Here is a 57,671-nt window from a genome sequence, read left to right on the forward strand (position 1 = left end):
AATAACATCCCTATCTCAGCCTATTAATATAGACCCCCCTCTAACTTGATATTAAGTTTTTTCTTTATACAAATAGAAATATATCATAGAATAATAAATTTTACAAGTTAATATTATATATTCCTAGTTTTCAAGCATAACAGTTCCAAAGGTATAAAAAATTAGAATTTATCTATTTAATTTCTATTCCATCTTCTATAGATACTGTATTGGAAATAATGGCTAACCCATCTACTATTGATTTTTCTTCTAACTTAGGTGATATTGAAGGATTAGATGGATATTTTTCTCCATCAAATTCCATTTTAGCATAGAAATATTCTGATCCTCCACCAAATACTTGCATTATAATATCATTCCATCCATTTGTTTTTTCCTTACTAATTATAATAGGATTTCTAGCTAATGAAAATTTAGATATTATCTCATAATTTTCTTGATCAATTATTAAAGCTGTTGACCCACCTGTGCCTGATGCAAGTTGTCCTATTAAGTAAACAAATATTTCTTCTTTTTCATCCCCATTAAGATCAACATTGTTATAATAATAGACCAACTTTCCATCTTCATCTTTATTATAGTTTAAATAATCTACAATAGCCTCTTCTAGCTTTTCATCCCTTTCAGTTTCAGATGATTTATATTCTACTTTTGAAAAATCTATTATATCAGATTCAAATTTTATAAGTTCATCCTCTTGACTAGTTTGAATTTCTTGCTTATCTGCCTTTTCTGCAGTTTCTATTACTGGTTTTTTCTCATTTTTAACATTTGTCATATCTTCATTCTGGCAACCTGCATTCATAGCTAAAGCTAATACAAGAGTACCACATAGTATCACTTTTTTCTTCATATGTATCTCTCCTCTTAAGTTATATTTATTATTTCTATAAAAGTATAAAATAGATAGAATCCTCTTTTAATTCCATATTTATAGAATTTAAAAGTAATTCTTTTAAATCTTTTTCCCTTTAAAATACAGAAGATTTTTAATTGATGCAACACCTCATAATTTTTGACTTATTTACCATTCTCCTTCTTCTTATTCAATTAACTTTATTATACAACTATAGAGTTTAAGAGTATTTACAAAACAATTACATATAAATTACATATAAATTACAGAATTAAACCAATATCATTAGATCCTATATTTATTTTAATTATATTTTTGTTCCTTTGTATACTTAAATCTTTTAGACATAAAAAATACTCCCTTGTAGTATTCAGATTTTTTATTTAATCTGTCTACCATAAAGAGAGTATATAGATAATGTCACTATATTGTTACGCCTACTTATAAACTTTAGAATTTAATACAATTGTAAAATTCTACTACTCCATGCTATTAGTTTTTCAGAATACAAGGATAAATTGAATTCATCAGTTGAAATTAGTTTATCTCTATTAATACAAATATCTAAGATTTCTAAATCTGCTTTATTTAAATTTTTTCTTAAATCTATTTTATTGCTTATATATTGATTTGTCTCATAAAAATGTTTAGCTTGTAAAATAAAAAACACTGATTTATAAAGGAGTGATAAAATATCCACACTCTTTTCATAAAGAAAGTTGTGACAACATCCATGATACAAATTACACCCACCAATTTTTATAGCACGTTTAATATCTTCTTTATCTATCATGGGCAGCAAATAATCTATACTACCGTAAATAGGCTTAGTATCATAATAGAATTGAAACAAATCAGATTTTTCCCAACATAAAATTTCACTTTTCCCTGAAATAAATCCGCAGGCTTTTTCTTTGTAAGGCATTTTAGAAATTATCCCACGGTATTTTTTTAAGTCCTGGATATTTAGCGTATCTAGAATAATTACAATATCTATATCACTACTATCACTTGCTTCATTACGCCTATAGCTTCCTTGTAGCCCTATAAAAGAAACTCTCTGTCCAAATTCTTTTTTTATTTTTAACACAAGTTCATCTATCCAATCATCTATTAAAAAAGTCATATTATTCACCTCCTTCAATTGCCTCTAGTATTTCATCTATATAAGCAATTACTTCATAATTTGATAGTTCTATAGGTTGATTTAAAGAGATTCAAATAAGAAAAGAAAATAAATTATAATAAAATTAATTAATGGCAATAGGCTAAACAAGAATGCTTTTTTATATGATTTAAACTTGAATAAAAATAAGAATGATGTTATTACAGATACTAAGATAACTATTGGAATTGAGAAAGTAGATAAGAACAATGCTTTTATATAAAAAATTTCCGTAGAACCTGTGGCATCAAATACCATTGGGGAAACCATTGCCCCCACTATACTGAATGGAAATATTAAACAAAATATAGCATTAATACCTATTGTTGTATACTTAATAATTTTATTCTCTTTCAGATTCATTATTTTTCTACTCCTTTAATGGGAATATTTTTGTTACATTTCACTAATATGATTTATCTAATAAGAAAATTATATTATATTTTTCCATATTATTCTACTTTTACAACATCGTATTATTCAGTTTTAAAGAATATTATTAATAATTTAAATATTAATAATTATGTCGCATTATATAAAAGATCCGTCCTATTAAGTCTAACCTATCCCAAAAATACAGTATTAAAAGTATTTTTTTACATAATTAAGTTTACAACAAGGGAGACCACTATCCCAATTAATGTATCAATCATCCTATTTAATGTAAAATACATTGGCCCCATATTTCTACCACTGGAAGCAGTTATACTAAAAAAAACTACACAACTAATGTAGGTAGAACTATTAACTTTAAAAAATACATTCGTATATATAATTGGAATTAAAAATAAACTTAAAATTAAGTAATGAACATAAGAAACTAGTTCAACATTTACATAATCAATAAATATTATTGCTAAAAATCCATATATCCCTCCAATCAAAGTTCCTACCATCCTACTCTTTCCAACTTTAAGACTATTAGCATAGTCGCTTTGCATGCAAAGTATTGCTGCTATTGCTGAATAAAATGGAATTCCATTTCTAACAAAGCTTATTAGAAAACATATATATACAGAGATAACTGTTTTTATAACCCTCATGCCAATAAATCTTCTTTTTTTATCCTCTTTTTCTGCAATTTTTTTCATAAATATACCTCTCAAATATTATATAAATTTATATATTTCTATCAATAACTCAAATACTAATCCAATTGAACTAACTATTATACACGGTAAAAGTTCCCTCAAATTTAAGCTTGAGGGAGCATAACATTCTTCACAATCAGTGTTACAACTTCAACATGCCTTGAGATGACAATAAAGATGTCTCAGGAAGATATTACCTCCTTGGTGCCAGCATAATAATTTCAATATTTTAGAACGCTTCTGATGTTTTTAAATATACATTTTGAAGCAATTCTATCATATAATCGAACCCTCCCCCTTTAATTCCTAAGTTTTTTAAATCAGGTCTATCATGATCAATCATTTCAATAAACAGCCTAATATCCGCTTCTATTTTTTCATCTATTTCTACTTTACTGAAAGGTAATACATTAGCAAGAAGCCTAAATACATCATTCTTATGTTTTTTGATATTTCTTGAATCTACATGTTCACCGTTTTCTAATTTTTCTTTCATATCAAGCCAAGCCTTAATTTTAAATAAAATCACTGTTTCTATTTCAAAAACTGGATATCCAGTTTTTATAGGTTTACTAAATCTATAGAATTGTTCTTTTCCTGTACTTTTTTCTCGATATTGATATCCTCCATCCTCTATAAACTTCCAAAATTTATTTCCAAAAGAATCGTCTAATGCTTCTATAATTAGCACAATATCTAAGTCTTTAGTCGCCCTAAAGGAAGCGCCTAATTCATTCATCAATATATCACAAGCAGTTCCCCCAATAAAAACATATTGATTTGTATAATCCTCCAAATATTCCTTGAATTTTTCTAATCCATATACCATTTCTTTTCTCGCAAGACTTCTTCAAGTGCCTGCTCTATCCTTTCATCATTTTCTTTTTTCAAAGATGCATACAATGAAGCCGTATCTACAATATCTTTCATCGTAAAAAGCTTGGGATCATATTCCCATATTTGAAGTTCTACCAATCTTTCATCTTTAATAATATCTTTATTGTTTATAATTTCTAAATTATTCTTATTTAAATCATCACTATAAATTGCTTTTACTTTATGTTGAGGCGGATTTATCATAGATAATTCTGATAATGCTTCTAATCCAGCAATCAATGCACTTTTAGGTTCTCTTTTTACATAGACTGTTCTTTTTATAGGAGAATTGAGAAAAACCTTACCTTTTTGAAAATAATCTGGATCAGAAATTCTACTATAATACTTACTTCTACCCGTCTTACCTCCGATTTCATAAATAAGAAGCTTAGCTTTATATAATTCATTTAACGCCCTAGAAGATGTCATTAGATTCCATTCAAAAACTTTTGAAAACTCTGTCGTATTTACTACGGTCTCCTTGTTGTAAAGAAAGTAAAGATAGGCCATTTGTGCAGAGGGAGTAAATGTATTTATTTGTTTTTCCAAAGAATCCTCTATATTTTTTAAATGAAGTCCTAAAAAGGGCAAAAAAATTTGACCATCTTCTATAACAAATGGAATCTTATTTTGAATTAAGCTTTTTCTTCGATATCTTGTTATTTCCCTATAATAAAGTACGATTTGCTCATTTGTTATTTTCTCAATTGTCTTTATATGTTTCTTAATAGCATCAATCCTTGGTGCTTCATCAATAATCTCAAGCAAAATACACTGAATTCCTAATATCTTCATTGTATAAGATTTATAAATGTCTCTTAAGAATATAGGAATTTTATTCGTATAATTCCAGGTTTTTATTGTTGTTTGTTCATCTATATTATCTTTTAAATATCGTTTTAATCTCAATACCATTTTAAACACCTTCCAATATAACATCTTTATTCTAAATATAACATAGCCATTGTTGCATTACAAGTTTTTATTGTTACATTAAGTAATAAGATTTTCACCTAATAACCTTTCATACTTAATTTCACTAGATCGACTAGTTTTATCTATCAGCATATTATGAATCTTTATTTCTTTTGCTTTATTAAGCCTCCTTATTTTCTATTTTAGATATAAAAATGGCGAAGTTTATTCGATCTTTGATTGACCTTAACCTCGCCTTTCCTTATATAGTTATTGTTCTATATTTTTCATAGCTATCATTCTCTCCATTACCAATCTCCGTAGCTTATTATGCAACTTTAATAATTCTATTATCTTCTTTAATATTAAATAGTGTTTTTCTTATCTCTTCAAATTTTATCTCTAGAGTATCATCATAATAACCACATACATGTGAGAATGTTATATCTGCTTTATTGAGCCTTTTATCTACCCATTGTGAATCATCTTCATGTAAAATTCTTTCATAATCATCTATAGCTGCTAAAAATATATCTTCATTTTTTAGTATGTTTCTATTATCCTTAGCACAGTATTCTAAGGCAATATCAATAATAGCAGTTTTATCATTTCTTTGTCTATTATCTATTTCTGAATAACTGTAATAATCCTCATTATATTTTGCTATTTTGTCTATACAATTATAATAATCTTTCTCTAATTTTAATGCTATCAAATCAGGATTTTTATTACTTTCTTTAACTACATCTCGTATTATTTTTGAATTTCTCATTGTTTCGCTAAGAAACAGATTGTGATTTGGTGGATTATCACATTGATACGCAAACTCTTCTACTTCACTTAAAATTTTTCTTGTTTCTTCAGACAATCTAAAGTCGAACAAATCTAAATATTTTTCTAAATCAGCTAAAACTATTCTTGGTATAATCTTCATAGTTTATTTACCCCTTTCTTTTGTTCTATAGTCATAGCTTGTCCATATATTTATTATTTATTCATATTTTATAATAAAAACATAAGATTACTATTAAAATTAAATTTTAATACTTCTTTAGCTAACCCACCCTCTTTTTCCATTTCTAATTTTTCTTTTAGCCTAATAACACCCTTGAGGTCATATTCATCAAATTAATTATCAATTATCAGCTTGGCTTTCATTGAGGATATGGATGCCTTCCCACACGCTGAATGTCCTTTAGGACAGTACCTAAAGTTTTATTCAATCGAAAAATTATTGTCTCTCCTTCAAGCTCATATTCTTGCATAGTGACAGATGTCTATTTAAAAAAGTGCCATTTTAAAATGCTTTTTGTCTCCATACATACAATTATTTCTTGTTTATCTTGCTTACTTTTTTCCTAAGTAGACATGTTTCGAAATACAAAAAGCCATCAAATACCATCTAAATATCCAATGGCTAAATTATTCCTCTTACTATATTCTATTGTCTTTCTAACTTCACAACTACCTCACAATGCCTTGAGAGGTCAATAAAGATGTCGTAAGGAGATAGTGGCCCCTTGGTGGTAGGTAACTTCTTATTAATTATACTTTTTCTTAAAAATCAAATTACTAAAAAGTTCATCTCCTCTAATAGTTAAATTATAATAAATATGAAAAAAGCCCTAAAGCTAATCGCTATAGAGCTGAAGGTTATTTCACCCTGACTATATTAAATTTTGATATTCCTTTCTTCTATCAACTATAGCATATATAGTAACTGCTTTATTTTCCTCATTTACTTTATAAAATATAAAATGTTTCTCTATAATGACTACTCTATAACCCTAATTTTTCAAAATAGAATATCTAGGTATACTTCCTGGGTTAGGAAACTCTTTTAAACGATTAATGGATTCTTCTATATTTTTATTGTTTCTGCCCACTAGGGATTTACGAAGATCATCTATAGACTTCTGCATGTATGCCACTCTTTCATTCTGAACATCCTCTGCTGCTTCTGCAAGAGTTCTTAGTGATTCTAGTTCAGCTTTCATTTACCTATAATCCTGCAGTCCAAGAATGGCTGTTGATATTAGTATATAGGGTATGGGCACAAAATATTATATATATAACACAAATGCCCCTACAAAATCTGGAAAATAGATTTTTAGGGGCATTACAACACAATTATAATACTTTAATATTAATCATTCAGTGCATCGTTTATTATTTCTAATTTATTTTTTTCCAAATCATTTTTATCTACACTACCATTTTTTAAAGCAATTCCAGAGAATATTAATGGAATAATAACTACAGCTGCTGCTACAACCGCATCCTGTGCTGTCAAATCTTTAAATAAAGTGAAAGCAATAATAAGCGCACAAATGCCTCCTAGAATACTTAAAAATTTATAAGTTCCTACAGAAATCTTAATTGACCTTCTTGCAAAGCTTTCTGGGTACCTATCAGGTATAGTAGCACATGCTATATTTAAGTAAGCATTTATTAACATCGTTGGTATCATAAGCATAGATATAGCATTACTAACACTCATACCTGTTAAAATAGGAATTAAAGCTACAACATACACAATTAAGAACATATAATATGGATAACCATCTTCGCTTTTCTTTTTGAAAGAATTTGGCAACCAACCATCTTCAACCATGTTAGAAAGTGGGTCTCTAATCATTGCTAAAACCGATAAGAATGACGAAATTATTGCACAAATACTTCCACCTAAAACAAAGTAATTAAATAATCCTCCAGGTAAAAATTCTCTTGCAGTTACACTTATATTTTGTCCTGCTACTTGCTCATAAGGTAAAATACCTGTCGCTACATAAGACATTAAACCATAAACTATTGAAACTATAACACAAGTTACAATTATTCCCATAGGAACTGTTTTCTTAGGATCTTTAGTTATAGAAATTACCCCTACAGGTCCCATAGTAGTCCCTTGACATGCCCATCCCATAATGGCAATTGCACTCATTATGCCTCCAAAGCCATTTTGTACAAAACCACCATCGTAAGACATATCAAAAAAATTGCTAGCATTTACTTGTGGAATTCCTAAAACAATAAATACTACTAAGGCTCCTATTAAAAGAAATGTTGCTATATTTTGAAATATTGTTATAATCCTGTTCCCTTTTATAGAAAGTAAGAAGAACATTGTTAATATTATAGCACTTGTTATAGTCCTATTAGATGCTAACACAGGCCATAATTCACTTAAGTAATCAGTTAAGGCTAATGAATATCCTGTAAATCCAAATGCCCAAATTACATTAGTCCATCCACCATAACCAGTTAAAATTGGTGGTAACAGCATACCTTTCATGCTGTAATCTCCACCTTTTACTTCAAAGATACCTGACATAGCTACGTTATACCAATAAGCCAAAAGCATATAAAATACACAAATAACAGTTATAGGTAAAATAGATCTACCTGTTTTTTCAATGGCACCACCTAAGGTAACAAATATTCCTGAGCCTACCGCCCCACCCACTCCAAGTCCAACTATGTTCCATAAACCTAGTTGTTTATTTTTTTTCCCCATAATTACTACCTCCTAATATCAAATTTATTTCAAAAAAATTAAATAATATTGTATCGATATTATTTAATAGACCTCACAATTAAGCATTGATCTTATTATTTACTGCTTCTGAGATTCTTTCTAATCCTTTCAATAACATAGCTTTAGGCATAGCTAAATTCAATCTAATAAAACAGTCTGAATTTTGTACAAACATTCTTCCGCCTTCTAATAAAACCCCTGCTTTATATGCGAAAAACTCAGATAAATCTTCTTCAGGCTCGAAATATTCACTTAAATCAGCCCAAGCCAAATATGTAGCTTCTGAAATTCTAAATTTAGCTTTTGATAAGTTTTCTTTTAAATATTCTTCAGTTATTTTAAAGTTGTTATCTAGATATTCTCTTAATTCTTCTAACCAATCGTCTCCGGATTCATAAGCCCCCATAGCACCAGCAATTGATAATGGATTTTCAAAATTAATATGAGTTTCATTCCATTGTTTTCTTAATTCTTCGTCTCTAATTATTAAATTTGAAAACATTAGTCCAGCTGTATTAAAAGTTTTACTTACTGCCATACATGTAATTAATCTTTTATAGTTTGGCATTACCTTGCCAAGAGGTATGTGTTTTTGACCTTTTCTTAATAAATCACAGTGAATCTCATCAGAAATTACCCACAAATTATTTTCTTCAATAATTTCCGCTAATCTTTCTAATTCTTCTTTTTTCCACACTCTACCTGTTGGATTATGCGGATTGCAAAATATTAGTAATTTAGTTTTTTCATCTGACGCTTTTTTGGCAAAGTCTTCATAATCTATTTCAAAATAGCCATTATTATTAATTAAATCTGAATGCACTGCCTCATTCCCATTAACATCCGCAGAATATTGGAAATATGCATATGAAGGTGTTAAAAATAATAATTTTTCATCATCTTCTAGTAGATGACCGGTCAAATCATATAACGCAGGTATAACCCCATTAGATGTCAATAACTCTTCTTCTTCAAATGACCACTCATATCTTCTTTCACACCAAGATCTAAATGCATTATAATATTCATCAGAAAATATTCTAGTATATCCTAGAATCCTTTTATCTAATCTCTCTCTAATCTTATCTAACACACAATCAGGAGTGGCAAATTCCATATCTGCAACCCACATCCTTATAAATTCGTTGTCTTCATAAGGAAATTTCATTGAGTCATCATCATCAGATGCTGCAAAAATGTAACTTCTAAAACCATCTGTGTTTAAAGCATTAGTATTTCTTCTTTCAATAACTTCATCAAAATTGTATTTTTTCATAATTGACCTCCTTTTTCTTTTAATCTATCATTAATAAATATTATTTACAAAAACATTTTCTTTCTTGAAAATAAACGACTTTTAAAAGAACTTGATTTATACGACATTTTTATATAAAATATGCTATAATATATTTTAATAATCATTTGTGGGCTTATTTCAATAACTAACTTGATTTATAAGAAAGGATTGTATATGAGATCTAAACATATCGGTAAAAGAATAAAAGGTTTTAGAAAAATGAGAAACTTAACTTTATCCCAACTGGGATATATGATAAATAAAAGTGAGTCTACTATTTCAAAATACGAAAGTGGAAATATTATTATTGATTTAGAGACTTTATATGATATTTCTGACGCGCTAAAAGTTCCTATAGACCAATTAATATATGTACCTAGTACAGAAAAAGAGAAAACAGAAGAGTATATTCCTACATTTTTTGATAATATTGATATCATATATTCTTATTATTATGACGGAAGAAGTGATGAATTAATTAGGTGTATAATGGAAATTTCAAACTATTCTAAGGGTAATAAAAAGAAAGTATATTTCTATATGAATTTTAAAGATTATAACATCTATCAAGATTGTGAAAACAAGTATCAAGGATATATTGAACATTTTCATGCACTTACTAATATAGAATTAGTAAATTTAGACACAGGTATGGAAAAATCAAATATAAAAATACTTGCTACTTTTTTAGATACAGATTTAAGATGGGGATTATACAATGGTTTCTCATTTAGGCCAATGATGCCAGTTTCTTTAAAAATGCTATTTTCAAGAAATAGATTAGAAGAAAATGGAGAATTTATTAATAGTTTAAAGATTTCAAGAGATGATACAAAAAATTTAAGGCATTATAATATGTTTTCGACAACTTAAATAGTCTGAATATTTTATAAGTTACAATAATTGCTTTGCATATTATTGCTTTTAAAATCATTATTGCTAAGAAAGTTGCTTGCATGGTTAAAAAAATATATGAATTAGCTTTAGAGAGGATTTCAACTAGAAAGATAGCTTAATACTTGAATGCTTAAGAAATTGATATTCCTGCCATAAGAAATCTCCAATTAATGCAGGAGAAGGAGATTCCAAAAACCTTAAGGAAATCAATAGAATGAGAAAAGAAAAACTAATAATAAGTAAACATCTGTTAATAAAAAGCTTTAATGAGATATTTTAAAAGTCTATAATGATAGTAATAAAATCTATAATGCCCCAAAATTCGTAAAGGACTAAAAGTATTGGATATGAGAACATCAGCGTAAAATTAGTCCAAAGGCATATGAAAAAACTAGGTATCAGATTAATAGTAATTAAAAAATATAGACCTCAGAAAACTATTAAAGTTTATGAAAAAAGTGAAAACTTGGTAAATAGGAACTTTCCCACAACTAAACTAAATGAAAAAGAGGTTCACAATATGCATCAAAAGAATATGACAAATTTGTAGGCCAGCATAGCTTGCTTAAGATTTTGAGCCTAAGATTGGCGGTGAAACAGAAGAAAGCCTAAATTTTTGTCCATAGTATTGACTCATATCTACAATTTTAAATGGATATGTTCTTAAACCATTGATATTACTTAATCTAGTTGTCTCTGCAACTTCACAATTATCTCAACATGCCTTGAGGTGACAATAAAGATGTCATAGCTTGATATTACTCCCTTGGTGATAAAATTCATATCTCTCATTTATCATATTTTCTTTTTTTAGAATCCCATTTTTGAAAGAATTCATCTTCCTCAAGAATCGACTCATAAGGTGGTGATATAAAATTAATAATTATATTAACAACATCTATAAAATCTAATTCATAATTTAATATCTTTTTACAAAAATTATCCCATCTTTTCTGAACTTCTGTATCTTTCGTTAGCCTAAGAATATCAGAAATAGAGCCTTTCTCATATGCTCTTCCTCTATTTGTTAAAGTTTCATATAGTGCTTCTTGCAATTTCCTTCCTTCAAAATCAAATGTTGTTGCTATATAGTATATGTCATAAAAATCCTTCATTCTACCTGTTAGTTCCATAAGTGAAATAATCGCATCTATCTTTTCTGCTATTGTTGATTCCAAAGAATATGTGAAAATCTTAGGCTGGTCAAAATCTGAAAGTAACACTGGCAAGATCCTTTCTACTGGTGAAGGAATTATAATATCTCCAACACCAAAATCTATACTAAAAGGAGTTCTGGTTCTTCCAATAATTCCAATGAGATTTATCCTAACACCACTATATTCTTTGAGTTCACTAATTACTTCTAAATTTCTAATTTGAAGCTCAATAAAATCATTTTTTGTTTCTACAGAGATAACCTCAATAATAAGCTTTTCTATGGTATTTAGATCATTAGAATAATTTTCCAGCAAATAATCCGCATCAATTGTCGGTCTTGATGTAAATTCACTAATTGAATATAAGAAATAACCACCTTTTAGAATTAAATTAGCTTTAAAATTTGACATAGCAAGCCTTCTAATGAATTCCTCCTGACAAAATAAGTTTAATAATTGCTGTAATGAAATACCTTTTTTCCTTGATTCATTTTTGAGTCTTACTAATATTGATTCTGATTTATTTTTCATTATAACCACACTCCAATATATGTTTGGACCTTATTCTTTAGATTTAATAACTTGGAATATTCTAGGAGATTTTTGATATCCTTTTTGGGGTCCTTTACATATCTTTGAATAGCATTACTAAATACTTCTCTTTCTATTTTATTTTCATACCGCAAAACATCACATATGGTCCGATCCCTATTAAATACTTTAACATCAACATTTTCTATTTGATTTATATCTACTCCTATATCTAAAAGCTTTGGCTCCATATAGAATACATCTATTAATGGATAATCTATTTTATACTGTCCTTTTTCACTATTTCTATCTACAGCTATTTGCCATGATAAAGGTATTCTATCAGTATATCCATAAATCATCAAAGCAGATTCTAGAAAGATTACTGCATTAGGAAATAATCTTGCTATCATAACTTCTTCTGGGTATATATTACTTGTAAGTTCATAAAATCCCCTTTTTATCCTTGCAATATCACCATTCTCTATTAATTTATTTATTTGTCTACTATAAAATCCTAGTTCATTAAGTTGGTAAGTTCTTAATATACCACCATTGTTTTCAAAAACTTTGAAAAGATCCTTTTTATCCATTTCCTGCACCTCCACATCCACACTCCAATTAGATATGTGGGTTGTTTAGTGCAATTATACCATGAAATATTATTTTAAGTAAAGCTTTTAATTCTTATAAAACGATAAACTATGATATCATTCTTTAGAAAAATTTATATCTATCAGTTGTTCTATTCCTTCCAAGGATGTACCATACATAAATAATTTTGTCATTTTTCTCATTCCTTTCTTTCTGTTTTTGGACACAAAAAATAGCGAAGTCTATTTGGTCTATTGACCAATCTAAAACTTCGCCATTTGTAGTAATCTATTTAGTTTTATATAAAAAGAATCACCAAGATTTTTTTATATCTTAGTGCTTTTATTGATGAATTATTATTTTTGGGTTTTACTTAATTATATTTTATAGCATGTTAAGACAATCCCATAAAACAAAATGAAAGAGTTTTAAATTTTAAAACCTACTCTGTCTTCCTGATACCAATGATTTCGCTAGTTTTAAGCAATTTGTCATAGTTAGCATTAAGACAAGCTTAATATATTTATTACATCATAATCATTTTTAAAGTTTAAAATAAATAAGTATATTTATTTTATACCAGAATCTTTAAGTTTTCCATATTTCTGTGTTAACTCCATTTTCATCCATGGATAAATAATACTACCCGTTGGACCAATTAGTGGATTATGACGTGTTTTAGCTTCTGTATAATGAGTACAAGTCTTTCTATCAGATGAATACTTATCATGTGAAGCATTAATTCCTAAATCTTCCCAGTACCCATAAACATTCATATAATCATCAGAAGTCACAGAAGTTATTACACCATCACTATCATATTTCCATTCTAAATAAGAGTTTAAATCCATTATATTAAGCCCAAGTGCATTTTCAAACAATAGACTAAACGTAAAATCCTTGAATCCTTCTGATCTTATTACATTATTATCTTTATCAGAAAAAAATGTATAGTCAAAATTTAGCAATTCATTTTCTTTAATTTCTTTATATATATTTGGAAATTGATATTTAATTTTATTTTCCACAACATCCTTATCCCAAATGATAAAAGAACCATTTTTTTGATCTTCAATTGCCTGATATAGATTATCTTGCATCATTCTATACAACTCTTCATTGCTATAAATATTTTTTAAATTTTCCATTGTTTTCATATTATGTTTAATTGAAATATTATCTGTTGTTTTTTTATTCCTCTTATCTCCTTCATATACCTCCACTTCAGCAAATACGACTGTTTCTTCCCACTCTTCCAAATCAAATGATATGATTTTTTTGGAATTTGTAGGATCTGCATATGCTAAAGTTGATGATAAAATAAGACACAACAACATTATAACACTTAATACTTTTTTTGTACTTTTACTGCTTATGCTTTTCATCTTATCTCTCCTCTCCCTTATCATTTATTAAAAATTACCCTTCATAAAATCTTTTACCCTCCATAAGAACATTTAAACATGAATTATGGTAAATTATCCATTAAACACCACCATATACAAAGTAGTTACTGCATCTTAGATCTTGATGCTTATACTTATTAAGTAAAAATATCAAAAATTTAAAACCTTTATTCATTATTCTTGACAATAATCTCATAGATTTCTTTTAATCGTTCATCGATTCTTTCAAATCCTTGTTTTATATTCCATACTAGGATTGCTAATAAGAATATTAATATAATACCTTCCATCTCAATACCTCCCTTTCAGTTGATATCTATAAATTCAAAAACTTTTACTATCCTTACTTACATATGGTTTCAAAATTCTAAAGGATCAAATATAAAATCTAAAAATTATATTTACTTTGATTTATTTTAATTCTACTAATTTCTTATTGTGTCAAACTCATATTAGCTAAAATTAGACCTTCTAAATATATCTTAAATATTGGTGAGTTTGTCATAATTTATGATAATTTTAGTTACATCTAATATAGATGATGTTCACTAAATCAATTTTTATCATTCTCAATATTTTTTTTATGAGTCTTATAAGCAGCTAAAAAAGCTAAGATTCCTACAATTCCACTAAAAAAAGTAATTGCGCTTAATCCTTGAATTCCCTCCATTGAAAATCTTTATAAACACCGCCATGTTAAAATAAGTCCTAAAAATATTTTGATATTTCTATCATTTCTTAGTTTATTTTTCATAGAACACCTCGCTTTTATTTACTTCGCTATATAATACTTATCTACATTATATAAACTCTCTTTAACCTATAAATCTACTAACATATTATTACATATTTACAACTCTCATTTTATCATTTATACCCAACTTTACTCGTTTTACCTAATGTCATCTATAAAACACCCCTAAAAACAAGGTGAAAAAGGGTCTTTTTTCACCGATTTTCGACCCAAATTTCGTCCTCAAACCACAATACATCATCAGAATTGCTGCTTCATCCGTAGAATGTACCCAATCAGCCTTCGCTATCGCTCGCCTTCTTGGACATTCCTGACATGAGACGTACATCTACTTACAACTCGCTTCGTTCCTTGTAAGCAGTGTTACTACTTCAACATGAGGTGTTCTACTAAACATATCCATAGCCTTAGCCTTTTCTATCCTATATCCTCTTTCTTCAAACACCTTTAAATCCCTTACTAAAGTTATAGGGTTACAGGATATATATACAAATTTTTCTGGGTCAAAGTCTATTATTTTATCAATAGCCTTAGGATTTATACCTTCTCTTGGTGGATCTATTATTATTAAATCTGGTTTTTCTTCTACATTTTCTATAGCTTTTAATACATCTCCTGCTATAAATTCTATGTTTTCTATACTATTTAACTGGGCATTTTCCTTTGCCTTTTCTACTGCTTCTTCTACTATTTCTATGGCTACCACTCTTTTAGCTACTGGTGCCATTATTTGTGCTATGGTTCCTGTACCTGAGTATAAGTCAAATACAATCTTATCATCTATATCTCCTGCAAATTCCCTAGCTATAGAATACAATTTCTCAGCACCAAAGGTATTAGTTTGAAAAAAAGAAAAGGTCGATATTTTAAATTTAAGGCCTAGTATCTCTTCTACGATATAATCTCTTCCATATAATAGATCTAATTTGTCTGCCTTTACCACATCTCCCATACTGTCATTTAAAGTATGGAATATACTTGTTATTTCTCCTTTGTAATCATTTCTAAGTAAAACTTTTAAAAACTCCTCTACATCTAAATTATCTTGAGTAGTAGTAACTAGATTAATCATAATTTCTTTAGTAGATAAGGCCTTTCTTATAACTAAATGTCTTAAAAATCCTATATGAGATCTTCTATTAAATTCCTTAGCCCCTATACTTTGAAAATAATTTAAAACTCTCTTTCTAATCTTTGTAAAATCACTATCTACTATATTGCAATCATCCACATTTACAACTTCATAAAATCTTCCTTTTTTATGCATACCAAGTGCTAAGGGCCCATCCTTATACTCATCTCCAAAGGTATACTCCATTTTGTTTCTATATCCTTCTGGATTAGGGTTTTCTTCTATTCCTAAAAAGTTTACATCTAACCCTTCACTTTCAAATAGATATTTTAGCTGTAATTCTTTTAGCTTTAGTTCATTTTTATAATCAATGGATTGGTAGGCACATCCTCCACAATTTCCAAAGTGTTCACATCCCACATTAGTCTCTAGAGAGGATTTCTTTACTACTTCTAATAATTTAACTTCCATATGTCCTTTCTTCTTTTTCTTAACTCTAGCCTTTACTATTTGACCCTTTATACCACCCTTGAACTTTAAATTTTTATCTTCAAACTTTCCTCTTCCTTTATTAGGAAAACCTACTTCTTCTATTTCAAATTCTATTATTTCATTTTTTTTAACCATGTATTTCACTCCTAATCTATATTCTTCCAAAATTTGTTTAATATGTTTTTTAAATACACTTCATTTTTTACATTCTTGTTTTTTCTCCATTCTCTAGGAAATAGGCTTCTATACTTAATTGTTCTATACCTTGTATCTATAAGTAGTATAGCTCCCTTATCTTCTGGACTTCTTATTACTCTACCAGCTGCCTGTAATACTTTATTCATTCCAGGATAAGTATAAGCATACTCAAAGCCTTTATCACTTTGATTATTGAAGTAATCCTTTATTATATCCCTTTCAAAGCAAATCATAGGTAACCCTACTCCAACTACCACTACTCCTATTAATTTATCTCCTGTTAAATCAATTCCTTCAGAAAAAATTCCACCCATAACTCCAAAGGCAATTATATCATTTTTTTCATGAAAATTATTTAAAAAAGATTCCCTATCTTCTTCAGTCATATTACTTTCTTGTATAATTATATTTAAATCTTGATTTTTCTCTAAAATTAATTCATAGACAGTTTCCATGTACTTATAGGAAGGGAAAAATATAAAGTAATTACCACTCTTTGTCCTAATAAATTCTTCAATATATTTTACAATGTCTACATATGAATTCTGCCTATCCTTATATTTAGTAGAAATTCTATCGCCTATCATAAGACATAAGTTTTCCCTTGGAAATGGAGAACTAAGAAGTATATGATAGTCATCTTTATCTCCACCTAATAAATCCATATAATAATCTATGGGAGATAATGTAGCTGAAAATAGTATACTGCTTCTTCCTCTATTCATAGCTTGCTTTAAAACATATGAAGGATCTACACAATAAAGTTTAAATATTATATCTCCATTTTCTATTTTTATATATACAATATAGTGTTCATCATAGAATTCAGATATCTTTATAAAGCTTACTAGATTAAAGTAAAAATCTAACACCTTACTATAGTCATCGTGGGATTTTTCTTCTATTAAAAAAGGTTCCAAAGATCTTATTACTTTTTCTACAGGTCTATATAAATCTGAAATTTCTTCCCTTTGATAATATTCTTCTTTATAATCTAGATATAATTCTAATTTTCCTAATTTCTTTTTCACCTTATTTATTTGTCTATAAATCTTGGGGAATTTGTCTTTAAATATCTCTTCTATTTCTATAAAACTATTTTTATTTATTTGGGCTGAAAACATCTCCCTTGATCTATCTACTAAATTATGAGCTTCATCTACTAAAAACACATAATCCTTATCAATTGTCTCAAAAAATCTTTTAAGATGTACTTGAGGATTAAATACATAATTATAATCTGCGATAAGTCTGAATTTTAGATTTCCCAACTAATTAATATTATAAAGGAAATTAAAAAAGTAATTAGTTCCATATTTCATATAATGTTATTCTATTCTTTTCTTTACTCTAAACAATTTTTTCAAGTAGTATTCGTTCATTTCATCAATAAGAGATAAAATGTACTCATGAAGCTCATAATACTTCTTGCAATTATCCTCTAAAAAAACAGCTACTTCCGCATTTCTCATTAGTTCGGATACTTTATCTTCTTTGAATTTCTCAGAAAGCTTTATTAGTGTTTGTTTCTCTTCTGCCCAGGCACCTTCAATTCTCAACCTCATTTTATTAATATTAGTTAGTTTTCTATGAAAAGGATTTAATACATACTTGTTTATATCAATTTCAGTAATAAGGCTCACTAATACACTTTGTGATTTTCGAGGAGACTTATAATCATTAACATTATCTAATTCCATAATGTAAATTCCTTGGTTTGTAAGTTCAAACGAATATTCTCTAAGTAATGGAATAATAATACTCAAAGATTTAATTTCAAGTTCTAACTTCATCCGTTTTCTTTCGCTAATTATATTAACTAAAATTGTTAATAACCCTCCTGCAAATACACCTATTAAAGTTGTTATAATATCAGTGGAAAATTGACTACTCCATAGCTCTGCCATACTTTTTACACCCCATTTAATTAATTCAAAGTAATTCAATTGAATCAAGGATCAATTTCTACTTCTCTCCGTATATTATCTTGACTACCTTCTTCTTTTACATTTGATTTTAAATTTGTCATTTGCTCCAAAATTAAAGGAATTAAAATTACAGTACAAACTAATTCGAATATATCCATAACTGGTTCCTTAATTCTTAAGTTAGTTAACTTCAGTTGAACATAAGTTATAATTACAGAAATTATCAACATTAGTCTAAACCATTTAAATACAAATAGAGAAATAGTGCTACTTGTTATATTTTTTATAAATATAATAAAATGTCTTATTATGAATATCATTACTAATAAGATGTGTCTAATAAAAACCCATATAATAAAAATAATATTACTTACTATAGCAATTAATAAATCTATTAATAACATTAATATTCGTTTAAATTTAAATTCCTTATGCTTTTGAAATAGAGAAAATTGGTAAAGAGACCAATTACCATTAATAATTAAATCTATTATTTTATTAGGATACTTATAATTTATTTTATCATTTATTAAACGTATTAATTTTTTTAAATATTTTATAGTTATAAAAATATTACAAATTCCCAAAAAACTTAAAAATGTTATCTTAATCAAATATAAAAAAACAGCAATTGTTTGGAAAGCTAAAATGCTTTTATTAGAGATACTCACAAGTATAGTGTGTAAAACGTCATTAATTTCTTTAGAACCAAAAAAAATGAATAATAGTAGTGGTAGATTTATAAATGCTTGAATTTCATCTTTATTCAATTCATTCTTTTTTAATGCTTTTATATAACTCCATAATATTATAATAGTTGCTCCTATAGGTGCTATATAATAAATATAAACCAATTTAAGAAGCTTTATTTTATAGTAAACTCTTTCTATAATAAAAATAAAAATACTAAAAAAAATTATAATATGAATTACATTAATCCATCTTTCTCGCCGCTTAAAAATTGTAATTTGGTCTTTATCTTCATCTACACTTAAAGTAACCTCGATAACTAGAATTAGACCGTTAATCATAATAAGTGATAAAATATATTTGTTAAGTCCAGTATCTAATAATAAATCAAGAATACCCATACTTAAACATCCTCCCATAAATAACGCATCATATTGGATCCACGACAGCGAATATTCACACATGCTTTATCCTAAATTAACCACTATTTTACATCTTATAAAATATTCGATACGGTTTTTACATTATTCTTTTAGTTAATGATTTCAATTTCTGACTGATCAATTCTTTCTTTCTATCATCTTTCTGAAGTATGAACCTTAACCAATAGTTTGATCTACAATTACCTTCAAAACTTATACAATTCTATTGGATATACAATTGAAGATGCTAATTGAATAAATTTTCTATTGGGGATGGGTATAAGTTCCCAGACTTATTATAAATATATGTCCACATACTTCTAAAGCTTGTTAAATTTATTGGAGACATTATAGTATTGAGTTTATCAATTAAGCTCCGATTTCCCAAAAATCTTATTATTGTAGATTCATCCATATAAATAAGTCTATATGTGATTATATTTAGAACATCACTATCCAGTTCTAATGTAATAAAATCAAAATAATAATTTATTTCTACATCATCTAAGAAACTTTCACTTTGAATTAGAAGGGTTATAGTTTGTATAAAATAAATATAAATAGAATCTAATCCTAGACCAAGGTAATTTTCTTCTGTATTAAGACAACCTAGATATATTGCTTCGTACAACATTTTATTGATGTCATAAGAAGATTTGTTAATATCATTATCTAAATTCTCACATTGCTTTGTAATCTGATTATTAATTAATTGAATAACATCTTTAAAATGCTCTGGTTTAGATTGTATAATATTATTGTAAGATTCATTCATCTTTTCTAGTAATAAAAAAAATGTATTATCAAATCTTTGCAAACTTATAGTTTTATTTTGCCGACTCACTTCTTCTTGCATTTTAATGATTTCTTGTTTTTGTACTTTCAGCTGCTCTTGTTGTACTTTTAAAGTAGCTAAAACTAGATATACCGATGCAAAGGTTATTAATGGTACTAAGATTCCTGCTAACCAATAAGCAATCTCTATCCAATTCCATTTTTGGATAGCATATGATATTGTTACAATCGCTATAATTAAAATCATTGAATAGAATATTAATTTTTTTGAAAAATTTTCTAAATTTTTGTCATTCAATTTTCATCTTCCCCTTAATTATAATTAATATATTTGAAGGCCTAAGTAAGTATTGCTATTATAAATACCATAACTTAATCTACACTTCACTGCCATGTACATTGATTTATCATCAGATCTGAGTCGTCAAATATCTTCATCATCAAAAAAATGTTAATCCAATCACAATAATCTATAGTTTCCTAATGAGCACTCTTACTCCATATACTCCAAAAATACATTATATAACCCCGCTAGTCCTATAGGATTTAACTTGTCCACTCTCTCAATTACAAGCTTCTTGCCTTCCTCTGTTAACTCATCAATATCTTTAGAAACATCTGCTAGTCTTTTAGCTTTGAATAATAACCTCGTATTTTCTAACATCTTCATTTCAACAAATCTATACCCTGCTTTAACAAAACTAACTGCATAAAAGTGGATATACATTGTATCAAGATAACTAATCAAGTCTTTGACTTATTAAGATGTTACCCATTTCCTACTATATCTTTTTACTTATTAGTATTGGTGTCGCGATAGTCCTTATATATTATATATAAAAAGTGCTGATTGAAGAAAGTCAAGTAATTGAATAATTAAACCCTCCTTAGTTTAGGTTCTTTCTAATATGATTTTGTACATAACTAGATTTAAATTACTTAATACTAAGAATATCATCATTTTAAATATTAATATTATATATATTCTCCCGAACTCCTTCTTTTAAATAAAATAATACCAGTACTATTAGTCCTGACCCTCTGTCCGATTTTTTCAAAAACAACTTTAAATCTTGTCAATAGTTGTCAAACAACAAAAATCCTTGTGATTATTGAAATCACAGGGATTCTTTATAAGAATAGATGATATGACTCAAACTCACGACCTTCAGAGCCACAATCTAAATAAATGATAACCCTATTTTCTACCAACTCTGTGTACCCTTTGATATCATTGGGTTTCTTGTGTTCGATTTTTGTTCTCTTCTTCTATCTTTTGGGCTTTTTTAGTACCCTTAGTTCCCATTTGTACCTACTAATTGTCCACCAAAATCGATAAACGACTTATAAAATATAACATGATTACTTCTTTATGTTAATACCTTTTTCTACATTTTTTACATAAGTATTAAAGTAATCAATCTAAGTGGAGTAGTGTATCATTTATAATCATGTCCCAATATACTTTTAAAACTATTTATAATCTATAACTAAACAGTGTGGTGACAATTTTAGCTGTTTATTTAATTCCACTAAAATTTGTCTCAAACAACTCATTGAAGTAATGAAAACCTATAATATTATCACTGTTAGCATTCATTATCATTTTTCCAAAAAACCGTAAAAATTATTATGTTACTAATTATTGATGATATAAACTTTGCTAATCCCATTGGGAAGATAAAAATCTTTTTCACTTTTATTGTATATAACAGTTCAACTATTTGTGTAACTGCTGGAATAGAAAGCATAAGGGTAAATATCTGAGTTAATTTATTAAATTTATTTTCTCTATTTTTTCTTGCATTTGCCTTCTTTTTTCCTGAATTTCAGAGCTTAATTTTGTAGCTCTAAAATATTTCTCAAATATTTTTTTGCATTTCAGTATATAAAAAATTAATTCTTAAAGTCTCTTTTATATGTTCAGCAATTTGAGCCTTGTTAGGATTATAAAATTCATATCCAATATCCATCTTAATAGCATACAAATACTTGTCTCTAAATTCTATAAGTCTATCTAAAGTTATATCACTTGACAAATCAATATTTTTTAGTTCATCTTGTGCTTCGTATAGTTTACATCTTTCATTTAAAAAATGTTCTATTATTGCATATATGGGAGTAAAATTTCTATTATTTAATTTATATTCTGGTTCTTTAATAAATAAAAGATAATCATTTGATAGTAATATCATTTCGTTTTGATCTACACTTAAATCAAGCATTCTAGGGTATACATTACTATTAAAATTACACAAATCATCTAATCCTTCAAATATTATTTTTATTTTGTTTATTATCTTCTCATCTACTTTTCTATTAGCTGACAAATTATATACACGGAAATATTCTGAGTTACTTTTGAACTCAACTTTATCCTCATTTGTCGTACTATCTGAGTCATAATTTATTGACAATATTTTAAATATTAATTCTTTATGAATATTAAAAGGATTTTCATAAATTATATTTAAAAAATCTTCTTTTGTAATATAAACAAATGGATTATTTGAATCATCCAAATAGCCGATATCTAAAATTTCTATTAACAATTTGTCAAGTTTAATAAATTTAATATCCTTGAAAAGCCCGAAAAAGTCATCTGTCTCTAGCAATATAGGGATATTTATTTCTGTATATTTGTGCATGATTCCACAATAACCATTATCATATATCGATAAAAATGCTTCTACTTTTATCTCTTTATCCTCTTCTTTAATTATTGCAAAACTTGGTAAACAAATACGCATTAGTTCAAAAAATGCAACCCTACCTCGCAATGAATATCTATCGTAAATTAGCAATTCATCACAAGTAATGCATTCATAGTCATAATCATATTTTTTTCTAATTTGATATAGATATCCTGTAAACTCGTTCTTGCAGATGGAACTTTACTGTCATAGTACGGATTAAGCAAAAACTTGTATAGCATGTCAATTAATGCAGCAGGCTCATCATTAATATAATACTTCACAAAATAAGTAGTCAAATAATTTTCTATTCGAATTGTGGGGTCTATTGTTCTCACTTCCTCTATATAAGATTTACTTATCTAATTTTTATATGTAATTTCCCTATATAATATGTAGCATGCTTAAATCATACTCTAAGCCTATTGATCAGTATTCTACAGTTAAATTAGCTATTCTTAGTATTATCAGAAATAAAGCTTAGAGAGCATTAATTTGCTCCCTATCTATATAAATAAACTAGACAATTTATCTATCATTTCTTGTTTACTTTTTACTGTCATAATGCCTAATAATTCACTATCAATTATTGACACAAATGGGATTTTTTCTTTACCAAGAACTGTCTTTATTACTACATGGTTTCTCTGATGGACAATAGGTGCACAAAATATTCCTTTTACTTGTATGCTATTAGCCATCTTATTTTTATAAAGCTTTATATGATCTGGAACAGGAATTACTTCGGCTGTTTGTTGGCCCGACTTTGATTTAATAGTTGTTAGTTCAAGTACATAATGCGTGCTATCTATTATAAAAATTATGTCTGGTTGACCAGTCTTCCCACCAGGAGCTTGCACAGGAAGATTATATTTTCCAATCTTTCCATTCCATATAACATCATCTATATAGTTTTTATCCTTTAAAGCATTTAAAAACAAAAAGAATAAATATTCATATTGTGCTCCTCTTAGTGAAGAATCTGATGTTTTATCTATCCCTAATCTAGTTTTTAAGACCCGCAATTTTTGCAACATTTTATCTGTAAATTTTTTTGACTCACTATGATCTAATATTTCTTTGATTAATTCATCTTGATCCATTTTATCATACGATTTATAATCTTTTTGTCCAAACAATGGATCTATTAACGAAACTTTTTGATGTTTCTGTGCTATAAATTTACTTTCATAAATTTGAATATTCTCATCAATGCTATATACTGATAATTCATATTCTTCATTTATAAAGACTGGAATGTTAATTAGAGAGTTTTGATTTACCATTTCAGTTTCTATGATACCGTCATTACTATGTTGTAATTCGATATATACCTCAACGCTACTATCATTATTAATTGACAATATTGTAGGTGTATATAGTCTTTCAGGCTCGCCAATATATGCAATCCATAATTCCAAATTATCTTTGAAGTCATAGGTCTCTGTCTCATTATATAAATCTAAAATATTATTAACTATACTCTCAAAACCATTTCTAATACGTATTGATTGCTTTTTTCTTCCATCCTCTAATTTATGATAATATTTTTCAACACACCCTGTAGCACTACAAAAAGTCATAAAATAACTTGAACTTGGAGCTTGTTTTAAAGTTAAGTTTCCTTCAGAAGTATTGGAGTATTTTTCTATTAAAGATTCTTGTTCAAAGTTTTCTAGTTTCCTAAAATTTTTTATTTCTTGTATCTTATATTCTAATTGTGTCATATCATATGTATGAAATACATACATAGCAATTTCTTCTTTTGTTAAAAACTTTAAATCTTTAAGCATGTAAAGTACTGATCTAAAAGGGAAAACAAAAATTTCTTCACAATTATCGATAATTGTAGGATTTGTAATTTGTAGTTTGAGCATTTGTTCCCAAATAGACTCTGACTCATCTATGGTCTCACCTTTAGTTAAGGATTCTATATGTTTTAACTCACCCTTATGTCTATTATAAAATTTATAACCAGCTTCTGTTATCCTAAGAGTAGTTGGACTAGTAGTATTATCTAAATAGGTAAAACCTAAATAATTTACTGATGCTAATAGAGTCCTCATACCTTGCGGTGCTATTTTTGAGCCACTCCTTGTAGCACCTAGATTCTTCAATTCTAGATTTAGATTATCTTGTTTTTGGGGATTCCATGTAGTACCATCATAATTTCTCTTAATAATTCCATGTATCAATGCAAGCATTTGATGAACATTAGATCTCTTTGGTATAAACCAAAGACGCTTGCTCCTATCCTTTTTAGCCAATTTTATCGCCTCCTTTGCTATCTTTTTTAAGGACTAAGACATTATCTAAATTCATTTTACCACCTTTCCCACCTCTAGGAATTCTAATGTACGAATTTTTAATTTCATAAGAAAAATGTTCTGTATATGAATATCCTACTTTTTCAGCAATGTCTTTGATTATTTTCCAGCTTTCAATATCTACTTTTCTAATTGTGCTGTTCCCTATAACTATTATATAGATTCCTTCATTATGCAAATGTTCTCTTACATTTATTAAGTTAGTTTTCATATCCTCAAAGAATTTTTTTACTATATAAGCTCTTTTTTCGTCTACTTTTATTATTTGGTCGAAGCAAACTTCTAACATTTTCGAATATGAAAATATATCATGACCCTTATTTTTTTCATTTTTTAAATTAAATCTTTCTGTACCAACATAATTACTCTTAGATTCTAAAATATCTTTCTCTGATAAACGTCCTGTCCATAAGTTTTCAAGCCTTAAAGTTCTAGCATAGTCGAAAGCATTAATATATGGTGGTGATGTTATTGCTATATTTGCCTTAAATTCCGTTTTTGTATCTAATGCATCTCCGTCAGCTATCTTTACTGTATTTTCTAAATTAAGTTCACAAATGTCTTTTATCATTTCTAGATATCTATAATATACTTGTTGGAATTTCTCCCATGCATTTGGTGGATTCTTTTTTATACGTTTTGAAACATATGGCTTAGGAGAAATATCGTCAGCATTTGAAACTGGTTTTATTATAGATAGGAAAACTACTTCCAAAAAAATCCTAGCAACTTTATTATTAATTCTATCAATCAATGTTTTTAATCTGCCTAGTATATTAATACATTCGCTTGTAAACCAATGCTCCAAATTGTTGATATCTGGTACAAAAACTTTAATACTTTCGTCATCAATTTGGTCTAATATACCTAAAAATTCTTTCTCTATAATATTTATAGATTTCTTCGTATATTTTTGTGTTTTTGCAATAGTAATCTTTTTTGCTATTAAATCAATTTCAGTACCTATGGCATCATAACCTCTATTAATTGCTTCTAATGCTGTGGTTCCAGAACCTAGAAATGGGTCAAAAATTAAATCTCCTTTTTCAGCATATTTTTTAAGAGCCCACCTTGGAATTTCAGGTATAAACTTGCATGGGTATTTAAATATCCCATGTGTATAATTATTTGGATTATCTTGGGAAATAGAATATATTTGATGTTCAAGAATTTTCTCTGGAAGTTTATCAACTATAATTATTCTTTTTTCAGACATATGATACTCTCCCTTAGATATTTTCTGTTAGTCAATGTTATTTCATACTGTTGTGAACTTGTTATAATAAATCTATCCACAATTATTTTATCTACTGTAAAACCTACTTTCTTAGCGTAATTAGCTAATAGTAAATCTGTCGGCAAAATAATCCCACCATATGATGAGTTTCCTACAATAATAGTACAAAATCCATCATCGACTAAAACTTCATATAAACCTTCTATTAATTCGAACATCTCACTAAAATATTTTTTCAACATTACTGGGATTTTGTCGCTCCATAGCTTCCTTCCTTGCAGTTCATTTAGTAATATATCAAGTTCTGATATACTTTTGAGTCGTTCTAATTCTTTAAAACTATTCTTGGTTAAGCCATTAAGGTGTGACCTTAGAGATTTATTTCTCAATATTTTCAAATCTGAATACTCTTTTACAAAATCTCCAAACCATAATTCAAGTTTATAGATTTCTGTGTAGTCAAAACTATTAGCATATGGTGGTGAAAAAATTACTCCTTGTATGGTATTTGGAGAAATAAACTCATTTAGTCTTAATGATGATTGGTTAAAAATCGAACAATTAAAGCTTCCCAAGTTATACTCTAAATCTTTTTCGATTTTCTTAAAAAAATCCAATAAAATTTTATCTACATCTTCAATAGAAACTACATTCATTTTACTTAATGCTTTCTTTTTTAGTCCATTTCCAGCTTTTCTATAGTTTGAAACAGGTTCTATTGAAGATAACCAAGCTAAATACAAAAGATTTTTTACATTTTGAGAACCTTTATAGCATTTAATTAGGTGCTTGATTGTTAAAAAATAATTTTGTATTTTTGGGTTGAATATATTTTCTGCTATAGATAGTTTGGGTAATGGTTGAACCACCTCAATATTCATTTGTTTGGATTGCCTTAAAATTGAGGGATAGGCATTAGTAAATTCTTCCTTTTCACCTAATGTATAATTTGTTAATTTACATTTTGATAAAAAATTTGAAAATGGATTTACTTCGAATCCTATGCCATCAAATCCTAATTTATTAGCCCCTAATAGAGTTGTTCCCGAGCCTAAAAATGGGTCTAAAATAATACCTTCTTTATGATTGGTAAATTCATTAATTATTTGCTGTACTAAATTTATAGAGTACCCTTCTTTATAACGATACCATCTTTGTCGTTCTGTTTCTGATTCCTCTGAATAGTTAAGCATACTTTTATAAGTCGCATTCTCATTAGTTGGATATATTACTTTCATATTGCTTTCTAAATTTTCATATATGTTTTTAGTCAATGTCTATTCGATCCTTTCTATACTCAAGAATTTCTGATATATCACATTGGAAATATTCACAAATTCTTCCTAATACCTCCATACTTACATTCTCGTCTTTTCCTAACTTAGCAATTGTAGTTGTACTTAAACCAATTGCTTTTTGTAGATCAGTTTTATTCATCTTTTTATCTATAAGTAATTTCCATAGGTTATCATAACTAAATCCCATATTGCTCTCCTCCTCCTATATCTTTATGTTTTTAGAGAAAAACTCCATGTTTAAATTATAACATGAATACTGATAAATAACGACAACAAAATGGAATAGCTTAATGGAATGCTTACATCAAATAGTAGAATACGGGGTTGAAGAGGAACCCATTTCCGATGAAGAAGAATACATTAAATTAGTGGAGTCTTGTGATAAAAATCTACAATTTAACAACATTGAAGACTTATTTGATTATAATATTAGAAACTATAATTATAACAGGTATATTAATTATAGTGTATATATTCCCGACAATCTTTCAAAACAAATCAAGGACTACATTGATATACTCTCTAGAGTAACAAGTAAAAGTAATAATCTATTCATCGATTACAAAGGAAGTTCCATTAAGGCCAATTATGGAATAAATAATTGTATACAAACTATTACTTCAAATGGTACTACTACTAAAATTGTTATGAAAATGCTTCAAGAAGGAATACCAGGGATTATAATTGAAGAGTTTACGGGTAATAAAAATGACATACTAGATTATTGCCAAAACAGAGTATATGAACTTAGTAATTTTAAAAAAGATATCTTCTTAAAATCAATGGTGTCCAATATTGATGTAAATAAATATTTATAATAATTAACATGCATCTTAAATACATGTCCTTTTCAAGTGTACCCCATTGAGTACATTTAATTTTATAAAAAATCTATGGTTTTATATGATTTAATGGGTTATAACTTTTATAAAAGTGTACTCTTGTCTTGTCTACTCTAAAAGTACACACGGAGACTGGATATTTTTATACCATATACTCATACTTCGTGTATTTTTATATTGATTTATCTATTCATATTTAACTTATACTCTTTAGTGGATTCCTCCATCATTATCCAATAAACCACTATATCGATTAATCTTTTTAAATCTTCTAAGTCTTTGTCCTCCCATTTTCTTTCATAGTGTGTTTCATCATTTCCTAACCATACTGCCCTTTTAGCCATCTCTTTTATATTCGAAGCAATGTCATAATCTCTAATGCAATTTCCAAGAAACTTACCCTTTATTTTTTTTTCATTTTCAGGGTTTAAAAGTATTAAATAATTTTTAATTAAAAACTCTAATACTTTTCTATATCCTGGCCCACATATTTGTTTTAGGTTTGTTTCTTCAGCTATTTTGGCTTCCCTATAAATCGATACAAAATTCTCAGAAATCTCGGATATTTTATCATCAAATTTAATTGAACTCGAGTTTATTGAAGCACAACCAATTTTATACCCAGTATAATCATGCCTGTCCATTTCATAATAGTTAATAAACACTTCATTACAATCATTATTTGGGCATTTATAAACAATAGATATTATCACTTTCGTCATTTCTTTATTCAATCTAGAATTTATCATTAATACTATTGGCTGAATTGATAGACTACAAACTGGACAATAATCTTGATTGTATTCAATAACAATCTCACTTATATCAATATCATCCAATTCATTGAAATTTAAATTACCATTAAAATTTATGTCTTCAAGAGCATTCCCAATAATATCATAACATTTTCTCTTCATAAATTTACCCCCTAATTTAATAACCAACTTCTAATAATACTCATTATGATAATAATAAGACTCCATCTCTGATCTATATTCTGATTCCATTTCAGCTTTCCATTCATTATGTTCAGACATCATAGAGTTAACAGCGCTTAAAAATGATAACAATTGCCCAAAGAAATTATTAATATTATCCACATCAAACTTTTTTCCATCCCTAAAATAAAAATTTAAATGTTTATCAGTGGGGTAGCGAAATTTGTCTGATGTTCCATCAACGTTATTAAGTTGAGTAATATAACTTTCTACATCTAAAATAGTTGTATCATCCTCTGGTGCGTTTGCATGTTCTTCCACCTCAGTTTTTATTAAATTCCATAAACCTACAACTTTGTGTTTTTTCTTATGGATGTGTCTTAAGGCTTCATCTAATGTTAAAGAACTTTCTTCATATAATATCCGCTTTAAAGATAACTCTACAGCATTCCTGTATAAGTAACACATTGGGATAAATAAGGTATCCTTTAACTTGTTATTTTTACAAATCATATTATATAGATATTCTGCCGATTCTGTATATGCCCTTACATAGGGATAAAACCTTTCTAAACTATAGCTATATCCAACCACACTTTGTCCATAATAGCTTCCACCCTCTTCAAGAAATGTTGGAGCATAACTATCGTAATAATCCGATTCTCCATATTCTTCTTGATAAATCTCGTCAAGAATTTCAAAAGCTACTTCCATTTTATTTGCAAAAGCTTCTAGATTAATATGTGTTTGTTTCTCAAATAAAAGTTTGATTGAATATCTCCTTTTAGTCTCAAATCCAAAATCCACTTTTTCAACGAATATTCCAAATGGGTATCTAAACCCATCTGATTCTTTATCAATTACATCAATATCATTAAAATAAAATCTAATCCATTCATGTCCCTCTAGGTCCTTGTCAAAATAACCCTGAATGAAAGGTGTAATATAAGACAAAATTTCTGATAGATTATGAAAAGTCTCTTTAAGAAACACCTTCCTATCTTCTAAAGGGACAATATATTTAAATCCTATAGCTTTTAAAATTAATTCCAAACTTTGACGATATAAATAGGCCAATGCAAAGAAATATATATCTAGTTTACTTATATCGTTTCTTTCAAAAAGGTATTCTGTAAGGCAATGTGCAGCTTTTTTAAACTTTATCCCGTATTCATAAAATTCTTCATCTAAATTTTTGTCATTTTTTAAATTTACAATATTTTCTCCATTAACTTTGAAAAAACTTGTATCAGATATTGGCCATTTAAAATCCAATCTAGTCCCCCCAATTTTAAGTTAATACATCCTCATATACCAAAATTCACGCTACATAGAATTTCAATAATAAATCTCTTACTTCTCCTAAGTCAATAACTATATACTCATGCCATTCTAACCCTCAATATCCATACATTTAATATGCACTAAAATAATCTTATCAAGCTACTTACCTTGACTAATCTATTACTTTATCCAATTCTTCTCTTAACTCTCCTATCAACTATGCATGCACCTTAATTATATAGGAGATCGTGAATAAATGGTCTATTATAAGGCAACTATTGGTCTTAAAGTAGACTTTGCTGGTCTAATGCGAAGGCAATACTCATGTACCCTCTCTTAAGGGATTTATCTTTATGTAAATATAAAATAAAGGGTAAATTTGAATGAGCAAAAAGACCTGTTAAATAGGTCTTTTTGTAAGTATTAATATTACTTTCTTATCAAAGTCACTACATTTCTTAATAATCAACTGTAGGTCAATCTTTATATTTTTAAAGTCTATAGCAAATATACTACTTACAATAAAAACATTTGAAGTATAAACATGTGCAGAGTATTTATTCTTTACAAAAAAATCAAGATTGTTGGGGTTATTAATAATTAAATTAAAAAGTACTAACCCCATTCCAAGTCCTATAAAAAACTTCAACAAACTCTTTAATATTCTGTTAATCATAAAACCTCTCCCTTATTCTAGATAATACCAAAAATACCCAAATAGGTCTATAAGGTTCTGAAAAATATTAGAAGAGCAAGTGTCATAGAAAAACATAACACCCTGCGTAAATAGGGTGTCAATTCATAAAACATTATAGTTTGAGTAGCAATAACTTCTTCTCCTCACTTTGTTTTTTAATTATTTCACATCTTAAATCCCAATACATCTAAATCATTTCTGAAAATCATAAACTTAAATATTTATTTTTTGCCAAGTAGTAGGGCGGCTTTCTTTAAAATGTCATTCTCCACTTCAAGTTGTTTAACTCTTTCTCTAAGATTGATTAATTCTTTATCTTCAGCGGTTAAGTTATCTTCAATTTCAAATGAACTAGATGTATTATATCTAAGAACCCATGTCCTGATAGTTGGAACAGATACACCGTACTCACTAGATAGACTTCTGTAGCTATGCTTGCCTTGATTATAGATACTCACTAGCTTCTTCTTAAAATCTTCATTATATCGCTTTATCTTCATAAAAGTCTCCCCCAAAATTTATTATCTTGTGAAAAACAGCTTGAGGTATTTCCATATTTAGCATATTTCTCACTTATGTGCTTCAAACATTTCTTCATTATTATCATTTTTTTCTATAATATTTGATCAAAGCCCTATATAAATGGTTAGGAGTCCGGTATCTATTGGTAATCTCATCATATTGACATCTTGTTAAGTCAGTTAAAATTTCAACAGCTTCATCTATATTAAACAATTGTCTTTCCCTAATTTCAATTAATCCATTTATATTTCCCAAAAATCTTTTGTTCTTATTTTTCTTACTTTTTGGATTAATAATTGTATAATACTTATATCCTTTAAATTCTAGCTCATATAAGTATTGTATTATTACTCTATTATCCTTAGACGATATAAATCTTTGTATGTAAAATCCATTAATTTTTATTAATCCAATACTATATAAGTATCTATAGGTATGATGTAAAAGCGTATAATATTTGGTTTTAAGCTCGTTTATATGATTTGCTGAGTCTAAGTTCCCTTGATTAGTCATTAGTTTTGATATGTCTCTCATTTTAAGACATTCATTATCTAGTGACGCTATTGCATTTGCAACTTTTTTACCAAATTTCATTTTTTGATTGGTATCTGAATTAACAGCATCTACATCGTTCAATTCACTTACCTCCATTACTTAAGATAGTAATTTGCATATCACTACTTATCAATAATTTAAACCAAAATTACCTCAATAAATAAATCTAGCACAATTGAAATATACATACTCTAATATTAGCTTAGTTCTTACATCCATAACCAATTAAAAAGTTCATATCAACTTCGAGTAACTCTGAAATAAAAATCAACCTATCCAGCCGGGGCAAAGTATCTCCGTTTTCCCATCTACTTATTGTGCTTCTATCTACCCCAATTATTTTAGCAAGGTCGTCTTGAGTATATCCTTTTTTTAGTCTACTTTCCCTAAACTTATTCATTATTACTTCACCCTCAATAATCAATAGTATATATAATTATTGTAGTTCTTTTTATTCACATTGTCAACTTTTGGTGATGTTTCGGAACATAAATTGATTGTGAGTTAAACTCACGTTATAATTAAAACATAAAATATTAGATTATAGATTAGGATTATATAAGTGCTAAACTACTGACTCTGGGGGTATTTAAATTGAACCTACGCGAAGCAAGATTAAAAAAAGGTTACACTCACAATGAAATAGCTAATTTATTGGGTTTATCTCGTTCTACTTATACAAAATATGAGAATGAAACAAGTAGCCCTGATGTTAAAACTATTATTAAACTTTCAGAAATTTTAGAAGTTAGTACTGATTATTTATTAGATGTTAATATTTATGATCATCCAGGAAAAGATCCGCTAATAATGGAAATAGTAAAGACTTCCATTAGCCTATCAAATCCTGGTAGAGAAAAAATCTTAGATTATGCAAAAATGTTGAAAATTATAGAGAATATCAATAAAGATAATGATTAATACGATACAGTGTGGAACTTTTTCGTTAGCTCATCAAGATAAATGGTATCTCCAGAATTCTTTTAGAACATTGTTTATATTAACTTCGTTTACAAGAGTAAAAGGATGCCATTCCCTTGGAAACAGCTCTTGATAACTACTATATGAATATCTCTCATCAATCAATAAAATTACTCCTATATCCTCCTCTGTTCGAATTAATCTTCCAGCTGCTTGTAAAACTTTGTTCATACCTGGATACATATATGCATATTCATATCCCATATTGCTTTTAACATTAAAATGATTCTTAATTATATCTCTTTCAAAGCAAATCTTAGGCAACCCTACCCCTATTACTATTACACCTATTACTTTATCTCTTTTTAAGTCTATTCCTTCAGAAAATATTCCTCCAATTACGCAAAATCCTATATTTGTCTTAACTGGATTCTCAATAAATATTGATAAAAAATCATTAGCATCTTCCTCAACCATTCCTGGTTCTTGGAGATGTATATTTATGTTATTCTTTAAATATACGCTACTAAAAATCTCATATATTTTATTCATATATTCATATGACGGGAAATAAATTAAGTAGTTACCTTTTTTCCCATCTATAAATGCCCTTATCTGCTCAACGATTGATAAAGAGCTAGATTCTCTAGATTTATATTTTGTAGATATATTATTGTTTATCAATATACGCCTATTTTTCTTATCAAAGGACGATGCCAGTAATATTGTATAGTCCTCTGAATTGCCACCTAAGATTTCTTTGTAATAGTCCATAGGTATCAATGTTGCTGAAAATAGAGTAGTAGATTTAAAATCTTTAAGTATAGATTTAATTTGTGTTGATGGATCTAAGCAAAATAACTTAATTTCAATATCCTTCTTAATTTTATCAACGACAGTCAAATAGTTTTTATCATAAATATCAGCAATTTTTAAGAAAAATGAGATCGAAAAATAACATTCCAACATATCTTCATAGATTTCATCTTCTTTATACTCTATCAAAAAATCCTCAATGTATTTATTTAACACACTTAACGAAGTATAAAGATTATTTAAATTTGTATCATATTCGACAGTTCTATGTTCATTATTCACCTTCCACATTTCCAAGAATTCCTTATTTACATTATTAAACTTCTTTGACAATTTAGGATAATTAGTCTTTGTTTTTCTTTTTAAATCTAGAAAAACTTGCTTATTTATTGACGCTGTGTACATATCTCTAGCCCTATCAACTAAATTGTGGGCTTCATCTATCAGAATAACATAGTCACCGCTATTATCTAATAAAGTCTTAAGCTGAACTGTAGGATGAAAAATATAGTTATAATCACAAATTACAATATCTGCCCAATTTGCTAAATCAAGTGAAAATTCAAATGGACATACTGAATATTTTTTAGCATAAAACTCAACCTTATCACTTGTAAATTCATCTTCATTCTCTCTGATATCCTTGATTGCATCATTAATCCTATCATAATGTCCACTAGCAAATTTACAATTTTCTGGATTGCAATCAATTTTCTCATTAAGACATGCCTTTTCCTTGGCAGTTATAGTAGCAGATTTGATTTTTAATCCCTTATTCCTTAATATATCTAATGCGCTATATGCAACAGTTCGTGTTATTGTTTTAGAAGTTAAATAAAATATTTTAGAACAATTTTCTTCACCCATAGCCTTTATTGATGGGAATAAAGTAGACATAGTCTTACCAATACCTGTAGGTGCATGTACATATAACTTTTTCTCTTCTATAATACTTTTATATACTGCAACAGCTAACTCACGCTGTCCCTTTCTATATGATTTAAACGGAAACATTAATTCTTTAATAGACTGGATTTTAGTTTTATTCCAATAGTAAGCTATTTTAATCCATGTATAATATTCATTCAATAAATTATAAAAAAAGTTCCTAAGTTCATCAGTCTTAAATGTTCTGGCTATTATAGATGTCTCTTTAGTATCTATATTATAATAGGTTAATTGTGCATCAATTTCATTGAGATCATTCTGATCTGCATAAATAAAAGCATAACTTTTGACTTGTGCCAAATGTAGTGTATTGTAATCTTCTGTCACTTTCTCAATTGGTCTAGAAGTAGTTTTTATTTCATCAACTATTACCTTATCAGAATAAGTAATTATTCCATCAGCTCGTCCTTCAACAAAAATACTAAATTCATCATGGTCCAAAGTATACCTGAGGGTAACTTCTGGTTTATATTCCTCTGGACTTTCTTTTTGTATCATCCTGTGAATCTCCGCACCTTCATTCGCTCTATCATTTTTAACAAATCCCGACCTAATATCTCCCGAACGAAGAATAAATTCTATTAGATTCCTTACTGATATTTTAAATACCATTTTATTTTCCATCTATACCACCCAGCATACATAATTTATCATTCCATAGTAGTATATCAGAAATAATTAGTTATTGAAAAGCTCAGGAAATCTATTTAAAAATAGCTCAATATCACTCCCATTATTTTCACCCCTAGCTTTTAAATCTACAAAATCTTTTTGTAAATCATCAGGCTCTTCATCAAGCAAAGGAAATAATTTTGTACTTTTCAGCGACATAACTAAATCATTTTCTCCTATTTCTGAAACTTTCTTTCTAAGAATCTTATTATCATCTATAAGTAATTTAATATCTTGTTTTAGCTTTTTGTTTTTATTTGACATTTCTATATTGTTTGATTCTAATTTCACCAAGTCGTTAGATAATTTAATGTTTATTTCCTTTTCTTGTAATAATTCTTTAATAGTTAAATCATAACTTCTTTTATAATTTTCCAAATACATTATTAACCTCTGCCTATTATTATAATTAGAATTTATCAACTCAACTACATCAACATTATAAATACTGCCTTCCAAAATGTCCTTGTTTGTATTAAAAAATATATGCTTAGCATTATTAAACTGGTTAATTAACTCAGAGACTATTTTATCATTTGATATATGATAGTACTTTAAGTCACTATAACCTAGCTCCTCACTACCAAACTTAGCTATCTCTGAATATGTTATTTTACCTTTCATTAAACCTTTATCTTTATAGATACTTATAATTTCTAATAACGTCTCCGTAGTAAATTTGGGCTTTCTACCAGCTCCCTTAGGATTCTTATCTTTCATAATCATATAACCTCCAATAATTTGTTTTATTCTTTACTATTTGCAATTGTTAGTGCCGCTCTATTAATTAAGGCTCTAATTCTATTTACACGCGTGGCATGATCTTTTTCAAATTCTTTCATGTACTTTTTGTTTTCTATCATGTCTCTTAATATCTCAACTTGTATTAAAATAGTATTTTCTAGTTGTTCATATGAAATAGAAGTTGATTTATCATTTGGAATATAATATCTACACCCATCATCACAAATACCGTTAACATATATACAGTCCTCGGAACAGTTATTTGATGCACAAGTTCCATTACCATTATTACATACCTCATACTTATCAGATTCTTGAAATATTCTATTATATTTTAAGTCAATATTATTAAACGCTATAATGCTATTATTGACAGTATCTATTTTCTCATTATTATCCCTGTATAACATAATCTTATTTGATAGATTTATAGTATAGCATTTAACATAGCTCGGTAAATGATCATAGTATCCCATACTACTTTCAATATTATCATGACCACAAAATTCCTTTATCACAACTGGGGAAACACCCTGCATAATCATGTTTATAACCGAAAGGTGCCTAGTATCCATTGTATTGATTTTTTCAATTTGATTTTCACTAAGTCTAATATTATAATCTTTAATTTTGGGTACAACTTCATATTTGAAAAGTGGTACTATTTTAGTAAAAAATCTATCCAATAATGATTCAAACATTCCCTTACTAAATATTTCATATCCTGAAAAAAATGCATTATTAGCATGGGGTCTAAATCTGTAGTAGCTCCTAAATGAAAATAAAAACTTCCTATTTATTTTTCCAATATCCTTATCTGGATAAAAATCTACTTTATGATCATAATGTTCTACTCTACCTTTATACTCTTTTATTAATTCAAACAACTCTTTATTTACTTCGATCTTATCTAAATAATAATCACCTAGTGAATGACTAACTTTATCATTTTTACTACCCTTTAATTTTGATCTTCGTACTATTAGATAATACTTATCGCCTTTGGTTTCTAAACAATCCTTAGGTATAATTGTAAATTCTGTTGATCTCAAGGGTATAATCGTTGTTATCTTCCACCATAAAAATATAGGAAAATATTCCTCGCGTAAAGGATAAGTCATGGATAAAATTAGAGTATTTATGATATCCGAAAACTTGAAAACACTCTCCAGATTAGGTAATCGTCGACTTTCTTTACTAATATTTTTTTTGAAAGTGCAATAATACTTAATTAAGCCCAGTAAATCATCATTGACATTTAAGTAGGAAAAGAACTCAAGATATTCCCGTAGAATTATAGCTTTACTTCTGCCATCAAAAGCATTATCGAAATAGTCTGCTACAACTCCTGTTTTGGAATCATTAAAAAAATTAGTATCGTGGGTCATTTTAACTAAAAAATTTATAGATATGTACACAGTAGATAATGAATATTTATTAAGTTTTACCAATGTAAAAATCTTCAAGGAGTTTATTATATCTATGATACTACAGCTTAATTTTCTATTCAGTTTTTCATTTAAAAATAATATTTCATTTATTTTAAATTTAATATTCCTATAACCTACCTCATTAAATATCTTCCAACGATTATCATCAAAAAAGCTATCCTCTATAATTCCTTCATTTCTTATCTGCTCAAATAATTTTTTATATTCACAAATTGAAATTTCATTAAATGTTTTTTCATCCTCTAAAATAATATCCTTATATATTTCCTGGTAGATTGAAAAACCCATATTATCACCCCAAATAGATTATATTATTGTTCAATAGATTGTTTATTTCATTTTTTATTTTTTCTAACTTAATAAAAGTATTTACTCTTTCATAGCCCAAATATTTTATCGCTTCATTGAGTAGAGGTAGGTAGGAATTTATCAGAATATTTCCCAATCTTAATTTATCAAACTTCAAATTTGCTAAATGTATATTATTTATTAAATTGTTTAGTAAATTATTAAATTTAAATAGAAAAAATAATTCAGGCATCAAAAAGTCACATCCAACACAATCTTCTCTTAGGGGGAACTTACACTTGTTTTTACCTGTAATCTTTAATAAACATTGTGAATAAGACATTTTAGAAGGAAATTCGCCTTGCGAAAGTTTTTTCAATATTACCGCATAATCTTCCTTATTAACAAGTGATTCTAACAAAAACTTATCAATTATTACTTCTTGGTCATTCAAACGTTTATTTATAATTTCAATATCAAATGGCGATACTGCGCCTAAATCTTTAATCAATTTAGTTTGAGAATCTAGATTCAAGTCGTCAAAACTATTACCATATACAATGCTTAATAATTTGTAGTATATAAAACCAAAACTTCCTCTATCATGAAGATTAAAAGATATAATACCTAAATCATTATCCTTATTTAACTCGCTTAAATACGTCTGCGTTGTTGATGCAATTTCTCTCTCGTTCAACGTATGACCTCTTGATATACTTGCTAAGTAATATCCAATATTCCAATTTTGTTTACTGCTTTCATTAACAACATTGTGTAAATAAGTAGTTGTTGCACTTAGGTTACTAAAACTCCTATTTTTAAATATCTTATTATACTTTTCTTCACCAAAAAAAATAATATGATTATCTTTATGACTACAGGCATTGGTTAATATTGTATTAGTAGTATAATTATAGTATTCAGGATCCATTTCATTTCTTTTTCTATGAGATTCAGCTATTGCTATCAGTAATCCTATTGGTCTTATAAGGCTATTAGCTATATCCAACCTAAGTGATTGTTTGTTTTTCATATGCCTCTTATTAAACATCTTCAACTCTAATATAATATAATTGCATATGGCTTGTCCCATATCTAAAGTAAAATAATTCCCTGCTTTTAGCCAGTCAATGAAGTGTTCAGAAGAAATACCAATTATATCTTTTAACTCTAAATTAGGTAACTTATTGATGTAATCAGATTTCCTCCAAGCTGAGCAATAATGTAATGAACAATACAACCACACCATTGAATTCATTCTTGTATTTAATGCTTTCTCTATATATTCTTGATTATCTATATTAAGGAACACTAAAGCACCAAAATTTATCCATTGTTCATACGTATAAGCTTTTGTTATTCTTCTACTATCAAAGTCAGTTTTATTCGTATTTTTATTTAAACGCCCTGTATAAGTATATTTGTTCTTATAATTGACTTCATAGTTTTTAGATATATACTCTAGTAACAAAACAAATTCTTCTCTTGTTTTTTTACTTTTACTTTCTAATTTTGAAATAAGTTTAATAATTTCCTTATCTTCCATTAGAACAATTTCCTTATTTATAGTTAGCAATACCTCTTTATAAATTTCTACCAAGGGCTTAATTAAATTCTTTTTATTTTTATTTATGTTATACCTCTCCACTGAGAAATCCATAAATATTTTTTTGCTTTTTTTAGCATCTATATTATCTTCTAATTTTGAAATATTATATAAAAATTTATCATAGATATCTTCTATGTTATTGTAGACCTGTTCTTCATTATACATTTCAATAAATTTATTATAATCTTCTACGGCTATTACACTATATTTATAGACCTTAGTTCCACCTCTATGATACTTAATACCATATTGTTTTAGTTTTTTTCTTAAAGTCTCTAATACAATATCCAACTCTTCGCATATTTCATTAAGTGTGATGCTATTTTGATCTATATAAAAAAGCCTATCAACCTCTGCTTTATTGTAATAACCTACCCCCTTAAAATATTTCTTATCAATGATATTTCTACCATAATTACCAGAATAAGCATTTATCTTGAATTTCTGCTCAATTTGCTTAATTGTGTAGTATAAGTTAGAATCAAAATCCAGGATTGGAAACTCCTCAAAGATTATTAAATCATCTTTTAAAATTCTATTTTCTACCAAATCTATTGGATTATCGTAAAAAATTATTTTCCTTTTTTTTAGAAAACTCTTTACCATACTATAAGTTAAATCAAGTGCATATTCTTTTTTTACAATATCCACAATTTCCGAGACAGATACAGTTTTGTCTAAAAAGGATTTTATATTGTCTACATCACTCATTAGAAAATATGAAGTATAATGTGGACTATTCAATACATAGGCATAAACTTCAAATGCCCCTTTTTTTATTAACTTTCTAATACTGTGCGGACCTAATGAAAATATATTAGATAAATCAGTGATAGTATAGTAATTGCTAGTATTACTCATTACATTATTATATTTATTTATAATTTCTTTAAATGCTTCAATGTTCTCTTTCGACTCGTTATCCAAAAATATGTTACCATCATCCTCAAATACATTTAATTCAAATCTCTTTAATACATATTTTAAATACCTTTTAATTTGATCTTGTGTCATATTACTAATAGAATGTTCCTTAAATATGTTTATTAAAGATGTTTTCTTAATATTAGTCATTATTACTCGCCCCCAAAATTGATTTCATAGTTTCTTCCTGAATTTTTTTTAATTTTTCAGACATAATTGATGCTGATGACAAATATGAAATTGCTGTACTTAAATCACTATCACCTCTCCAATATGCAATTTCAACGGATGATTTTGTGGTAGTTAAATCTGCTATAAATTGCGAGAAAAAATATCGTAAACTGTGTGGAGATAAACTTCCAGACATAAGTAAATTTGCTTGTGATCGCATCAGTATATCTGGACTTGAGGACAATCTTTCAATTAGTATATTTTTTATCTTCGAAAATTTATAATAATAGCTCCTTTCAATCAAAGCATTACCCTCTCTATTGGTAAATAGCGGATTATATGGATTCTTATTATTAACTGACAAGTTCTGGTGTTTCTTAAATAGATAGCTAACTACCTTCATAAACGCAGGATGAATTGGTTGTATACGAGCCTTCTTAATTTGAGCAGTTTCCTTCTTATTATCTCTTAATTGCCAATCATACCTTAAATCTAACTCTAGCCAAGTCACCTCATTTATAGTAACCCCATAATTAACACAATATGTGGTCAGACTACAAACCTCACCAGCTCTTAATCCTCCAAATGCTTGAAACGCTAGACCTAGTGCTATTTCCGGATAAAATTCTTCGGCGATTTTTATTAATTCAGCAACCACATCTAATGTAATATTTTTTATCTTCAACTTTCCAATATATGCTGGATACAATACTATAAACAGGGGTTTGATAGATATTGTTGTTATATTTTTTATTTTATGTTCCTTAAACTTAAAGATATTTTGATCAATATATTTTAAACTAAACTCTTCAAAGAGGAACTTATAAAAATAACTTAGCTTAACATTTGCATCACTAATTACATCTACACTTTTACTATTCTTCCCTCCAATTTTTCCATTAGCATAATCTCCTAAAAATCTCTCTCCCATCTCTAATGTTAACTCTCTAATATCACTAATATTATATTCATTATATTTGTCAATAAATATGTAGTTTAGAAAGTTAACAATTATGTTTGCATGATTTCTTTTGGTGTTAATTTCCTTGTTTATTAATCCATTTGTATAATTGTTAAAATATTTACTATAAATAGTCGGTTTATATATTCCTGTATTTTTGTTCTCTAAAACAATAAACATATATCTTTTTATAATTCCAGAATCATATAATAAAGCATATTCTTTTTTCTTAAATCGCACTTGCTTAATAACCTCATTGTAATAATTTGTTTTTTTATTGTTTTTAACTACCTTTAATTTTGAAATATTATCACCTCTCCAGTAATTTTGTAAAAACAAAAAATACGATTAAGAAGATTGTCTTGTCAACCTACTTAATCGCATTTTTATATAAATTTAAATACAAGATAATCAAAAACTTGAATAAAAGTTCTTTCCTATCCATAAATATTCAAACTATTAAAACACAATATCTATGCCAAATTAATTGTATCTAATGGTTTCTAGTCCTTATCAGTCTCCCTACTAAAATAGTAGACACCATTATTATAGCTACTATTGCTTAATTATGCAATATTTAAAAGGAAATACCTGTATATAATTCTCCTAATTTCCTGTATATAATACAATGTAAATGAAATTACACAATCCACATACTTCCACGGTCTTACATATAAACTTTATTAAAACTAATTACCTTTAGGTTATTTCCAACTAAGCTATAATCACATCAGCCCAAAGACTGACATCCAATACAAATTCAAAGGGACATAATTGATATTTTTCTGCATAAGTTAAAGCAGTTTCCCTGTCTATTAAATCTTCATTTTCAAATATATCCATAATTGCATCATTAACTCTATCGAAATGCCCTTTGGCATAAATACAATCTTTAGGATTACATTTCACCTCATCATTTATACATATTTTATCTTTTGCTGTTATTATTACAGTCTTAACTCTTAGGCCCTTATCTCTCATTATCTCTATGGAATCTACGGGAACCTTTCTAGTTATGGTTTTTGCAGTTAAATAAAATATCTTAGAAGTAAGTCCTTCCCCAATAGATTTAATAGCTGGAAATAAAGTGGATATGGTTTTTCCTATCCCTGTAGGTGCATTTGCAAAGAGCTTTTTTTCTTCTTTTATAGTTTTATATGTTGCTATGGCAAGCTCTCTCTGACCTCTTCTGTATTCATTAAAAGGAAAATTTAATCTCTTAATAGAATCATCCCTAGTCTCTAGCCAGGAAAAGGTGGTGCTTGCCCAGTCTATATATTTCTCTAGCAAATAAAAAACAAATTCTTCTAATTTAAGTTTGGAAAAGCTTTTTTTAAATATCTTCTTTTCTTCTGTGTCTATATTAAAATAAGTTAATTGTATATTTATATATTCTAATTCTTTTTGTATACAATAGATATATCCATAAACCTTCGCCTGAGCCCAGTGTATAGGATTATAGTCTTCTTCTATAAATTCTAAATCCCTATTGGTACTTTTTATTTCATCTATAATTATCTCTTTGTCTAATTCTAAAATACCATCTGCTCTACCTTGTAGCTCTATTGTAAAGTCTTTGTATTCTATATTATGTTTTAATGTTACTTCTTTTTTATAATTATCTCCATAAGAATTTTGCACCTTTTGATGAGCTTTTGTTCCTTCTACTGCCCTATTTATTGATTTAAAACTATTATCTATATCTCCTGATCTCATTACAAATTCTACTAGATTTCTAACTGATAATTTTATATTTTGATTCATTTAATCATCCTCAATTATCTTTTATATTTAAACATTATATCAATATTTCAAATAAAAAATAAGATTAAAGACAATAATATTAATACTTAAAATTTAACTACTTAGGGTAATATATAGATATATAATCTAGAGGTGACTAATATGGGACAATTAGAGAAAACTTATAATAAATTTTTAAACGGAACATTTAGGGTTGTGAATCCTATTAAAAAATCTATAATCAACACACATTGTAGAATTCATAAGTATATAAATTCTAATGCTTTGAATATCTTGAAAAATAATGGATATCTAGATGAATATAATTTTTTCATCAAATATATAGATGAAATAAATAAAGGTGTGGTTTGGGCAGATCAGGATTTTAAAAGCTCTAGTCATTTTTATAATCCTTATAAGAAAAAGGGGCTATATGGAAGAAAAAATGCTTTAAATTTAGCCTTAGATTATTATGAAAAATCTATTAAATTTTGGAGTTTAAATAAAAAAAATAAATCTATGTTTTATTTTGGTGCATCAATTCATTTAATCCAAGATATGACAATTCCTCAGCATGCAAATATAAGATTATTAGACGATCATAGGCAATATGAAACATATATAAAAAAAACATATAAATATATAAATAATTTCAGCTTAAACAAAAATATTTATATGCTGGATTCCATAGAAGATTATATAGTATTTAATGCTAGAGTTGCTCTTAGGATATATAAGAAATTTCAAAATATATCTGAAGAGCGAAGTAAATTTTATAAGATGTCTAGATGTAGTTTAAGCCTTGCAAATAGTACTACTTCTGGTGCCATGCTCTTATTTTACAAAGATATAATTTAATTTATGATTTCCCAAGTTTATCTTAGGGTATATGAAAACTAATCATAATATTTGTAATTTCCCTTCCAATAATTTCCTTTTATAAAATCTTGTTAGATAATTAATTTTTCATATGTATTTTGCTAGCTCTTCCTTTGTATAATTTGACATATTTATATCAATTATGATAACATTAAAAAGACTGATTATTTCAAAAAAAGAAAGGTGTGTTGCATTTGAAAAGATTCTTAAGTTTGATAATAATAGGAGCACTTCTTATTATAAGTTTGACAGCCTGTTCAAATGAAGGTTCTGATGTAGGGAATATTAAATTTGCTGATGCAGGATGGGATAGTATTAAATTTCATAATGCAGTTGCAGGTACTATAGCTGAAGAAGCTTTTGGCTATACCTGGGAAGAAATTCCTGGTTCTACCCCTGTAGTTCATGAAGGGGTAATAAGTGGAGAGATTGATGTTCACATGGAAGAATGGACTGACAATATCCCAAGCTATACAGAAGATTTAGAAGCTGGAAAACTTAAAGAATTAGGTGTGAATTTTGATGATAATTATCAAGGTTTTTATGTACCTAGATATGTAATAGAGGGAGACAGTGAAAGAGGAATTGAGCCTATGGCTCCTGATTTAAAGACAGTAGATGATTTAAAAAAATATCCAAATTTATTTCCAGATGATGAAAATCCTGATAAGGGCAGAATTTATGGAGCTATTCCCGGTTGGGAAATAGATAAAATAATGCACAATAAATATATCCACTATGGCCTGGATAAAGATTTCATATATTTTAGACCAGGTTCAGAAGCAGCTTTAGCTGCTGCCCTGTCGAATGCCTATGAAAGAGGAGAAGCTATAGTTGGATACTATTGGGAACCTACTTGGTTGATGGGTAAATATGACTTTGTATTATTAGAGGACGAGCCCTTTAACAAAGACACCTATCTCAATGGTGAAACTGCCTTACCTCCAGTAAGGGTTACTGTTGCTGTTAGTAATGATTTCGATGAAGAGCATCCAGATATAGTGAATTTCTTAAGTAATTATACAACATCAAGTCAATTAACTTCTGATGCATTAGCTTATATGCAAGATACAGATTCAAATTATAAAGAGACTGCAAGATGGTTTTTACAAGAAAATAAAGATCTATTAGATGAATGGTTAGATGAAGAATCTGCCCAAAAAGTAAAAGATAATCTTGAAAAATAGTCTTGATTAGTCTAAAAATAGTTGCAGCATTGCAATCATTTTTAGACTAATCCTTTTATAATTTAATATATTGAATTTATATATTAAATTAAGGATATAATTGAATAATATAATGGATTATACATTCTAAAATTCTACTTACTGAAATCATAGAAAATACAAAAAAATCCAAATTATCCTATCTATTGATATTAGTAGGATAAGAGTATATTTTCGCTTATGCCTTGGGAAGGGCTAATTTGACACATTTGCAAAAAAAATGTTAAGATAAAAAGGTCAGGATAATGGGAAGAAAAAGAAAGGTGTGTTTTGTTTGAAGAAGTTTTTAAGTTTATTTTTAATATCAATATTGCTACTAGGGGGTCTTGCATCTTGCTCACAAGATGATTCATCTACAAAGGGAAATATTGTCTTTGCTGATGCAGGATGGGACAGTATTAAATTTCATAATGCAGTTGCAGGTTTAATTGCAGAAAAAGTTTATGGATATAGTTGGGAAGAAGTTCCTGGATCTTCACCAGTAACTCATGAAGGTGTATTAAACGGAGAGATCGATGTACACATGGAAGAGTGGACTATGAATATTCCCACATACGACGAAGACATAGCAGAAGGAAGATTACAAGAACTAAGTGTAAACTTTAACGATAATCGTCAAGGATTTTATGTACCAAGATATGTAATAGAAGGAGATAAGGAAAGAGGAATTGAGCCTATGGCTCCTGATTTAAAAACAGTTGAAGACTTAAAAAAGTATCCAGATGTATTCCCTGATGAAGAGAATGCAGGTATGGGTAGAGTATATGGAGCTATTCCTGGTTGGGATGCTGACGATTTAATGTATGCTAAGTATGAATACTATAATTTAGACGAAAACTTTATCTATTTTAGACCAGGCTCTGATGCCGCTTTATCTGCTGCCCTTTCAAACGCTTATGAAAGAGGAGAAGCTATAGCAGGATACTATTGGGAACCTACTTGGTTAATGGGCAAATACGATTTTGTATTTTTAGAAGAACCTGAGTCTGATCCAGAAACTTTTAGAGATGGGGCTTCAGCAATACCAGCTACCGATACTACAGTAGTTGCAAGCAATGAATTTGCAGATAATAATCCAGAAATTGTAGAGTTTTTAAGTAATTATAAGACATCTAGTGAATTAACTTCACAAGCTCTAGCACATATACAAGATACAGGGGATAATTATAAAGAAACTGCAGAATGGTTTTTAAAAGAAAACGACAATTTATTAGATGAATGGTTAAGTGAAGAAGATGCTCAAATAATGAGAGATTATTTAAAATAGGAGGGATAGGATGAATACAGATTGGCTATTTAGTTTCCCTTTTGTATACGATATTGATACTAAGGCAATTGATGATTCAGTAAGGGCTTTTAGTATTAAATATGATTCATTTTTTGGTAATATCAGATCATTTCTAGGAGGATTTGTAAACGGAGTCCACTCAATACTTGAACTCATACCGTGGTTCGTCCTTATATTAATTGTAGTACTTGCAGCTTGGAAGATAAGTGGAAAGATATATAAGGGAATTTTATATGGAACTCTACTATTTTTAATAGGTGTAGTAGGTCTATGGGGACATATGTATGAAACATTATCTATAGTTATAGTTTCAGTTTTAATATCCTTAGCTTTAGGTTTTCCTTTAGGGATATTAATATCTTCAAACGAAAGAGCTAATACTATACTAAGACCTGTCTTAGATACAATGCAAACTATGCCAGTATTTGTATATTTAATACCAGCTCTTTTATTCTTCGGACTAGGTAAACCCCCAGCAGTAATTGCTACTACTATATATGCAATAGTACCAATTATAAGACTCACAAGTCATGGTATAAGACAAATTGATAAAGAAATTGTAGAAGCTTCTCTATCCTTTGGTTCAACTTGGTTTCAATCTTTAGTTAAGGTAAAAATACCACAAGCGCTGCCTACCATAATGGCAGGTGTAAATCAGACAATAATGATGGCAATGGCCATGGTAGTTACCACATCTATGATAGGTGCTACAGGACTGGGTATGGAAGTATTGATAAGTGTTAATCGTATAGAAATAGGACGAGGACTTATTTCAGGTACTGCGGTAGTTATAATAGCTGTCATCCTAGATAGAATTACCCAAGGTCTAGGTGGAAAGATTGAGGTGAACTCTGATGGAGAATAATATTCAAAACAATTATATAGAAGATGATAGAAATGATGAAACAAGAGAAACTCTACTAAAGGTTGAAAATTTATCAAAGCTATATGGTGCAGATAAAAAAGAAGCTATGAAATTAAAGCAACAAGGTCTAAGTAAAGATGAAATATATGATAAAACTAAAGTCACTACAGCCCTTTGGGATATAAATTTAGAAGTAAAAAAGAAAGAAATCTTTGTTATAATAGGTCTTTCTGGCTCTGGTAAATCTACATTAGTTAGATGTTTTAATATGTTAAATAAACCCACTACAGGTCATATTTATTATGACGGAAAAGATATTAGCAAATTCAATAAAAAAGAATTAAATGAATATAGAAGAGAAAAAGTATCTATGGTATTTCAAGGTTTTGGTTTGATGAGCCATAGAAATGTTTTAGGAAATGTAGAATATGGTCTAGAAGTAAAAGGAGTATCAAAAGAAGAAAGACATAAAAAATCTAAAGAAGTAATCTCTATGGTTGGTCTTGAAGGCTTAGAAAATGAACCTATTACTAGCCTTTCAGGTGGTATGAAACAGAGGGTAGGTATAGCTCGTGCACTTGCAAATGATCCTGAGGTACTCCTAATGGATGAACCATTTTCTGCTCTAGATCCATTAGTTAAAAAAGATATGCAATTTGAACTTCTTACTATACAAAGAAAGCTTGATAAGACTATAGTGTTTATTACTCATGATATAAACGAAGCATTTAAACTTGGAGATAGAGTAGCTATTATGAAGGATGGAGAAGTAATTCAAATAGATACACCAGAGAGAATGACTTCTCATCCTGCAAATGATTATGTAAAACAATTTATAGACAGTGCAGATAAAACTCAAGTAATAAGTGTTAGAAATGTAATGATTACACCAAGTAGTATTGTAAGATTGAAAGATAATCCTGAAATAGCAATAAAGACTATGAGGGAAAATGGAGTTTCAAGTGCTTATGTAATATCTGATAAAACAAAACTAAGAGGAGTCATAACAGTAGATGATGCTATAAGGGCACATAAAGAAGGATTAAATATATCTGATGTATTGATAAAAGATATAGCTACTACTTCTCCTGATGCTATCTTAAGCGACATAATAAGCTTAGCAACAGAATCAAGTTTCCCACTGGCTGTAATAGATGAAGATAATAATTTAAAGGGAATAGTTTCAAAGGTGCATGTATTATCATCTATATAAAAATAAAACCTAGACAAATGTCTAGGTTTTAAATATTTGTATTAATTATATAGAGCAAGGACTATATCCACAGTCTTGACACTCAGAGCATCCTCCAGAGTGGTTTAACTTACCACCACACATAGGGCATGTATCTGGATCTTCTTCTAATTGCTCTTGGGCTAATTCATCTATTTCTCTTTGAAGCTCATCTATTTTATCTAATCTATTTTTCTTTGACTTATCTGTAATTAAAATACCAGATCTTGCACATCCATCACGGTATATAGTTATTCCTTTAAGTCCATTTTCCCAAGCGTACATATAAAGATCCTCTACTTCTTCTACAGTGAATTCATTTGGTACATTTACAGTAGAGGAAATACTTGCATCAATGTATTGTTGCCATACAGCTTGCACATGAATTCTATCTTTATACCCTAAGTTTGAAGTTGTTATAAAGAAATCTGGCAGTTCCTCTTCTCTACTTAAATTATTCTTATCCATATATTCCTTTACAATAGGGGTAAACACTTTATAGTATGTGTCTTCATGGTGAAGTGATTCTGATTTTCTAGTATAAGAAACTTGGAATATTGGCTCTAAACCATTGCTACATCCTATAAGAGTTGAGATACTTCCAGTAGGAGGTATTGTTAAAAGCTGGCTATTTCTAAGTCCATGTTCCTTTATAAGCTCAAGGACATCTTCATCTGCATTAGAATTTAAAAATGGAGAATTTAAAACACTATCCCTTTTATAATTAGGGAAAGGTCCATTTTCTTTTGCAAGTAAAGCAGATTGTCTTAAAGCTTCATTTATCATAGTTCTACCCACTTGGTGCACAAGACTTAAAGATTCTTTGCTACCATATCTTATTCCCAATTTAATAAACATATCTGCTGCACCCATAATGCCAAGTCCAATTTGTCTTAATTTTTCTGACATGTCTCTTTGCTGCTCTAGAGGATGAAGTTTCATATTTTCATCTAAAACCTCATTTAGATAAATTACTCCATTTCTAACCATTTCACCAAATTTTTCAAATTCAAATCTAGCATATCTAGTAAATGGATCCTTTACAAATTCACTTAAATTTATAGATGACAAATTACAACTTCCAAATGGAGGTAGTGTTTCTTCTGCACAAGGATTTACACCAGCAAATTCAAAATCCTCATCTTCGCTCATTATATGCCATGCGTTTATCTTATCTTGATAAAGTATACCCGGCTCTGCCATATTCCAGTTATTTTTAGCTAAAACTCTAAACAATTTTCTAGCTTCTATTGTCTTAATTATTTCTTCACCTGTTGCCTCTACTTTAAAATATAATTGGTATTCTTCATCATTTTTTACAGCTTCCATAAATTTATCATCTATATTTACAGATATATTTGCATAATTAACTTTTTCTAAATCATTTTTAACATTTATAAAGTCTTCAATATCAGGGTGATGACAATCTAAATTTAACATTAACGCTCCACGTCTTCCTCGCATTCCTATAAGTCCTGTTACTAGAGAATAAAGGTCCATAAAAGATACTGCTCCTGTAGTAGTGCTAGCTGCATTATTTACCTTTGCTCCTTTAGGCCTTAATTTTGAAAGAGTAAGTCCACATCCTCCTCCATAAGAATAAGTCCTAGCTAAATACTTAGCAGTATCAAAGATTGATTCTATATTATCTTCTACTTTAGGCATAACATAACAGTTACTTAAGGTTATCTTTCTTCCAAGTTTGTCTAAACCTCTACCTGCTAATATTCTACCTGCAGGCATAAATTTCTTATCTTTAATAGCCTTTTTAATAGGATTATTTCCTCCACTTACCCTCTCTAAAAATTCATCAAAGCTTTCACCGTCATATCTATATTTCTTTTCATAGATATCCCTTTGCAGGTTTGACATATCCCAACCCTGCTGTCTCAGCCTAGTTCTCTCTTCTCTATATATAATATATTTTCTAGCTACATCTGGTCTTTCCTTCATAAGATAAATTTCTACAGAATCTTGAATCTCTTCTATATTTACTTTTTCTCTATCTTTAAAATCTTCTTCAATTTGAAGTGCTATTTTATTAGCTAAATCTTCATCAAGATCTTTTTCCGTTTCTTTCATTGCTTTAGAAATAGCTATTGCGATCTTTTCGTTTTCAAAATCTACTACAGAGCCATTACGTTTTTCTACCTTCAACATTCTAATCCCCCTAATAATTATTAAAACACCCAATCACCAACTAGATATAGTGTATCGGGTGTATTCTATATACTATATATATAATTTAACATATTTAAAGTATTAATTCAACATATAAATATAGCACAAAATGTAAAGACTAGTCAAATAGACTAGTCTAGCATTTATTACAAATTCTTAACTTTTTTTCTCATTTAAAATAGTTATTTTCACCCTTTGTATTCTACGTTTTTTAATTTTTTCGATTTTAAATTCTATATTTTGGTATTTTATTATCTTTTCTTCTTCATCTGAAGGGATATAACCTAATATATATATAAGCAATCCACCAAGGGTATCATAATACTCTGATTGTTCATTTAATCTTAAATCTAATTTGCTATTTAACTCCTTTATAGATACTGATCCTCTAGTATAATAGACATTATCATTTATTCTTTCTATATCTGGATCATCATAGTCATATTCATCATCAATATCTCCCACAATCTCCTCAATAAGATCCTCCATTGTTACTATGCCAGAAAATCCTCCATATTCATCTATTAATATAGCAAAATGATTTCTAGTCTTCTGTAATTCCACAAACAAATCATTGATATTTTTATGCTCTGGCACAAAATATGGTGGTCTCATAATACTTTTTATATCTATATCTTTAAATCCAGATTTATAAGCCTGTAGCAAATAGTCTTTCAAATAAAGTATCCCTATTATATTATCTAGATGATCTTTATAAACAGGTATTCTAGAGTGTTTTAAGTTCAACATTCTCTCTAAATTCTCTTCATTAGAATCATCGATATCTATCATAAAAACTTCTGTTCTAGCAGTCATTATCTCCTCTGCAACTTTATCATCAAAAGTTATAACGCTATCTATCATTTCCCTTTCAACAGGATTAATTACACCTTGCTCTTGTCCTACATGGATAAGAGATCTTATCTCTTCAAGGGTGACTTTCTCTTCTACACCAGCATTGCTAAATCCTAAAAGCCTTATAATAGTATTTGTAGAAAAGGATAGAAAGCTTACAAAAGGCCTCATTAATTTAGCAAATATATTTATAGGTTTTACTGCAAACATAGAAAATTTTTCTGCATCCTGTAAAGCTATTCTCTTTGGTACTAGTTCTCCAAATACAAGAATTATATAAGATAATAAGAGAGTGACACCTATAAATGCAATATCTTTACCAAAGGGAACTCCCATATCTGATAAAACTTTTCCTAAATCATCAGAAATACCTACAGCTGCTGAAGCAGATGAGAAGAATCCAGCAAAAGTTATTCCTACCTGGATTGTGGATAAAAATCTAGAGGGTTCTTTTAATATTCTTAAAAGCATTTGTGCTTTTTTATCTCCTTCTTCTGCTTTAACCTTTATTCTCTTTTTATTTGTAGATACTATTGCCATTTCTGCTGCAGCAAAAAAGGCATTTACTAGTGTCAATATAAATATCAAAATTAGTTGTCCTGCTATATTCCCATCTGAGTTCATCTAATCCCATCCTTAATATCTGATAATTTATTATATTTATAAGTATACCCTAATGTGATAATCTTAAGATGGAATTTTTCTGTTGATTATAAGAAAATTAAAAAAGAAATTTTATTTTTTATAAAATAACAGTTGACAAATATATTTTTTCATAATACAATACCTATAATCAATAAATCACAATTCTATAAAGGCATTGAAAAGAAGAGTAAGCATGTGAATACTTTTACAGAGAGTTCCTGTTGGTGAAATGGAATAAAGGATAGCAAGCTGAATATGGTCTTGGAGCCTGGTTGTTGAAAAGTTTAAACAATTACGTGTGCACACGTTACAGTGCTAGAGTATTTAGGGATTACTCCTGCGTACTTGAAGAGATATTTCTTCGCGAGAAGAGTATAAATTTAGGGTGGTAACACGAAGCTTAAGCTTTCGTCCCTTTGCATTTGCAAAGTGGCGAGAGCTTTTTTTAATTTATTTTTTAGATTGGAGGAATTATTTATGATTAAATTACATAATGTTTCAAAAGAATTTCACTCAGGAAATTCATGTATAAATGCTGTAGAAAATGTCTCCTTAGATATAAAGAAGGGAGAGATATATGGAATTATAGGACTAAGTGGTGCAGGCAAATCTACTCTTATAAGATGTCTAAATAGATTGGAAGAACCAAGTTCCGGAAAGATAATTATAGATGGAGTAGATATCACTGAATTAAATAAAGAAGATTTGAGAAAAGAACGAAAAGAGATTGGGATGATTTTCCAACACTTTAATCTTCTCTCTCAAAAGACGGTATATGAGAATATAGCCTTTCCCCTACATCTAGAAAATTGGGAAAAACAAAATATAGAAAAGAGAGTTGATACCCTTTTAGAATATGTAGAATTAGAAGATAAAAAGTACAGCTATCCAAGTGAATTAAGTGGAGGTCAAAAACAAAGAGTTGCCATAGCTCGTGCCATTGCAAATAATCCAAAGGTGCTATTAAGTGATGAAGGAACTTCAGCCCTTGACCCTCAAACTACAAAATCTATACTTAAACTCTTAAAAAAGATAAGAGATGAGTTTGGATTAACCATAGTAATGATAACCCATCAAATGGAGGTAGTAAAACAAGTTTGTGACAAGGTAGCAATAATGGAAAATGGAAAGGTAATAGAGGAAAACACAGTTGAAAACCTATTTAAAAGACCAAAGACTAAAACTGCTAAGACCTTTATAAGCTCTATTAATACAAGTATTGAAGAAGAAATAATAAATCCGGAAGACTTCAAAGGAAAGATAATAAGACTTACATTTTTAGGTGATAGTGCAAAGCAACCAATTGTCTCAAAGGTAATTAAAAACTTTGATATAGATGTAAATATTCTCTCTGGAAGTATAGACAATTTACAATCCACAAGTGTAGGATACTTGATGCTAGAGCTTATAGGGAAATATTTAGAAGTAGATAATGCTTTAAAATTCTTAGAAAATGAAAATGTAAATGTGGAGGTGATATAATGTTAGATTTAGTTCTTACACCAACATTAGAAACTATCTATATGGTGGTTGCATCTACCTTTTTTTCTTTAATAATAGGATTCCCACTTGGCATACTCCTGGTAATAACTGAAAAGGGAAATATATGGGAAAAACCCTTATTCAATAAAATATTAGATGGCATTATAAATATTTTAAGATCTATTCCCTTTATTATACTAATGATCCTAGTATTTCCCTTAGCAAAGATAATAGTAGGAAAATCAATAGGTACAACAGCTACTATAGTGCCCCTATCAATAGCTGCCGCTCCATTTGTTGCTAGATTAATGGAAAATAGTATTAGAGAGATAGATAAGGGAGTAATAGAATCAAGTCTGGCAATGGGAGCCAGTGTATTCCAGATCATAAGAAGAGTTCTAATACCAGAGTCCCTCCCATCTATAGTCTCAGGTATCACCCTTACTATAATAAATTTAATAGGCTATTCTGCCATGGCAGGTGCCATAGGAGGAGGTGGCCTTGGAAATCTAGCTATTAGATTTGGACTATATAAATTTGATACAGAAGTTATGTTGATAGCTCTTGTGATCATAATAATTTTAGTTCAAGGTGTACAGTTTATAGGCACTAGACTCACAACTAAAATTGATAAAAGATAAAAAAGTATAAACATATTTTAAAATAAAAAAATAAAAAATTGGAGGAATTAAAATGAAAAAAATATTATCACTTGTATTAATACTAGTATTATCAGTATCACTACTTACAGCATGTAGTGGAGAATCTAATGAAGCAGGCACTACAAATGAAACAACTACTATTAAAGTAGGAGCTACACCTGAACCTCACGCTACATTATTAGGATTAATAGTAGATGATTTAAAAGAAGAAGGTATTGAATTGGAAATAGTAGAATTTACTGACTATGTAACTCCAAATATGAGTTTAGAAGATGGAGATATAGATGCAAATTTCTTTCAACATACTCCATATTTAGAAGGCTTCGTTCAAAAAGAAGGTCTAGACTTAGTTTCCCTAGGAGGAGTTCATATAGAACCAATTGCCCTTTATTCTTCTAGTATAGGCTCTCTAGAGGATTTAAAAGATGGCTCAGAAATAGCTATTCCAAATGATGATGTAAATGGGGGAAGGGCCCTTTTACTTCTTGAGTCAAATGGACTTATTAAATTACGAAAAGATGCTGGTTTAAAAGCTACAGAAAAAGATGTAGTAGAAAATCCAAAGAACTTAAAGTTCAATCCCTTAGAGGCAGCTTATTTACCTAGAGCATTAGATGAAGTAGATGCAGCTGTTATAAACGGAAATTTCGCCTTAGAAGCAGGATTAAATCCTGTAGATGACGGATTACTAATAGAAGGAGCTGACTCTCCCTATGTAAATATAATAGCAATAAGAAATGGTGAAGAAAATGATGAAAATCTTATAAAGTTATTAGAAGCTTTACAATCTGAAGAAGTAAAGACATATATCGAAGAAAATTATGAAGGTGGAGTAGTTCCAGCATTTTAGAGAAAATCAAAGAAAAACCAGAGAAAAAAATGCTTCCTAGTTAGATTAATTTCACCCTAACTAGGGGTAGTGTAAAATAATCTGTGCTTTCGAGAAATAAAATTCTCTTTTCTGGCAAGAATCAAAATAAGATTTGAACCAGAAAGGAGAATTTTTTATGTCAACTTTACCAAAAGAAGTTTTAAGAAATATGATTAATGACGGAAATTTAAAAACAGCAGGAGATCTTCATTCGTATCTAAAAGATATGTTTAAAGACGCACTTCAAGAAATGTTGGAAGCGGAGTTAGATATGGAATTAGGATATTCTAAAGGTGATAAAAGAAATAAAAATACTGATAATCGCAGAAATGGATATACTCCAAAAACTGTAAAAACTCAATTTGGTGAGATTCCACTCGATGTACCAAGAGATAGAAAAGGCGAATTTGAGCCAATTGTAATACCTAAGAATAAAAGAGATATCTCTGGTATAGAAGAAAAAGTAATAGCTCTTTATGGTAGGGGTATGTCAACTAGAGATATTCATGAACAGATAAAAGAAATATACGGAATAGAAATATCAGCAGAGATGGTAAGTAAAATGACAGAGAGTATAATTCCACATATAAAAGAATGGCAAAATAGGCCATTAAATCCAATCTATCCTTTTGTTTTTATGGATGCAATACACTACAAGGTAAGAGAAGATGGACAAATAAAAAGCAAAGCAGCTTATGTAGTTTTAGGCGTTAATTTAGATGGATTTAAAGATGTTTTAGGAATTTGGATAGGTGAAAATGAATCAACAAAGTTTTGGCTTGGAGTTTTAAATGATTTGAAAAATAGAGGTCTGCAAGATGTATTAATATTTAGTGTAGATGGATTAACAGGACTTAAAGAAGCAATAAATGCAGCATATCCTAAATCTGAAATACAAAGATGTGTAATTCATCAACTTAGAAATTCCTTTAAGTTTGTTAGCTATAAGCATTTAAGAGAGTTTGCTAATGACTTTAAATCAGTATATAAGGCCATAAATGAAGAAGAAGCTCTTGATAACCTAGGAGAACTTGAAAGTAAGTGGGGAGATAAATATCCTCATGCAATTAAAAGTTGGGAATCAAATTGGGATGTATTATCTCCATTTTTCAAGTATCCTCAGGAGATTAGAACTATAATGTACACTACAAATATAATAGAAGGTTTCCAT

49 protein-coding genes, 1 pseudogene, 1 riboswitch and 1 other annotated feature (2 of these 52 cut by a window edge) are annotated in these 57,671 nt (G+C 28.4%); of the genes and pseudogenes, 12 read left to right on the top strand and 38 right to left on the bottom strand.

Annotated features, from left to right (window positions below; genetic code table 11):
• Positions 1-50: riboswitch (TPP riboswitch) on the bottom strand (it extends 60 nt beyond the left edge of the window).
• 122 nt (positions 51-172) lie between these two features.
• The 9 genes from AC4PG3_RS12055 to AC4PG3_RS12095 form a co-directional block, all read right to left on the bottom strand.
• On the bottom strand, positions 173-853 hold the full coding sequence (locus AC4PG3_RS12055; RefSeq protein WP_492196872.1) for a COG3650 family protein: 681 nt from the start codon (positions 851-853) through the stop codon (positions 173-175).
• 460 nt (positions 854-1,313) lie between these two features.
• The gene (locus AC4PG3_RS12060) at positions 1,314-1,982 is read right to left on the bottom strand and encodes a nucleotidyltransferase domain-containing protein (RefSeq protein WP_492196873.1); all 669 of its coding nucleotides are present in this window, start codon (positions 1,980-1,982) and stop codon (positions 1,314-1,316) included.
• 635 nt (positions 1,983-2,617) lie between these two features.
• Complete coding sequence (locus AC4PG3_RS12065; protein WP_492196874.1) at positions 2,618-3,112, bottom strand: FUSC family protein; 495 nt, start codon at positions 3,110-3,112, stop codon at positions 2,618-2,620.
• Between the two features lie 229 nt (positions 3,113-3,341).
• On the bottom strand, positions 3,342-3,941 hold the full coding sequence (locus AC4PG3_RS12070) for a hypothetical protein (protein ID WP_492196875.1): 600 nt from the start codon (positions 3,939-3,941) through the stop codon (positions 3,342-3,344).
• A complete protein-coding gene (locus AC4PG3_RS12075; protein ID WP_492196876.1) occupies positions 3,926-4,903 on the bottom strand; it encodes a hypothetical protein in 978 nt (325 codons plus the stop codon). The genes AC4PG3_RS12070 and AC4PG3_RS12075 overlap by 16 nt, the downstream gene beginning before the upstream one ends.
• A gap of 328 nt (positions 4,904-5,231) precedes the next feature.
• Complete coding sequence (locus tag AC4PG3_RS12080) at positions 5,232-5,837, bottom strand: hypothetical protein (protein ID WP_492196877.1); 606 nt, start codon at positions 5,835-5,837, stop codon at positions 5,232-5,234.
• An 853-nt stretch (positions 5,838-6,690) separates the two neighbouring features.
• On the bottom strand, positions 6,691-6,900 hold the full coding sequence (locus AC4PG3_RS12085) for a hypothetical protein (protein ID WP_492196878.1): 210 nt from the start codon (positions 6,898-6,900) through the stop codon (positions 6,691-6,693).
• 149 nt (positions 6,901-7,049) lie between these two features.
• Positions 7,050-8,420 (bottom strand): APC family permease, encoded by a 1,371-nt coding sequence (locus tag AC4PG3_RS12090; RefSeq protein WP_492196879.1) that lies wholly within the window; start codon positions 8,418-8,420, stop codon positions 7,050-7,052.
• A gap of 79 nt (positions 8,421-8,499) precedes the next feature.
• Complete coding sequence (locus AC4PG3_RS12095; protein ID WP_492196880.1) at positions 8,500-9,717, bottom strand: MalY/PatB family protein; 1,218 nt, start codon at positions 9,715-9,717, stop codon at positions 8,500-8,502.
• A gap of 195 nt (positions 9,718-9,912) precedes the next feature.
• Between AC4PG3_RS12095 and AC4PG3_RS12100 the strand changes: the two genes are divergently transcribed.
• Positions 9,913-10,611: a helix-turn-helix domain-containing protein gene (locus tag AC4PG3_RS12100; protein WP_492196881.1), complete on the top strand. Its 699-nt coding sequence runs from the start codon at positions 9,913-9,915 to the stop codon at positions 10,609-10,611.
• 812 nt (positions 10,612-11,423) lie between these two features.
• Here AC4PG3_RS12100 and AC4PG3_RS12105 read toward each other — a convergent pair.
• From AC4PG3_RS12105 to AC4PG3_RS12175, 15 genes are all read right to left on the bottom strand, one after another.
• The gene (locus tag AC4PG3_RS12105; RefSeq protein ID WP_492196882.1) at positions 11,424-12,323 is read right to left on the bottom strand and encodes a nucleotidyl transferase AbiEii/AbiGii toxin family protein; all 900 of its coding nucleotides are present in this window, start codon (positions 12,321-12,323) and stop codon (positions 11,424-11,426) included.
• Positions 12,323-12,916 carry a type IV toxin-antitoxin system AbiEi family antitoxin domain-containing protein gene (locus AC4PG3_RS12110; RefSeq protein ID WP_492196883.1) on the bottom strand — a complete coding sequence of 198 codons (594 nt, stop codon included), beginning with the start codon at positions 12,914-12,916 and terminating at the stop codon, positions 12,323-12,325. The genes AC4PG3_RS12105 and AC4PG3_RS12110 overlap by 1 nt, the downstream gene beginning before the upstream one ends.
• A gap of 570 nt (positions 12,917-13,486) precedes the next feature.
• On the bottom strand, positions 13,487-14,302 hold the full coding sequence (locus AC4PG3_RS12115; RefSeq protein ID WP_492196884.1) for a hypothetical protein: 816 nt from the start codon (positions 14,300-14,302) through the stop codon (positions 13,487-13,489).
• 188 nt (positions 14,303-14,490) lie between these two features.
• Positions 14,491-14,613 (bottom strand): hypothetical protein, encoded by a 123-nt coding sequence (locus AC4PG3_RS12120; protein ID WP_492196885.1) that lies wholly within the window; start codon positions 14,611-14,613, stop codon positions 14,491-14,493.
• Between the two features lie 792 nt (positions 14,614-15,405).
• Positions 15,406-16,776, bottom strand: coding sequence for a 23S rRNA (uracil(1939)-C(5))-methyltransferase RlmD (gene rlmD, locus AC4PG3_RS12125; RefSeq protein ID WP_492196886.1), 1,371 nt, complete (start codon positions 16,774-16,776; stop codon positions 15,406-15,408).
• Between the two features lie 11 nt (positions 16,777-16,787).
• Positions 16,788-18,110: an ATP-dependent DNA helicase gene (locus AC4PG3_RS12130; RefSeq protein ID WP_492196887.1), complete on the bottom strand. Its 1,323-nt coding sequence runs from the start codon at positions 18,108-18,110 to the stop codon at positions 16,788-16,790.
• Positions 18,111-18,167: 57 nt separating this feature from the next.
• Positions 18,168-18,746 (bottom strand): hypothetical protein, encoded by a 579-nt coding sequence (locus AC4PG3_RS12135; protein ID WP_492196888.1) that lies wholly within the window; start codon positions 18,744-18,746, stop codon positions 18,168-18,170.
• Between the two features lie 44 nt (positions 18,747-18,790).
• Entirely contained in the window at positions 18,791-19,858 is a 1,068-nt protein-coding gene (locus tag AC4PG3_RS12140) for a hypothetical protein (protein WP_492196889.1), read from the bottom strand.
• A 268-nt stretch (positions 19,859-20,126) separates the two neighbouring features.
• Positions 20,127-20,972: a hypothetical protein gene (locus tag AC4PG3_RS12145; protein ID WP_492196890.1), complete on the bottom strand. Its 846-nt coding sequence runs from the start codon at positions 20,970-20,972 to the stop codon at positions 20,127-20,129.
• A gap of 195 nt (positions 20,973-21,167) precedes the next feature.
• Positions 21,168-21,344 carry a hypothetical protein gene (locus AC4PG3_RS12150; RefSeq protein ID WP_492196891.1) on the bottom strand — a complete coding sequence of 59 codons (177 nt, stop codon included), beginning with the start codon at positions 21,342-21,344 and terminating at the stop codon, positions 21,168-21,170.
• A gap of 1,192 nt (positions 21,345-22,536) precedes the next feature.
• Positions 22,537-23,424: a hypothetical protein gene (locus tag AC4PG3_RS12155; protein ID WP_492196892.1), complete on the bottom strand. Its 888-nt coding sequence runs from the start codon at positions 23,422-23,424 to the stop codon at positions 22,537-22,539.
• 449 nt (positions 23,425-23,873) lie between these two features.
• On the bottom strand, positions 23,874-25,634 hold the full coding sequence (locus tag AC4PG3_RS12160) for a hypothetical protein (RefSeq protein WP_492196893.1): 1,761 nt from the start codon (positions 25,632-25,634) through the stop codon (positions 23,874-23,876).
• The gene (locus tag AC4PG3_RS12165) at positions 25,627-26,910 is read right to left on the bottom strand and encodes a DNA methyltransferase (protein WP_492196894.1); all 1,284 of its coding nucleotides are present in this window, start codon (positions 26,908-26,910) and stop codon (positions 25,627-25,629) included. Before AC4PG3_RS12165 ends, AC4PG3_RS12160 begins: the two co-directional genes overlap by 8 nt.
• On the bottom strand, positions 26,892-28,205 hold the full coding sequence (locus tag AC4PG3_RS12170; RefSeq protein WP_492196895.1) for a DNA methyltransferase: 1,314 nt from the start codon (positions 28,203-28,205) through the stop codon (positions 26,892-26,894). The genes AC4PG3_RS12165 and AC4PG3_RS12170 overlap by 19 nt, the downstream gene beginning before the upstream one ends.
• The gene (locus AC4PG3_RS12175) at positions 28,198-28,416 is read right to left on the bottom strand and encodes a helix-turn-helix domain-containing protein (RefSeq protein WP_492196896.1); all 219 of its coding nucleotides are present in this window, start codon (positions 28,414-28,416) and stop codon (positions 28,198-28,200) included. Before AC4PG3_RS12175 ends, AC4PG3_RS12170 begins: the two co-directional genes overlap by 8 nt.
• Before the next feature lie 103 nt (positions 28,417-28,519).
• Here AC4PG3_RS12175 and AC4PG3_RS12180 point away from each other — a divergent pair, with 103 nt between their 5' ends.
• Entirely contained in the window at positions 28,520-29,047 is a 528-nt protein-coding gene (locus tag AC4PG3_RS12180) for a hypothetical protein (protein ID WP_492196897.1), read from the top strand.
• A gap of 206 nt (positions 29,048-29,253) precedes the next feature.
• Here AC4PG3_RS12180 and AC4PG3_RS12185 read toward each other — a convergent pair whose 3' ends face one another.
• The 6 genes and pseudogenes from AC4PG3_RS12185 to AC4PG3_RS12210 all read right to left on the bottom strand — a co-directional run bounded on the left by AC4PG3_RS12185 (position 29,254) and on the right by AC4PG3_RS12210 (position 33,467).
• Entirely contained in the window at positions 29,254-29,988 is a 735-nt protein-coding gene (locus AC4PG3_RS12185; RefSeq protein WP_492196898.1) for a hypothetical protein, read from the bottom strand.
• 30 nt (positions 29,989-30,018) lie between these two features.
• Complete coding sequence (locus AC4PG3_RS12190) at positions 30,019-31,284, bottom strand: hypothetical protein (RefSeq protein WP_492196899.1); 1,266 nt, start codon at positions 31,282-31,284, stop codon at positions 30,019-30,021.
• A 409-nt stretch (positions 31,285-31,693) separates the two neighbouring features.
• Positions 31,694-31,969 (bottom strand): hypothetical protein, encoded by a 276-nt coding sequence (locus AC4PG3_RS12195; protein WP_492196900.1) that lies wholly within the window; start codon positions 31,967-31,969, stop codon positions 31,694-31,696.
• Positions 31,970-32,241: 272 nt separating this feature from the next.
• Positions 32,242-32,490: pseudogene (locus tag AC4PG3_RS12200) on the bottom strand (transposase); the annotation flags it as partial.
• 103 nt (positions 32,491-32,593) lie between these two features.
• Positions 32,594-33,148: a hypothetical protein gene (locus AC4PG3_RS12205; protein ID WP_492196901.1), complete on the bottom strand. Its 555-nt coding sequence runs from the start codon at positions 33,146-33,148 to the stop codon at positions 32,594-32,596.
• 121 nt (positions 33,149-33,269) lie between these two features.
• Positions 33,270-33,467, bottom strand: coding sequence for a helix-turn-helix transcriptional regulator (locus AC4PG3_RS12210; protein WP_492196902.1), 198 nt, complete (start codon positions 33,465-33,467; stop codon positions 33,270-33,272).
• 194 nt (positions 33,468-33,661) lie between these two features.
• On the opposite strand from AC4PG3_RS12210, the gene AC4PG3_RS12215 reads away from it, so the two are divergent.
• Entirely contained in the window at positions 33,662-33,988 is a 327-nt protein-coding gene (locus AC4PG3_RS12215) for a helix-turn-helix domain-containing protein (RefSeq protein ID WP_492196903.1), read from the top strand.
• Between the two features lie 33 nt (positions 33,989-34,021).
• Here the strand turns inward: AC4PG3_RS12215 and AC4PG3_RS12220 are convergent, their stop codons facing one another.
• From AC4PG3_RS12220 to AC4PG3_RS12245, 6 genes are all read right to left on the bottom strand, one after another.
• Positions 34,022-36,376: an ATP-dependent DNA helicase gene (locus tag AC4PG3_RS12220; protein ID WP_492196904.1), complete on the bottom strand. Its 2,355-nt coding sequence runs from the start codon at positions 36,374-36,376 to the stop codon at positions 34,022-34,024.
• A gap of 54 nt (positions 36,377-36,430) precedes the next feature.
• The gene (locus AC4PG3_RS12225; RefSeq protein ID WP_492196905.1) at positions 36,431-37,144 is read right to left on the bottom strand and encodes a hypothetical protein; all 714 of its coding nucleotides are present in this window, start codon (positions 37,142-37,144) and stop codon (positions 36,431-36,433) included.
• 26 nt (positions 37,145-37,170) lie between these two features.
• A complete protein-coding gene (locus AC4PG3_RS12230) occupies positions 37,171-38,907 on the bottom strand; it encodes a site-specific integrase (RefSeq protein ID WP_492196906.1) in 1,737 nt (578 codons plus the stop codon).
• Between the two features lie 4 nt (positions 38,908-38,911).
• The gene (locus tag AC4PG3_RS12235) at positions 38,912-41,590 is read right to left on the bottom strand and encodes a hypothetical protein (protein WP_492196907.1); all 2,679 of its coding nucleotides are present in this window, start codon (positions 41,588-41,590) and stop codon (positions 38,912-38,914) included.
• A complete protein-coding gene (locus AC4PG3_RS12240) occupies positions 41,583-42,911 on the bottom strand; it encodes a site-specific integrase (RefSeq protein ID WP_492196908.1) in 1,329 nt (442 codons plus the stop codon). Before AC4PG3_RS12240 ends, AC4PG3_RS12235 begins: the two co-directional genes overlap by 8 nt.
• Positions 42,912-43,286: 375 nt before the next feature.
• Positions 43,287-44,336 (bottom strand): PD-(D/E)XK nuclease family protein, encoded by a 1,050-nt coding sequence (locus AC4PG3_RS12245; protein ID WP_492196909.1) that lies wholly within the window; start codon positions 44,334-44,336, stop codon positions 43,287-43,289.
• Positions 44,337-44,477: 141 nt separating this feature from the next.
• Between AC4PG3_RS12245 and AC4PG3_RS12250 the strand changes: the two genes are divergently transcribed.
• The 5 genes from AC4PG3_RS12250 to AC4PG3_RS12270 all read left to right on the top strand — a co-directional run bounded on the left by AC4PG3_RS12250 (position 44,478) and on the right by AC4PG3_RS12270 (position 49,786).
• Positions 44,478-45,173 (top strand): zinc dependent phospholipase C family protein, encoded by a 696-nt coding sequence (locus AC4PG3_RS12250; protein ID WP_492196910.1) that lies wholly within the window; start codon positions 44,478-44,480, stop codon positions 45,171-45,173.
• Positions 45,174-45,388: 215 nt separating this feature from the next.
• A complete protein-coding gene (locus tag AC4PG3_RS12255; protein ID WP_492196911.1) occupies positions 45,389-46,381 on the top strand; it encodes an ABC transporter substrate-binding protein in 993 nt (330 codons plus the stop codon).
• A gap of 313 nt (positions 46,382-46,694) precedes the next feature.
• A complete protein-coding gene (locus tag AC4PG3_RS12260; RefSeq protein ID WP_492196912.1) occupies positions 46,695-47,687 on the top strand; it encodes an ABC transporter substrate-binding protein in 993 nt (330 codons plus the stop codon).
• Between the two features lie 10 nt (positions 47,688-47,697).
• Positions 47,698-48,573 (top strand): ABC transporter permease, encoded by an 876-nt coding sequence (locus AC4PG3_RS12265; RefSeq protein WP_492196913.1) that lies wholly within the window; start codon positions 47,698-47,700, stop codon positions 48,571-48,573.
• Positions 48,563-49,786 (top strand): quaternary amine ABC transporter ATP-binding protein, encoded by a 1,224-nt coding sequence (locus AC4PG3_RS12270; RefSeq protein ID WP_492196914.1) that lies wholly within the window; start codon positions 48,563-48,565, stop codon positions 49,784-49,786. The genes AC4PG3_RS12265 and AC4PG3_RS12270 overlap by 11 nt, the downstream gene beginning before the upstream one ends.
• Positions 49,787-49,831: 45 nt before the next feature.
• Here AC4PG3_RS12270 and AC4PG3_RS12275 read toward each other — a convergent pair whose 3' ends face one another.
• Both AC4PG3_RS12275 and AC4PG3_RS12280 read right to left on the bottom strand, forming a co-directional pair.
• Complete coding sequence (locus tag AC4PG3_RS12275; RefSeq protein ID WP_492196915.1) at positions 49,832-51,964, bottom strand: adenosylcobalamin-dependent ribonucleoside-diphosphate reductase; 2,133 nt, start codon at positions 51,962-51,964, stop codon at positions 49,832-49,834.
• 177 nt (positions 51,965-52,141) lie between these two features.
• Positions 52,142-53,464, bottom strand: coding sequence for a hemolysin family protein (locus AC4PG3_RS12280; protein WP_492196916.1), 1,323 nt, complete (start codon positions 53,462-53,464; stop codon positions 52,142-52,144).
• A gap of 187 nt (positions 53,465-53,651) precedes the next feature.
• Positions 53,652-53,904, top strand: a binding site (T-box leader).
• A 58-nt stretch (positions 53,905-53,962) separates the two neighbouring features.
• On the opposite strand from AC4PG3_RS12280, the gene AC4PG3_RS12285 reads away from it, so the two are divergent.
• From AC4PG3_RS12285 to AC4PG3_RS12300, 4 genes are all read left to right on the top strand, one after another.
• On the top strand, positions 53,963-54,967 hold the full coding sequence (locus tag AC4PG3_RS12285; RefSeq protein ID WP_492196917.1) for a methionine ABC transporter ATP-binding protein: 1,005 nt from the start codon (positions 53,963-53,965) through the stop codon (positions 54,965-54,967).
• On the top strand, positions 54,967-55,608 hold the full coding sequence (locus tag AC4PG3_RS12290; RefSeq protein WP_492196918.1) for a methionine ABC transporter permease: 642 nt from the start codon (positions 54,967-54,969) through the stop codon (positions 55,606-55,608). Before AC4PG3_RS12285 ends, AC4PG3_RS12290 begins: the two co-directional genes overlap by 1 nt.
• 52 nt (positions 55,609-55,660) lie before the next feature.
• The gene (locus AC4PG3_RS12295; protein WP_492196919.1) at positions 55,661-56,479 is read left to right on the top strand and encodes a MetQ/NlpA family ABC transporter substrate-binding protein; all 819 of its coding nucleotides are present in this window, start codon (positions 55,661-55,663) and stop codon (positions 56,477-56,479) included.
• Between the two features lie 157 nt (positions 56,480-56,636).
• Positions 56,637-57,671, top strand: partial view of an IS256 family transposase gene (locus tag AC4PG3_RS12300; RefSeq protein ID WP_492196920.1) — the 5' portion only. 186 nt of this gene lie beyond the right edge of the window; 1,035 of the gene's 1,221 nt are visible here — the first part of the coding sequence; it begins with the start codon at positions 56,637-56,639; its stop codon lies beyond the right edge, outside the window.

It is taken from the genome of Tissierella sp. QWL-11 (genome assembly GCF_058683765.1).

Bases quoted from the DNA above. Each gene is read 5' to 3' on its own strand.
- AC4PG3_RS12220 (WP_492196904.1), bottom strand. From the start codon at position 36,376: ATGGAAAATAAAATGGTATTTAAAATATCAGTAAGGAATCTAATAGAA.
- AC4PG3_RS12265 (WP_492196913.1), top strand. From the start codon at position 47,698: ATGAATACAGATTGGCTATTTAGTTTCCCTTTTGTATACGATATTGAT.
- AC4PG3_RS12225 (WP_492196905.1), bottom strand. From the start codon at position 37,144: ATGAAAGATAAGAATCCTAAGGGAGCTGGTAGAAAGCCCAAATTTACT.
- AC4PG3_RS12235 (WP_492196907.1), bottom strand. From the start codon at position 41,590: ATGACTAATATTAAGAAAACATCTTTAATAAACATATTTAAGGAACAT.
- AC4PG3_RS12290 (WP_492196918.1), top strand. From the start codon at position 54,967: ATGTTAGATTTAGTTCTTACACCAACATTAGAAACTATCTATATGGTG.
- rlmD (WP_492196886.1), bottom strand. From the start codon at position 16,776: ATGGTTAAAAAAAATGAAATAATAGAATTTGAAATAGAAGAAGTAGGT.
- AC4PG3_RS12185 (WP_492196898.1), bottom strand. From the start codon at position 29,988: ATGAAGAGAAAATGTTATGATATTATTGGGAATGCTCTTGAAGACATA.
- AC4PG3_RS12280 (WP_492196916.1), bottom strand. From the start codon at position 53,464: ATGAACTCAGATGGGAATATAGCAGGACAACTAATTTTGATATTTATA.
- AC4PG3_RS12155 (WP_492196892.1), bottom strand. From the start codon at position 23,424: ATGCGTATTTGTTTACCAAGTTTTGCAATAATTAAAGAAGAGGATAAA.
- AC4PG3_RS12165 (WP_492196894.1), bottom strand. From the start codon at position 26,910: ATGTCTGAAAAAAGAATAATTATAGTTGATAAACTTCCAGAGAAAATT.
- AC4PG3_RS12245 (WP_492196909.1), bottom strand. From the start codon at position 44,336: ATGAATCAAAATATAAAATTATCAGTTAGAAATCTAGTAGAATTTGTA.
- AC4PG3_RS12195 (WP_492196900.1), bottom strand. From the start codon at position 31,969: ATGATTAACAGAATATTAAAGAGTTTGTTGAAGTTTTTTATAGGACTT.
- AC4PG3_RS12180 (WP_492196897.1), top strand. From the start codon at position 28,520: ATGGAATGCTTACATCAAATAGTAGAATACGGGGTTGAAGAGGAACCC.
- AC4PG3_RS12080 (WP_492196877.1), bottom strand. From the start codon at position 5,837: ATGAAGATTATACCAAGAATAGTTTTAGCTGATTTAGAAAAATATTTA.
- AC4PG3_RS12065 (WP_492196874.1), bottom strand. From the start codon at position 3,112: ATGAAAAAAATTGCAGAAAAAGAGGATAAAAAAAGAAGATTTATTGGC.
- AC4PG3_RS12055 (WP_492196872.1), bottom strand. From the start codon at position 853: ATGAAGAAAAAAGTGATACTATGTGGTACTCTTGTATTAGCTTTAGCT.
- AC4PG3_RS12150 (WP_492196891.1), bottom strand. From the start codon at position 21,344: ATGAAGATGTTAGAAAATACGAGGTTATTATTCAAAGCTAAAAGACTA.
- AC4PG3_RS12105 (WP_492196882.1), bottom strand. From the start codon at position 12,323: ATGAAAAATAAATCAGAATCAATATTAGTAAGACTCAAAAATGAATCA.
- AC4PG3_RS12090 (WP_492196879.1), bottom strand. From the start codon at position 8,420: ATGGGGAAAAAAAATAAACAACTAGGTTTATGGAACATAGTTGGACTT.
- AC4PG3_RS12295 (WP_492196919.1), top strand. From the start codon at position 55,661: ATGAAAAAAATATTATCACTTGTATTAATACTAGTATTATCAGTATCA.
- AC4PG3_RS12095 (WP_492196880.1), bottom strand. From the start codon at position 9,717: ATGAAAAAATACAATTTTGATGAAGTTATTGAAAGAAGAAATACTAAT.
- AC4PG3_RS12115 (WP_492196884.1), bottom strand. From the start codon at position 14,302: ATGAAAAGCATAAGCAGTAAAAGTACAAAAAAAGTATTAAGTGTTATA.
- AC4PG3_RS12230 (WP_492196906.1), bottom strand. From the start codon at position 38,907: ATGGGTTTTTCAATCTACCAGGAAATATATAAGGATATTATTTTAGAG.
- AC4PG3_RS12250 (WP_492196910.1), top strand. From the start codon at position 44,478: ATGGGACAATTAGAGAAAACTTATAATAAATTTTTAAACGGAACATTT.
- AC4PG3_RS12120 (WP_492196885.1), bottom strand. From the start codon at position 14,613: ATGGAAGGTATTATATTAATATTCTTATTAGCAATCCTAGTATGGAAT.
- AC4PG3_RS12085 (WP_492196878.1), bottom strand. From the start codon at position 6,900: ATGAAAGCTGAACTAGAATCACTAAGAACTCTTGCAGAAGCAGCAGAG.
- AC4PG3_RS12070 (WP_492196875.1), bottom strand. From the start codon at position 3,941: ATGGTATATGGATTAGAAAAATTCAAGGAATATTTGGAGGATTATACA.
- AC4PG3_RS12270 (WP_492196914.1), top strand. From the start codon at position 48,563: ATGGAGAATAATATTCAAAACAATTATATAGAAGATGATAGAAATGAT.
- AC4PG3_RS12110 (WP_492196883.1), bottom strand. From the start codon at position 12,916: ATGGATAAAAAGGATCTTTTCAAAGTTTTTGAAAACAATGGTGGTATA.
- AC4PG3_RS12100 (WP_492196881.1), top strand. From the start codon at position 9,913: ATGAGATCTAAACATATCGGTAAAAGAATAAAAGGTTTTAGAAAAATG.
- AC4PG3_RS12285 (WP_492196917.1), top strand. From the start codon at position 53,963: ATGATTAAATTACATAATGTTTCAAAAGAATTTCACTCAGGAAATTCA.
- AC4PG3_RS12210 (WP_492196902.1), bottom strand. From the start codon at position 33,467: ATGAATAAGTTTAGGGAAAGTAGACTAAAAAAAGGATATACTCAAGAC.
- AC4PG3_RS12175 (WP_492196896.1), bottom strand. From the start codon at position 28,416: ATGGGATTTAGTTATGATAACCTATGGAAATTACTTATAGATAAAAAG.
- AC4PG3_RS12060 (WP_492196873.1), bottom strand. From the start codon at position 1,982: ATGACTTTTTTAATAGATGATTGGATAGATGAACTTGTGTTAAAAATA.
- AC4PG3_RS12275 (WP_492196915.1), bottom strand. From the start codon at position 51,964: ATGTTGAAGGTAGAAAAACGTAATGGCTCTGTAGTAGATTTTGAAAAC.
- AC4PG3_RS12140 (WP_492196889.1), bottom strand. From the start codon at position 19,858: ATGGGTATTCTTGATTTATTATTAGATACTGGACTTAACAAATATATT.
- AC4PG3_RS12075 (WP_492196876.1), bottom strand. From the start codon at position 4,903: ATGGTATTGAGATTAAAACGATATTTAAAAGATAATATAGATGAACAA.
- AC4PG3_RS12135 (WP_492196888.1), bottom strand. From the start codon at position 18,746: ATGGCAGAGCTATGGAGTAGTCAATTTTCCACTGATATTATAACAACT.